The following is a 55,901-nucleotide window of genomic DNA, read 5'->3' as shown; positions in this document are numbered from 1 at the left end:
CGTGTGCCGCCGGACCGGCCGGACCGTCACCGTGCACCACGGGGCCGCGCACGGCGTGTGCCAGTCGGCGCAGAGGCCGCTGGAGTGGCAGGCTGGGCCGGACGAGGCGGGGGACGGCGCGGTGGCCGGGGGCGATCCCGCGGTGCCCCCGGGAAGCCACCCCGCCCCGATCCGCATCACCGGCTTCGACGCCGTCGGAAGCCGCGACGACAACACGCTGCGCTGCCGGTTGTCGTTCTGGTGGTCGCCGTTCGCCGACGTGGAGCGCCCGCAGGCCCGGGGCGGTGAGCTGGGCACCGGCCCGTGGGTCCGGCTGTTCTACCGCGTCGGCTGCCACGCCTGCCGCGACGCCGGCGAGGACCAGTGGTTCAACGGGGAGCAGTCCCTGCAGACCAACGCGGTCTGGCCGGTCGCCAGGCCGTGCCGCAAGTGCGGCACGGACCTCGTCACCATGACCGAGCCACCGGAGATCCGGCTCGTCGGCTAGCCCTCGTGGGCGAGCAGCCAGCGCTTGACGTCGAGGCCCCAGCGGAAGCCGCCCAGGTCGCCGCCGAGCCGGATCACGCGGTGGCACGGGACGAACAGCGCCACCGAGTTGCGCGCGCAGGCCGAGGCCGCCGCCCTGATCGCCGCCGGGCGGCCGGAGAGCTCCGCGTACTCGGTGTAGGTGACCGGTTCGCCGGCGCGGACCGTGCGCAGGACGTCCCACGCGTGCTGCAGGAACGGGCCCGACCTCTGGCGGACCGGGATCGTGTCGATCGCCGTCAGGTCGCCCTCGTGGTAGGCGATCGCGGCCTTGGTGACGTCGCCCAGGTCCGGCCGGGGCGTGATCTCCGACGGCATGAGGGTGGCGTGAATCTGGGGCGTCAGCAGGGCCAGGTCGGCGGTCCAGCCGCTCGCCAGCACCGCCCCGTCCGGCGCGACGACCGACGTGAACGGGCCCGCCGGGGTGTCCACAGTGGACGTGTGCGCGACGCTCATGATGTTGCTGCCTTCCTAGTCAGGTGTGCTCCGGCGTAGGAGCGCCACGGCCGCCACTCGGGGCCGTGGGAAGCCAGGTGTCGTGCGGTCTCGGGGAGTACGAGCACGTCCGGTGCGCCCAGCACCCGCATGGCCACCTCGTCGGCCACTTCCGCGCCCACGAGGTGTGCGAGCTCTTCGGTCAGGTCCTCGATCGAGCGGCCCACGTCGACGACGAGTCTCCCGCTCGCGAGCGCCTCGGTGACAGGGTGGTCCCCGGCCGAGTAGAGGTGGGTCAGCGCACCGTCCGGGACCCGCAGCGGCACGCCCTCGAACGGCGCCACCAGCCGCAGCAGCGTCTCGGCGCCGTCGACGCTGCCCGCCACCCGGACCCCGGGCACCGCGCGGACCAGCGGGCCCATCACCGGGTCGGCGCCGAGGAACGTGTCCACGGCCACCGGGTCGGCGTCGAGGTCCAGCAGCCGTCTCACACGGGACACGGCCGCGCCCAGGTCACGCACGTCGGCGAGGCGCAGCGAGCACAGGACGTGGTCCGCCGGGAACGTCAGGCGGACCGTCGCCTCGCCGTGCGGCAACGACATGGTGCGCGCGTAGGAGTCGTCGGTGACCTCCTCGACGCCGGGCAGCGCGTGCGCCCGGAAGTACGTGAGCAGGCCCTCCGCGTCGAACGGCGCGCGGTACGGCAGGCGCAGGACGATCCGCCCCGGCGTGCCGACCGGTGCCTTGCCGCGGCCGCGCATGTCGGACGGCGTCGAGGCGAACACCATGCGGATCGTGTCGTTGAACTGCCGCACCGACGCGAAGCCCGCGGCGAACGCGATGTCGGCGAACGGCAGTTCGGTCGTCTCGATCAGCAGGCGGGCGGCGTGCGCCCGGTGCGCGCGGGCCAGTGCCAGCGGGCCGGCGCCCAGTTCGGCGGTCAGCACGCGGGTGAGGTGGCGTTCCGAGTAGCCGAGCTTCGACGCGAGACCGCTCACGCCGTCCCGTTCCACGACTCCGTCGCTGATCAGGCGCATCGCCCGGCCCGCCAGGTCCGCGCGGAGGTTCCACTCGGGGGAGCCGGGGGTCGCGTCCGGCAGGCAGCGGCGGCAGGCGCGGAACCCCGCCGACTGGGCCGCCGCGGCCGTCAGGAAGAACCGGCTGTTGCGGCGCTTCGGGGTCACCGCGGGGCACGAGGGCCGGCAGTAGATGCCCGTCGTGCGGACCGCGTGGATGAAGCACCCGTCGAAACGGGCGTCACGTGCGGAGCACACCCGGTACGCGTGTTCTTCGTCGATGACCATGCAGGCGATCCTGCCAGCGGGAACGGTCAATGGCTCGCGGGAATCGGACACGACCGTCGCCTGCCGTAGACTCGCTTCCCGTGAGTTTGACCCTCGGTATCGTCGGCCTGCCCAACGTCGGCAAGTCCACCCTGTTCAATGCGCTGACGCGCAACGACGTGCTCGCCGCGAACTACCCGTTCGCGACCATCGAGCCGAACGTGGGCGTCGTGCCGCTGCCGGACGCGCGCCTCACCAAGCTCGCGGAGATCTTCGGCTCCGAACGCGAGGTGCCCGCCGTCGTGTCGTTCGTCGACATCGCGGGCATCGTCAAGGGCGCGTCGGAGGGCGAGGGCCTCGGCAACAAGTTCCTCGCGAACATCCGCGAGGCGAACGCGATCTGCCAGGTCATCCGCGTCTTCGACGACCCGGACGTCGTGCACGTCGACGGCCGCGTCGACCCGTCGAGCGACATCGAGACGATCAACACCGAGCTGATCCTCGCGGACCTCCAGACCCTCGAGAAGGCCATCCCGCGCATCGAGAAGGAGGCGCGGATGCAGAAGGACCGCCGCGCCGCCCTCGAGAACGCCAAGAAGGCCAAGGACATCCTGGACTCCGGCCGCACCCTGTTCTCGGCGCAGTCCGAAGTGGACGGAGAGCTGCTGCGCGAGCTCTCCCTGCTCACCACCAAGCCGTTCCTCTACGTCTTCAACGCCGACGAGGGCGTCCTGAGCGACGAGGCCCGCGTGAAGGAACTGCGCGAGCTCGTCGCCCCGGCCGACGCCGTCTTCCTCGACGCCAAGGTCGAGTCGGAGCTCCTCGAGCTCGACGAGGCGGAGGCCCTGGAGCTGCTGGAGTCGATCGGCCAGACCGAGCCGGGCCTGCACGCCCTGGCCCGTGCCGGCTTCCACACCCTCGGCCTGCAGACCTACCTCACGGCGGGCCCGAAGGAGGCGCGCGCCTGGACGATCCCGCAGGGCGCCACCGCCCCGCAGGCCGCCGGCGTGATCCACACGGACTTCGAGAAGGGCTTCATCAAGGCCGAGGTCGTGTCGTTCGACGACCTGGTCGCCTCGGGCTCGAAGGCCGACGCGAAGGCGGCGGGCAAGGTCCGCATGGAGGGCAAGGACTACGTGATGGCGGACGGCGACGTGGTGGAGTTCCGCTTCAACGTCTGAGGTGCGCAAGGTGGTGCCGGGTCCGAGGGTGGCCCGGCATCGGCGTGTCCGGGCATCGGACGCGCCTCCCGGCCCGCGCACCTAGACTTCCGGCTCGTGAGAGTCGAGTACCGGGTGCTGGGGCCCCTCGAGGTGCTGCTCGACGGTGAACCGGTGACGGTGCCGACCGGGCGCGGCCGAGTGCTCCTCGCGACACTCCTGTTGCGCGCCAACACGTTCATCTCGGTGGACGAGCTGGTCGACCGCGTGTGGGAGGGCACGCCGCCCGACCTCCACCGCGCGCACAAAACGCTGCAGACGGTCGTCATGCGACTGCGGCAGGCGCTCGGCGAGGCGAACTGCGTGCGGCACGAGCCGGGCGGGTACCTGGCCGAGATCGCACCCGAGCAGCTCGACCTGCTGCGGTTCCGCGCGCTGGTCGCCCGGCAGGAGTTCGGGCAGGCGCTCGCGTTGTGGCGGGGGCCCGTGCTGGGCAACGTCGTGTCGGAGTCACTGCACCGCGACGACGTGCCGCCGCTGGTGGAGGAGCAGCTCGCGGCGCTGGAGATGCGGATCGAGAAGGACCTCGCGGCCGGGCGGTCCGCGGACCTCGTGCCGGAGCTGCAGGACCTGACCCGCAGGCACCCGTTGCGCGACCGGTTCTGGGGCCACCTGATGCTGGCGCTCTACCGGTCCGGGCAACAGGCGGGTGCCCTGGCGGCGTACCGGCAGGTCAGCGAGATGCTCGCGGACGAGCTGGGGATCGACCCGGGGCCCGCGCTGCGCGAGTTGCACGAGCAGATCCTGCGCGGGGAGGTCGCGCCGCCGAAGGAGAAGCGCGTCACGCCGCGGCAGCTGCCGCCGAACCTCACCACGTTCGCCGGGCGCGAGGACGACGTGGCACGGCTCGCGGCCAGTGAGGCCGCGGTGCTGGTCATCTCGGGCACCGGGGGTGTGGGCAAGACCTCGCTCGCCGTGCACTGGGCGCACCGGGTCGCGGACCGGTTCGACGACGGGCAGATCTTCGTGAACCTGCGCGGGCAGGACCAGGTGCGGGCGATGTCACCGCAGGAGGCGCTCACGCTGGTCCTCAAAGGACTGGGCGTGGACGCGGTGCCGGTCGGGATGGACGAACAGGTGGCGCTCTACCGGTCGCTCGCCGCGGACCGGAAGCTGTTGCTGTTGCTGGACAACGCGGCGAACGCCGAGCAGGTGAGGCCGCTGCTGCCGTCGTCCGGCAGGGCGCTCACGCTCGTCACCAGCCGCGGCGACCTGCGTGGACTGACCCTGAACGACGCCGACCTGCTGCGCTTGCCGTCGTTGGGCGACGACGGCGGGCTGCGCCTGCTGGAACGCGTGCTCGGCACCGGCCGCGTGCGCGCGGAGCGGGACGCGGCCGCCGCGCTCGTGCGGTTGTGCGGCGGGCTGCCGCTGGCGCTGCGCATCGCGGCCGCGGACCTGCGCGCGCAGGACGACATGACGATCGCGGACAAGGTCGCCCAGCTGGAGACCGACCGCCTCGGTGAGCTGGCCGTGCCCGGTGACCCGGCGGCCGCGGTCGGCATCGTCTTCGACGAGAGCTACTCCGCGTTGCCCGGGGACTCCCGGCTGGTGCTGCGCCGGCTCGGGGTGCTGCCCGGGGTGGACTTCACCGCCCACGACGCCGCGGTCGTCGCCGGCCTGCCCGACGCCCGCCGCCACCTCGACCAGCTCGTCGCCGTGCACCTGGTGGAGCAGCGCGGCGACCGCTTCGCCCTGCACGACCTCCTGCGCGTGTACGCGCGGGAGAGGTGCACGAACGACGAGGTCGACGAGGCCATCGGGCGGTTGTACGACTTCTACCGCCGGATGACCGACGACGCCGCCGAACTGCTGTTCCCCGACCAGCGGCGGTTCCCGCTCGCCACCACCACGACGCAGCTCCCGGACGTCGTGCTGAAGACGTCGGAAGAGGCGTTCGGCTGGTTGAACGCCGAGTACCAGAACGTGTTCGCGGCGGTCGTCGTCGCGACCGAGCGGCACGAGTACCGGCAGGCCAACGAGATCGCCGCGGTGCTCAGCGCCTACTGCTACGAGATCCGCGACGACACGAGCTGGTCGGAGCTGTGCGACGTCCGCGGCCGGGCGGCCCGCGCGTCCGGCGACGAGGTGCTGGTCGCCGCCTCGGACCTCTCCACGTCGACCTACCGCTTCTGCCAGGGCGACTTCACGAGCGCCGAGCAGCTGGCACGGGAGTCGCTGGAGAGGGGAGTCCGGGCGGACGACCTGCCGACGCAGGCGACCGCGCACAACATCCTCGGCGCGTTGACCCGCCTCCGGGGTGACGTGGCCACCTCCCTGCACCACCAGCGGGAGGCGCTCGCCATCCACGAGCAGACGGGCGCGGTCGAGAACCAGGCGGTCGTGCTGATCAACATCGCCACCGTCTCGTTCCACGAGCCTGACCTCCCCGCCGCGGAGCGGTCCCTGCTCAGAGCGCTGGAGCTCGCCACCTCGCCCGCGGTCCGCGGTCACGCCCACACCGCGCTGAACAGCGTCTACATCGAAATGGGCAGGCTGCCGGACGTCATCCGCCAGCACGAGGCCTACCTCGCGCTGCAGGAGGAGCTCGGCAGCCCGCGGCGGATCACGCTCGGTGCCTGCGCGGCGGTGCGGGCGAAGCTGGCGATCGGGCAGGCCGACGAGGCGTTCGACCTCGCGCTCGACCTGCTCGACGGGCTGCGGCTGAAGGCCGACTTCGAGGCGGAGATCGACACCTGGGCCGCGTTGACCGACCTGTTCCACGACGAAGGCGCGCACGAGGACGCCCTGGCCGCCGGGAAGGTGATGCTCGCACTCGCCGACCAGCAGGCGTCGGTGCACCAGCGGATGGGCGCCCACTGGACGGTCGCGCGGTCGCACCGCGAGCGGGGCGACCTCGACGCGGCCGCCCACCACCTGGCCGAGCTGCGCGCGAGTCTGAGCGGGGACTACCTCCTGATCGCCGGGGACGAACTGAGGGAACGCGCGCTGTTCCACCTCGCGCTGGGCGAACGGGAGGAGGCGTTGCGGCTCGCGGAGGAGGCGGTCGCCACGCACCGCCGCCACCACCAGCGGCACCTGGAGGCCCAGTCGCTCCAGGCACTCGCGACCGTCCGCCGCGCGACGGGTGACGAGGACGGCGCCGCGGCCGCGGAGGCACTGGCCGCCGAGGCCCTGCGGGACTGCGGTGTGCCGGTAGGTTCGGCCGGGTGAGGGTCGAGTACCGCGTCCTGGGGCCGTTGGAGGTGCTCGTCGACGGGGAACCGGTTCCGGTGCCCGCCGGGCGAGGACGAGCGCTGTTGATCCTGGCGCTCGGCGACCACCCGGAAGCTCTGCGGACGGCGGAGGCGGAAGCAGCGGCGGTGGAGGTCTTCCGGGACTGCGGCGTGCCGGTAGGTTCGCCCAGGTGACTGCCGAGTACCGCGTTCTGGGCCCGTTGGAAGTGCTGCTCGACGGCGAGCCCGTCGCGGTACCGGCAGGACGCGGCCGTGTCCTGCTCGCCACCCTGCTGTTGCGCGCCAACGAGATCGTGCCGGTGAACGAGCTGGTCGAACGGGTCTGGGACGGCAGGCCGCCGGCCCCGGACCGCGCGCACAAGACGTTGCAGACGGTCGTGCTGCGCCTGCGGCAGTCGCTGGGAGCTGCCAACTGCGTCCGCACGTCGTCGCGCGGCTACACGGCCGAGGTCGGGCCGGGGCAGCTCGACCTGGCCGAGTTCCGTCGCCTCGCCGCGCTGGGCGAACACCGCACGGCATTGGCGCTCTGGCGCGGTCCGGTGCTCGGCGACGTGGCGTCGGAGTCGTTGCACAGCGAGGACGTGCCGCCGCTGGTCGAGGAGCACCTCATCGCGCTGGAACGCCGGATCGACGAGGACCTCGCCGGCGCCACGGACGTGCTGGTGCCGGAACTGCGGTCGCTCACCGAGCAACACCCACTGCACGAGGCGTTCTGGGCGCAGCTGATGCTCGCGTTGCACCGCACGGGCCAGCAGGCGGAGGCGCTCACGGCGTACCAGGAGGTTCGCCGACGCCTGGCCGACGAGTTGGGGACGACTCCCGGCGAGCGACTGCGTGCGGCGCACGAACAGGTCCTCAGCGGCGAGACGCCAGCCCCGCGCGTCGTGCCCCGGCAGCTTCCCCCGGCGCACCCGCACTTCGTCGGCCGCGAGGCCGAGCTGGCGCGGCTGACCGAGGTTGCCCGGCCGGGCGCGCCCCTGGTGATCTCCGCGATCAACGGCATCGGCGGCGTCGGCAAGACGGCGCTCGCGCTCCAGTGGGCGAACCAGGCGGCGCACCGCTTTCCGGACGGTCAGCTGCACGTGAACCTGCGCGGCTTCGACCTCCGCGCGGAGCCGCTCGACCCGATCGCGGTGGCCCGCGACTTCCTCGTGGCGCTCGGTGTGCCCGCCCAGGAGCTGCCTCCGACCGACGAGGCCGTGATCGGCCAGTACAGGTCGTTGTCTGCGCAGCGTCGGATGCTCGTGGTCCTGGACAACGCCAGGGACGTGACGCAGGTGCGCCCGTTGTTGCCCGGCGGACCGGCCAACCTCGTCCTCGTCACCAGCCGCAACCGGCTCGACGGGCTCACGGGCCGTCCCGTGGCGCTGGACGTCATGGACGAGCGGGCCGCGGTCGAGGTGCTGACCGAGCGGATCGGTGCGGCACGGGTCGCGGCCGAGCCGGACGCCGTCGCGCGGCTCGTCGAGCGGTGTGCGGGACTGCCGCTCGCGCTGGGCATCGTGGCCGCCCGCGCGGCCTACGGCGACCCGCTCACGTCACTCGCGGACGAGCTGGAGCGGGAACGCCTGAAGGCCCTCGACATCGACGACCCCGCCACGGACGTCCGCACCGTCTTCTCCTGGTCGTTGCGGTCCGTCAGCGGGGTCGCGGCGGACGTGTTCGTGGCGCTGGGCCGCCACCCCGGCCCGGAGTTCACCGTCGAGGCCGCCGCGAGCCTCGCCGCCGTGTCGGTCGAGGAGGCACGGCGCGCGCTCAGCGAATTGGTCGCGGGCAGCCTCGTCTCCACGACGAGCACCGGACGGTTCCTGCTGCACGACCTGGTGCGGGACTACGCAGCCGAACGGTTCGGCGAGCTGTCGCAGGACCAGCAGGTCGAAGCGCAGCAGCGGATGTTCGACCACTACGTGCACACCGCGCTGAAGGCGAACAGCCTGACCGAGCCCAGGGCCAGGTGGACGTCGATGGCACCTCCGTCGCCAGGGGCCGTGGTCACGCCGATACCGGACGTGCAGGCCTCGAAACTCTGGATCCAGGTCGAGCAGCCGGTGCTCCTGGGCTTGGTGAGGGAGATGGTGGCGGCAGGTGCGGATGACCTCACCTGGCGGCTGGTCTACACGCTCCACCTCTCCATGCTGCGTCAAGGACTGCTGGCCGAGGTCGAGGAAGTTGAACTGCTCGCGCTGGCCGCGGCACAACGACGGGACGACGTGTTCGGCCGACAGCGCCTTCACCGCGCTCTCGGTGGGATCTACATGGCGAAACGGGCTTTTCTCGAGGCCGAGTTCCACCTGCGCTCGGCACTGCGTTGTGAAGAGGAGATGGACAACGTCGACGGCCAGGCTGACGTCTCGCGCGGGCTGGCTCTCGTGTACGAGGAACTCGGGCAGCACCAACGGTCGCTGGACATCTTGGCCGGTTTGTACCCGAAGCTCTCCGACCTCGGCGAGTACCAGCGAGGCTGCTACCTCGCGGCATACGCGCGGGCTCACCAACAGGTCGGTGACCGCGAACGGGCGATCGAGCTGTGCATGGAGGCGGAGGTGTCGTTCGCCGGGTACACAGGCCCGCTGTCCATGCCCCACGCGAACAACGCCGAGACGCTGGGGGACATCCACGTCGAGCTGGGCAGTTACGCCGAGGCCGTCCACAGCTATCGGCTGTCGGTCGACCGGATGCGGGAGATGCACCACACCTACTACCTCGGAGAGGGCCTCGTACGGCTGGCGAAGGTCCACATCCTGCTGGGGGAGCACGACGCCGCACGAGAACACCTGGCGGAAGCCCTGCCGATCTACGAGATGTTGCGGCACCGCGGCACCGAGGAAGCGCGCAAGCTGCTTATATCACTGACGAATGTATGAAGCGAGGTTTGTACCTACCGCGGTCGGGTACCTCTACATCAGGATTCCCCACCTGGAGGTTGGAATGATCGTCCTCGGTCTGATTCTGCTGGTCGTCGGATGGCTGATGGGTATCAGCATCCTGACGACGCTGGGCGTGGTGCTCCTGGTGATCGGCGCGATCCTCGCCGTCCTCGGCGCGGTCGGCAAGCCGATCGGCGGCCGGGCTCACTACTTCTAAAGACTCATCGCTCACCGTTCCTCCCCTCGGAAACGGTGAAGGGGGAGCCTCCTTTGTGGAGGCTCCCCCTTCTTTTTGTCTCACAACGGTTTCACACGTTGTTCCTCGTGCGTGCGGCAGCGGCGAACACTCCGAACGCGACCCCCAGCATGGCCAGAGCGGCGACAGCGGCAACAACAAGATCAACAGACATGATCAGAAAAACTCCCTCTTGCGATCTCTCCCGTCCTTATGACGCCGGGGTACCCCACAACGTTGCCTCGGGTAACGTTTTCGGGGTGAAACTCCGTGCTGTGGAAGCGCGAGTGCTCTCCGTAGCGCCGTGGCTGTTCGCGTTGTCGGTGCTCGGGCACCTGTTCATGGTCGCGTTCCAGACGAAGATGACCATGATCGACCTGCTGGTGTACCGCAACGGCTCGCCGCACCTGTTCTCCGGCGACCTCTACGAGTGGCGGCTCGACCAGTACGCGGACGTGTTCCCGCTGCCGTTCACCTACCCGCCGTTCGCGGCCGCGATCTTCACGCCGATGAGCTGGGTGCCGTGGGAGGCCTCGCGCTGGATCTGGCAGCTGATCTGCCTGGGCTGCCTCTACTACATCGTGCACGTCACGCTGAAACTGCTGAAGCTGCAGGACCCGCGCCGCGTGATGCTGTGGACCGCGCTGACGCTGTGGATCGAGCCGGTCCGCACCACGCTCAACTACGGCCAGATCAACCTGGTGCTGGTCGCGATCCTCATCGGCACGCTCGCCAGCGCGCGCAACTGGATCGGTGGGGCGGGGGTCGGTTTCGCCGCGGGCATCAAGCTCACGCCCGCGATCTCGGGGCTGTACTTCCTGATCCAGCGGCGGTGGATGGCCGCTGTGTGGTCGTTCGTCGCTTTTGTGGTCGTGTACGGGATCGGCTGGGCGATCTCGCCGTCGCAGTCGGACAAGTTCTGGTTCCAGCTCCTCGGTGACGCGAGTCGCGTCGGGCCGGTCGGCAGCGCCATCAACCAGTCACTGCGCGGTGCGTTGAGCCGCACGGTCGGTTACGACGTGAAGACCGGGCCGATCTACATCGTCGCCGTGCTCGTCGCCGCGGCGTTGACGTGGTTCGCGGTCAGCAGGACGAAGGACGTGCTGGCGTTGATCGTCAGCGTGCAGATGCTCGGCCTGCTCGTCTCGCCGATCTCGTGGAGCCACCACTGGGTGTGGATGGTGCCCGCCCTGCTGTGGCTGGTCTACGAGGGCGGGCACCTGCTCTGCAAGATCACCGCCGGCCTGTGGGTGCTGCTGACCGGCGGTTACCTGATCTCGTTCCTGCTGCTCGCCCAGCCGAACATCTGGGACTTCCCGCGGCCGTGGATCTTCGTCGTGCTCGGCTGGGGTTATCCGGCCGCGGGCGTGCTCACGCTGGTCGCGATCGGGCTAGCAGCCCGGCGTCAGCGGGACGAGCTGCTGTCCGGCGAGCAGGAGGCTGCCGACGGCGAACCCAGCCGAGTCGCCGGCTGACGCGGGCTTGAAGGAGTTGCGGGCCGCGGTCCAGCCGAGCAGTCCGCCGGCGTCGAGCGCGGTCAGCAACGCCTGCCAGCCCTTCTGAGCGTGCGGCAGGTAGGTGGCGCGGTCGAGCACGCCCGCGTTGACACCCGCCGCGATCGCGTAAGTGATCATCGCGGTGGCGGCCGAGTCCTTGCCGGTGGCGCCCCAGAAGCCGTCGTGGCGTTGCAGGAACGTCAACGTCCGCACGCTCTTGGCCAGCGTCCTGGCGTACTCGGCGCGGTACGGGTGGTCGGCGGGGAGCGCGACCACCGCCTTGGCCAGGCCCTGCACAGCCCAGCCGTTCGTCTGCGCGTTCAGGCTCCACAGGCCCGTGAACTCGTTGAACGTGCGCGCCTTGAGGCTCTGGTAGGAGCGGAACGAGTAGTCCAGCATCGCCTGGTCGTGGTCGGCGAGTGCGATCCGCGTGAACGACGGCAGCGCCATGTTCAGCGCGTCCGGCGACCTCCAGTACGTGCCACCATCCCGCACCTGGGCGCGCAGGTTGTCGCGCAACGGCTGCAGCACCTCGGGTTCCGGGTGGAAGTACGCCACGTCGAGGTACGGCTCACCGGTCGCCTGCGCGTCCGGGGCGAAGGGGTGCGCCGGGTCGACCGGCAGCAGGTAGTGGTTCGCCTGCACCCACGGCCACGTCTTGTGGTTGCTGATCCCGGTCGTCCGCACCTGGGCGAGGTTGCCGGTGTGGAAACCCGCGTTGGACCAGGTGTTCGCCGCGAGATCGGTTCCCCTGGTCACCCAGGCCTGGCTGGCCTCGATCATCGTGTCCGTCACGGCACAGGGCACGGCCTGGGCCGCGGCCGGGACGAGGAGGAGACTGCCGGCCAGCGCCACGACGAACAGAGGTGTGCGCATCCGCATGAGGGTGTTCCCTCTCATTTCCGCGGGCGGCGGCAGCGCACATCTTGACCGAATCAGGCCAGGGCGTCCAGGACTCCGTCGATCTCCTCGGCGAGACTCACGTCCAGGGCGGTGATTCCTCCCTTGTAGTGCGTGCTCAGGCGGAATGTCAGCGTCTTGTAGCGGATGTCGATGTCCGGGTGGTGGTTGTCGTTCTCGGCGATCTCCGCGATCCGGTTCACGACCATGATCGCCTTGGAGAAGCTCTCCAGCTCGACGGTCTTCACCAGTGCCGCGTCCTGCGGGCACCAGCCGGGGAGTTTCGGCAGCAGGTCGTCCAACTGATCGTCGCTCAACAGCTCGGCCATGTCCTGATCGTCCCACCACGTCACGTAAGCTGCGCGTTTACCACGGGAGTCCGGTGAAGCGCCGGGCTGAGAGGAGGGCTCGCAAGCCCTCGACCGTCCACCTGATCCGGGTCATACCGGCGTAGGGAGAGGTTGCTGTGAGAAGGATTTGTGCTGTTTTCGCTGCTCTGGCGCTGACGGGCTGCTCGGCCGGCACGTCGACCGCGCCGCAGTCGCGCGAGGTCACGCTGGTGACCCACGACTCGTTCGCGGTGAAGCAGGAGGTGCTGGACGAGTTCCAGAAGTCCTCGGGCATCACCGTGAAGCAGCTCGCGAGCGGGGACGCGGGCGAGCTGACGAACAAGCTGGTGCTGACCAAGTCGAACCCGATCGGCGACGTCGCGTTCGGCGTCGACTCGACGTTCGCGTCGCGTGCCCTCAGCGAGGGCGTGTTCGCCGAGTACGCCTCGCCGGAGGCCTCGAAGGGCGCCCAGCGGTACAAGGCCGACGACTCGAACCGGCTCCAGGCCGTCGACGTCGGTGACGTGTGCCTCAACATCGACCCGGCCAAGCTCACGGCCGGCGAGCCGAAGTCGTACGAGGACCTGGTCGACCCGAAGTTCAAGGACCAGCTGGTCGTCGAGAACCCGGCCACGTCCTCGCCCGGTCTCGCGTTCCTGCTCGGCACGATCGCGAAGTTCGGCGAGGACGGCTGGCAGGAGTACTGGACCAAGCTCAAGGCCAACGGCGTCAAGGTCGTGAGCGGCTGGGAAGAGGCCTACAACCAGGAGTTCTCGGCCACCAAGGGCACCCGGCCGATCGTGGTGTCGTACGCGTCGTCGCCGTCGGCGGAGGGCGGCAGGACCAAGGCCGTGCTCGACACCTGCTACCGCCAGGTCGAGTACGCGGGCGTGCTGTCGGGCGCCAAGAACACCGAGGACGCCAAGAAGGTCCTCGACTTCCTGCTGGGCGAGGAGTTCCAGGCCCAGGTGGCCGAGCAGATGTACGTGTACCCGTCGCGCGAGGGCGTCGCGCTGCCCGAGTCGTGGGCCAAGGACGCGCCGCTTCCCGCCTCGCCGCAGTCGTTGCCCGCGGACGAGGTGAAGGACAACCGCGAGGCGTGGGTCGAGCAGTGGCGCAAGCTGGTGCAGGGCTGAGTTCGCGGACGGGCGGGCCGGTTCGCCGGATCTCCGCTCGTGCCGGGTGGTCGGCGGCAGCGCTGCTGCCGCTGGCCTTCCTCGCGCTCTTCTTCGCCTGGCCGGTCCTCGCGATCGTCGACCTGGGCCTGCGCGAGGGCGGTGTGCTCGCCGCGGTCCTCGAAGCCGACACCTGGGAGCTCGTCGCCTTCACCCTCGGCCAGGCCGCGGCCTCCACGCTCGTGGCGGTCCTCGCCGGCATGCCGCTCGCGTTCGTGCTGGCACGCTGCGAGATCCGCGGCCTCGGACTGGTCCGCGCGGCCGTGATGGTGCCGTTCGTGCTGCCGACCGTCGTGGTGGGCCTGGCTTTCCGGACGTTCTGGCCCGACGGCGGGCTCCTGCCGATCGTGCTGGCCAACGCGTTCTTCAACGTCGCCGTGGTCGCGCGGACCGTCGGCGGGCTGTGGGCGCACACGGATCGGCGCGCCGAGGACGCGGCGCGGGCGTTGGGTGCCTCGCGGCCGCGGGCGTTCGCGTCGGTGGTGCTGCCCGCGCTGGCGCCGGCGATCGGGTCGGCCGCCGCGGTCGTGTTCCTGTTCTGCGCCACGAGTTTCGGCGTCGTGCTGGTGCTCGGCGGGTCGCGGTACCGGACGCTCGAGACCGAGATCTACCTGCGGACGGTCGAGCTGTTCGACCTGTCCGGGGCGGCCGCGTTGTCGTTGCTGCAGTTCGCCGCCGTGCTGGCGGTGCTGGTGCTGGGAGCTCTGGCCCGGCGTCGGCGCGAGACCGCGCTGGCGTTGCGCGGCAGGGAGGAACTCGCCCGGAAGCCGTCCGGTGGTGAGTGGTACGTGGTGACCGCCGCGTTCGCCGTCGTCGTGGCGTTGCTGACGCCCGTGGTCGGGCTCGTGGCGCGCTCACTGTCCACTCGGGACGGCTGGAGCCTCGCCGGGTACGTGGCGCTGAACACCCGGGGCGACCGCGGAACGCTGGCCGTGACGGGGATCGACGCCGCGGTGAACTCGCTGCGGACGGCCTTCGACGCGACCCTCGTGGCGCTGGTGGTCGGGGTGTTCTCGGCCGTGGTGCTGGTCGGGTTGCGCAGGTCGGGGGCCCGGTTCGCCGAGGTGCTCGACACGGCGTTGATGCTGCCGCTCGGGGTGTCCGCGGTGACGGTCGGCTTCGGTTACCTGATCACGATGGACGCGCTGCCCGGCGACTTCCGGACGTCGCCGATGCTGGTGCCGCTGGCCCAAGCTCTCGTGGTGACGCCGTTGATCGTGCGGATGGTGCTGCCGGTGCTGCGGGCCGTCGACGAACGGCTGCGGCAGGCGGCGGCGACCCTGGGCGCCTCGCCGGCGCGGGTCTGGCGTGAGGTGGACCTGCCTCTGGTGGGCCGGTCTCTGGCCGCCGCGGCCGGGTTCGGGTACGTGGTGGCGCTGGGCGAGTTCGGGGCGACTAGTTTCCTGGCGCGGCCGGACGCGCCGACGTTGCCGGTGGTGATCGCGCGGCTGATGTCGCGGCCGGGGGAGTTGAACAGCCAGATGGCCTACGCGGCGTGCGCGCTGCTGATGGTCGTGACGGTCGGGTGCGTGCTGCTGATCGAGCGGCTGCGCGTGCCGGGCAGCGGGGAGTTCTGATGGCACTGCAGCTGGACTCGATCACCGTCCGCTATGGACGGACGGCCGCGGTGTCGGACGTGTCGCTGGAGGTGGCCGACGGCGAGGTCGTGGCGTTGCTCGGGCCCTCGGGGTGCGGGAAGTCGACGTTGCTGCGCACGGTCGCCGGGCTGGAGAAGCCCTCCGCCGGTGCGGTGCGGTGGGACTCCGCCGACCTGGCCGGTGTCCCGGTGCACCGGCGCGAGTTCGGGCTGGTGTTCCAGGACGGCCAGCTGTTCCCGCACCGCACGGTCGCCGGCAACGTGGCGTTCGGCCTGCGGATGAAGAAGACCGAGCGCGAGGCGCGGGACAAGCGCGTGCTGTCGCTGCTGGAACTCGTCGGGCTCGAAGGCTATGCCGACCGCCGGGTCACGCAGCTGTCCGGCGGTGAGCAGCAACGGGTCGCGCTGGCACGTGCTCTGGCGCCCTCGCCCCGGTTGCTGCTGCTGGACGAACCGCTGTCAGCGCTGGACAGGGCGTTGCGCGAACAGCTCGCGGTCGACCTGGCCCGGCTGCTGCGCGAGGCCGCGACGACGGCCCTGGTCGTGACGCACGACCACGACGAGGCGTTCACCCTGGCCGACCGCGTGGCGATCATGTCGCGCGGCCGGATCGTCCAGGTCGGCCCGCCCGCCGAGGTGTGGTCGTCCCCCGTGGACGTGGAGACGGCGAAGTTTTTGGGTTGCAACAAGTTCGTGCCCGGTTCGTTCGTCGGGCTGGACGTCGAACGAGTCGGGTTGCGGGCCACGGCGCTGCGGGTCGACCCCGACGGCCTGCTGGAGGGCACCGTCGTCGAACGGGTCCACCGGCGCGACCACGTGCGGCTGCTCGTGGAGATCGGCGGCGAGGAGTACGAGGCCGTCGGGCCGGTGTCCGTCGGCGACCGCGTGCGGCTCGCAATCGACTTGGACGGCGTCGCGCGCGTCGGGTAGGCATGGAGCCCTATGGGACTTCTCGAGGGACGCGTCGCGCTGGTCACGGGTGTGAGCCGGCGGCAGGGAATCGGCTACGCGATCGCCTCGCGGTTGCGCGGGCTGGGCGCCGAAGTGTTCGTGCAGCACCACGTCGCACACGACGTCTCACAGCCGTGGGGCGCCGACGACGTGGACGAGGTGCTGGCGGACCTCGGCGCTTCAGGGCTGGCCGTCGACCTGGCCCGGCCCGAGGCGCCGGAGGAGTTGCTGGCCGCGGCCGTCGAAGCGTTCGGACGGGTCGACGTGCTGGTGTGCAACCACGCGCGGTCCGGTGGCGACGGCTCGCTGGCCGAGGTGGACGCGGCGATGCTCGACGAGCACTACGCGGTGAACACGCGGTCGTCGATCCTGCTCGCGCAAGCGTTTGCCAAGCGGTGGACCGGGAACGACGGCGGGCGGGTCGTGTTCCTGACGTCGGGGCAGAACCTCGGCCCGATGCCCGGCGAGGTGGCCTACGCGGCCTCGAAGGGGGCGCTGGCGGCGATCGTCGCGACGCTGTCGCACGAGCTCGCGGACCGGGGCGTCACCGTCAACGCCGTGAACCCCGGCCCGACCGACACGGGGTGGGCCGGACCGGAGCTCACGGAACTGGTGAACGAGCGGATGCCGTTGAAGCGCTGGGGCCGGCCGGACGACGCCGCCCGGCTGATCTCCTGGCTGTGCACCGACGACGCTCAGTGGATCACCGGTCAGGTGATCAACAGCGAAGGCGGCTTCCGGCGTTAGTTGTCCTTCGTGATGAGGCGCATCGCGGCCAGGCCCGTGCCGATCAGCAGGTAGCAGCCCGCGAGCAGCGTGCTGTCCCAGATCTGGCCGAGCGGGATCGGGTCGCGCATCACGTCGATCAGGCCGGGGAAGCCGGTCGTGATCAGGAACGGGTGCAGCCAGTCGAGTGACGGGAACTGCGACAGCACCTGGAACACGATGATCGTCGTCATCGTCGCCGCCTGCACCACCAGCGGGTGCTCGGTGGTCGCCGAGACGGCGAGGGCGACCGCGCCGATCGACACCATCTGGAACGTCACCAGGACGATGAACAACGCGATGCGCAGCAGGCCTTCGCCCGTGCCCAGCGTGGTGCCGGACAACGTCATCATGCCGTCGGAGCCGAGGAACGCGGTGCCGGCGATGATGCCGACGACGGCCATCAGCGTGACGGCGAACAACGACATCGCGGTGAGGCCGAAGAGCTTCACGAACAGCAGCCGCACGCGCGACACCGGTGCGACCAGCAGGCCGCGCAACGTGCCGTGCTGCGCCTCGCCCGCCAGGCCGTCCGCCGCCCAGATCGACGCCACCAGCGGCAACAACAGGTTGAGCGACAGGAACAACGTGAAGATCGGCACGACCAGGCCGTTGCCCTGGATGATCGCGGCGAGTCCCGGGCCGCCGCCACCGCCCTCGTCGTCGCCCGCGGTCCAGATGCCGAAGCTGATGATGATCGGCACCAGCACCAGGCCGAACAGGCCGATGATCGTGCGAGGCCTGCGCAGCATCCAGCGCACCTCGGAACCGAACTGACGCGTGATCATCGCCGTCCCCCGTCCAGGGTGTCCACGGCGGACATCCCGCGCTCGGCCTCCTCGGCCTCGGTGAGCCGCGCGAACAGCTCCTCCAGGCCCGTCTTCCAGCGCGTCGCCTCGAAGACGCGGGCGCCTCCCTGCACGAGCGTCTCGATCACCTGCGGCGCGCTCGTCCCCGCGAGCTCGACGCGCAGGCCGTCACCGAGCGGGCGCGCGGAGATCTTGGCCTGCCGCAACGCGCTCAGCGCCTTCTCGACGTCCGGCGTGATCACCTGCAGCGCGGATCCCCCCGCCTGCAGGAGCTCGGTCAGCTCTCCTTGCGCCACCACGGTTCCGCGGTGCAGCACCGCGACGTGCGTGCACGTCGCCTCGACCTCGCTCAGCAGGTGGCTCGACACCAGCACCGTGCTGCCGGCCGCGTGCAGGTCCGCGATGATCTTGCGGATCTCCCGCGTGCCCGCCGGGTCGAGGCCGTTGGTCGGCTCGTCGAGCACGACGAGCTTGCGCGGCACGAGCAACGCCGCGGCCAGGCCGAGGCGTTGCTTCATGCCGAGCGAGTACCCCCGGTACCTGCGGTGGGCCGCCTGGGCGAGCCCGACGCGTTCGATGGCGTCCTCGACCGCCTGCTTGATCTCCTTGCGAGGCAGCAAGGGCTCGAACGCGGCACACCTGACGAGGTTCTCCCGTCCACTGAGGAACGGGTGGAACCCCGGACCCTCGACCAGCGCGCCCACGTGGGGCAGCGCCTGCTCGGCTCCCTCCGGCAGCGGCCGTCCGAGCAGTTCGATCTCCCCCTGCGTGGGGCGGACCAGCCCGAGCAGCATCCGGATCGTGGTCGTCTTGCCGGACCCGTTGGGGCCCAGCATGCCGAGCACGGCTCCTTCCGGCAGCTCGAGGTCGACGCGGTCGACGGCGACCGTGCTCCCGTACTCCTTGCGCAGTCCCTTGGTCCGCGCGGCGACAGCGGTCTTCGAAGGCGCTGTCACCGGCGCGCTGGTCGAGGTGGTCACTTCACCTGTCCGATCGTGTCGAACAGCACCTGCTCCGGAACGGCGCCCGCGACCACGCGGCCGTCGTCGGAGATCAGGATCGTGGCGACCTTGGTGGTGAACAGCTGGCCGCTGCCCCAGGTGCCGCTGACCTTCTTCGTGAACTTGTCGACCAGACCCTGTGCCTCGGCCGGGACCTGCGTCATGGCCTGGGCGGGAATCCTCGCGCCGACGACCGTGTCCCAGCCCGTGCCGAAGATCTGCGGGTCCTCACCCTGCAGGGCCTGCTCGAGACCCAGCTCGGGCGTGCGGTCCGCCCGCTGCTCCTTGGCCTCCGGCGTGGTGACCTTGGCGTTGGCGGGCGGCGTGAACTCGAACAGCTTCGAGTCCTGCGGGCCGACGTTGATCTCGCTGAAGCCGACCGTGCCCGCGGGCTCGCTCGTGCCGTTGGTCAGGACGGCGACGCGCAGCGGCATCTTGAGCTCGGAGTCGACGGCGACCCGCACCTCGCGGATCAGCGTCTTCTCGCTGGCCTTGGGGGTCAGCACGAGCTCGTAGGCGGCACGGTTCGCGACGCGCGCCGTCCCGTCCACGCTGATCTCGCTGAACTCCTTGGTCAGGCCGACGATCTGCTTGGCGGCCTCGGCCGGGTCGACCGACTTGGCCTTCTCGTCGGCGGGCTTCGGCTCGTCCGCCTTGTGCTCGGACTTCGTGACCTCGTTGTCCGCGGAGTTCCACGCCCACGTGGTCGTGCCGTCGTTGACGATGGTCTGCTCGGACTGGCCGTTCGGCAGGGCGGCGCGGAACTTGCCGTTGCCGTCGGTCCAGATGCGGGCGCTGTGCTTGCCGTCGGCGAGCTGCGGGATCTCGGCGATCGACGGGAGGCCGAGCTTGTTGTCGACCTCCACGGTTCCGCCGAACGCGCCGGGCTTGCTCGTCAGGACCTGCTCGACGAGCGCCTCCGGGGAGACGTCCGGAAGGGTGGGCGGCTGGCCCGCACCCGCCGGCATCGCGAGCAGGCTCAGGCCTGCCGCTCCGGTGATCACACCGGCCGCCGCGGCGGCCAGGGTCACCTTTCGCTTGTTCATCAGTGGTTCCCCTCCTCCAAGGGCTTGTACCCATAGCTTGGTGGTGGGTTGCTGAGATGGTGCTGAGACTACTCGGACCTGCGGTTTCCCGCCTGCGCCCTGCTTTTTTCTGAGAGTCGGCTGAGATCTTGCGGGCAGCTGAGAGCCTCGGGCGGCATGCTGTGCGGTGTGAAGCCTCGAGTGCTGGTCGTGGACGACGAAGCCGGCGTGCGCCGGGCGTTGGAGCGTGGCCTGTCGGCCGAGGGCATGGAGGTCGTCACGGCCTCCGACGGGCCCACGGCGTTGCGGGTCGCGCTGACCGGGGCGTTCGACGTGGTGCTGCTCGACATCATGCTGCCCGGCCTGTCCGGGTACCGCGTGCTGCAACGCATGCGGGCCGACGGGGTGCGCACGCCCGTGCTGATGGTGTCGGCCAAGGACGGCGAGGTCGACCAGGCGGACGGGCTCGACCTCGGCGCCGACGGGTACCTCGTCAAGCCGTTCAGCTTCGTGGTGCTGGTCGCGCAGGTCAGGGCGTTGCTGCGGCGCGGGGGAGGGGCCCGTCGCAAGCTGACGCTGGGGCACCTGGTGATCGACCGCGGGCTGCGCGAGGTCAGCTGGGGCGGGCAGGACGTGTCGCTGTCGCCGCGCGAGTACGCGGTGCTCGACGTGCTGGCGTCGCGCGCGGGATCCGTGGTGACGAAGGACGAGCTGCTGCGGACGGTCTGGGGGGACGAGCAGGCGGCCACCCGCAACGCCGTCGAGGTCTACGTCGGGTACCTGCGGCGCAAGCTGGAGGCCGTCGGGGCGGGTGAGGTCGTGCGGACGATCCGCGGCCACGGCTACATCGCGTCCACCCCCGACCTCGACAGCGCGCTCGGCAACAGGTGAACCCTCGCCGCTGGTGGTTGCGGCGGACGCTGCGCTTCCGCATCACCGTGGTCGCCACCGGGGTGGCGTTGCTGTGCCTGCTGGCCTTCACCGGGTTCGCGCCCGCGTTGATCGGGTTGATCCAGATCACCGCGGTGGACCAGGAGCTCGCCAGGTCGGAACCGCGCCTGCTGGACGTGGCGGGGTCCCCTGTGGACGGTGGGCCGCCGCTTCCCCTGACGGCGCAGGACGTCCGGGTGCTGAGGTCCGGGGAACCGGTGCTGCGGCTGGAGGGGGAGTCCGCGCTGCGGTTCCGCGGGCGCGTGGTGTTCGCCGGCGACGGGACGCCCCGGCTGGAGGTCTACGCGAGCACGTTGCTCGGGTACGGCAAGGCCAACACGCTGGGCACGCGCTGGCTGGCCGTCGCGGCGGTGCTCGTGGCCGGGTTCGTGGGGATCGCGACCTGGCTCTCGGTGCGGTCGTCGTTGCGGCCCGTCGAGCGGATGCGCGTCGCCGCGGGCGAGCTGCCGCACGGCGAACGGCTGCCGGTGCCGCTCGCGCGGGACGAGCTGCAGGCGTTGGCCGAGGCGTTGAACGCGCTGCTGGCCAGGCGGGACGAGGCCTCCGACCGGCTGCGGAGGTTCACCGGCGACGCGGCGCACGAGCTCCGCTCGCCGGTCGCGTCGGTGCGGGCGCAGGCCGAGGTCGCGGTGGCGCACCCGGACCCCGACTTCTCCATCGAGGTGCTGGAGTCGGTGGTCGAGGAGTCGATCCGGCTCAGCGCGCTGGTGGAGTCGCTGCTGATCCTGGCGCGCGCCGACACCGGGGCGCCGCCGCGCGCCGAGGCGGTGGACCTGGTGCTGGAGGCGGAGGCGGCGATCTCGCGGCTCGACACGGAGTTGCTGGTGCGGCTCAACGCGCCCCCGTCGGCGTGCCTGGTGTCGGCCACGCGCTCCGAGGTCGAGCTGGTGCTGGACAACCTGCTGCGCAACGCCGCCCGGTACGCGTACTCAACGATCACCCTGACGCTGGTGCCGGTGGGCCGGGACGTGCGGCTGCTCGTGGACGACGACGGGCACGGGATCCCCGCCGAGCACCGCACCAAGGTGTTCGACCGGTTCTACCGGGTGGAGGAGGACCGCGGGCGCCGCTCCGGCGGGTTCGGGCTGGGCCTCGCGCTGGTGGCGCACCTCGTGCAGCGCCGCGGCGGGTCGGTGCGGGCCGCGGAGTCGCCCGCCGGTGGTGCGCGTTTGGAGATCCGCTGGCCGTCCTGGTAGCAAGCTCCGGTGCCAGAGTTGCGAGCGTCGGCGCTGGTCGACGCGCCTGTTTCGGTGGTGGCGGGTGCCCTGGTGGACACGTCGCTGATCACGGGTCTCGGTGTCCGGGCCTCCGGTCCGCTGCTGTGCGTGGGAGATGCCCTGGCCGGGCCGTTCGGGGTCCGGTTGACGGTGACGCGCGCCGATCTGTCCGGTGTGTCGGCCGCGGGTGACTTCCTGGAGCTGCACACGGATCTCGTCGTCACCGGGGCCGGGACGATGGTGATCGACCGGGTCTCGTGGAAGTCCGTGCGCGGCGTCGTCGGGCGGTTCGCCGACGTGACCGTCGCGCGCGGGATCGCGTTGCGGGTGCTGGAGAAGCGTTCGGCGTTGCTGTCCCGCCGGTGCGCGGAACTGGCCGGGGCGCGGGTGGTGGTCGGCGCGGCGGTCGTCCGGGGTGGACGGTTGCTGGCGCAGCAGCGCTCCTTCCCGGAAAGCCACGCGGGGCGGTGGGAACTGCCCGGCGGACGGGTCGAGCCCGGCGAGAAGCCCGAGGACGCGCTGGTGCGCGAGTGCGTGGAGGAGCTGGGCGTCCCGGTCGTCGTCGGCCCGCAGGTCGGCCCCGACGTGCCGTTGAAGCGCGATCTGGTGTTGCGGATCTTCGCCGCGGAGCTCGCCGGCGGTGAGCCGGAAGCGTTGGAGCACAACGCTGTCCGGTGGCTCACCGCCGACGAGCTGCCCTCCCTGGACTGGCTGCCGGCCGACCGGGTGCTGGTCCCGGCCCTTCAGCAGCTGCTCACCTGATGCTCCTCAACTGAGCCCGGACAGGCGCAGGGCCGCGTTCAGCCGGTGCTGGGCGCGCTCCCTGGCCCGGTCGGCCCCGGCCGCGCGGATCCTGTCGAGCTCCGCGGGGTCGGCGAGAAGCTCCAGGGTCCGGTCGCGCACGGGCTTGAGCTCCTCGATCACCGCCTCCGCCACCACGTCCTTGAGCTCGGCGAACCTGCTCGTGTAGTCCTCGGGCTCCTTGCCGGTGCAGGAGGCGAGGATCTCGACGAGGTTCGCGATCCCGTCGGTCGACGACACGGCCCGGCGCACCTTGCGCCGCACGAGGTCCGGCTCGTCCAGCACGAACACGACCCCGGCCGAGTTCTGCGCCGACTTGTCCATCTTGCGCGCCGGGTCCGACAGGTCCTTGATGCGCGCCCCGACCTTGGGCACCACCGCGTTCGGCACGATGAACGCGTCCCCGTACGCGTGGTTGAACCGCCGCGCGAGCGCCCGCGCCAACTCGACGTGCTGCAACTGGTCCTCGCCCACCGGCACCTCCGCGGTGCCCTGCAACAGGATGTCCGCCGCCATCAGCACCGGATAGGTGAGCAGGCTCAGCCGCACCGACTCGCGCCCGAGCGACTTCTCCTTGAACTGGATCATCCGGGCCGCCTCCCCGTACGTGCAGGTGCACTCCAGGACCCAGTTGAGCGCCCCCAGCTCGCGGATGAGGTCGCTCTGCACGCACACGCTGGCCGGGTCGATGCCGGACGCGACGAGCACCGCGAGCTGCTCGCGCGTCATCGATCGCAGCCGTTGCGGGTTGTGCGACGACGTCATCGCGTGCAGGTCGCTGATGAAGTACACGTCCTCGTCGGTGCCCTCCTTCGCCCACGTGCGCAGCGCCCCCAGGTAGTTGCCGAGGTGCACCTGGCCGGACGGCGTGATGGCGGAAAGCCGGATCATGATCGGTCCTCTCGTGGGGGACCGCCCGTCCGGAACGCATCAAAAAAGCCGCCCGTCGGGGCGGCCCGTGGTTCGCGTCAGTGGTGTCTGCGCGCTGCTACTCCGGCCGCCTGAAAGCGGCCTGCCAGAAGGCGTTGAGGATGCGCACGACCACGAGTATAGGTCTACCGTCAACGCATGTTCATCGTGCTGCTGAAGTACGCCGCGCCACTGGAACAGATCGACTACGCCCTCCCCGACCACCGCGAGTGGGTCGAGAAGCAGTACGAGCGGGGCCTGTTCCTCGCTTCGGGGCGTCAGGTGCCGAGGACGGGCGGCGTGATCATCACGCGCCCCATGCCCCGGGGCAGGCTCGAGGCGCTGCTCGCCACCGACCCGTGGGCGGAGCAGAAGCTCGTGAAGTACGAGATCTGCGAGTTCGAGGCGACCCGCACGGCGCCCGAACTCTCCAAGCTGAACGAGGCCGTGCTGCCGGCCTAGGCCGGTTTCCCCGGACGGTCACGCCCGGTCCCGTCCGGCCAGCCACTCGACCGCCGCCGCCAGCGGGTCCCCGGTGACCACGTGCGGGACGATCGGGTCGTTGCCGTACGTCCTGCCGGTCCGGTCGGCGAGCTTCGAGGCCCTCAGCGGCCACTGTCGACCAACAGGACTTGCAGGACAGCGCTTCAGTCGGTTCTCCGCGTCATGCTGGAGAGAATCGGCTCGGCTTCGGTTCGGAGGTGTGGTTCGAGCAGGTCCCAGTCGCTGCCTTCGCCCACGATCCAGAGGTAACGGCAGATCGCGGACAAAAGAGCCAGACGGCCGCTGCGCGTGTGCAGCTCGGGCATGTCGCGGATTCGCCGGGCGGTTACCGGGTCTCGAAGGCTGTTGCAGTAGAGCGTGGCGAGGTCGTACCCGGCGAACATGGGACGCCAGCTCTCCCAGTCGAGGATGCACATCTGTGGCCGGCGCAGATTGGCCCAGTGCAAGTCCGCGTGCGCTGTCGTCCAGCTGACATCGGCGAAGACGTCTTCGGCCAACGTGATGCCGAAGTGGTGTTCGACGCTGCGGATGGTGGAGGCCACCGCACCCAGCTCGTGGTGCCATTCCGTCGGATGTGCCGCCAGCGCTTCCAGTGACCGGCGCAGGTCCTGCCACCAGGTGTCCGGTAGCCGGGGGTCGTCGTGCAGCACGCCGCCGGGAGCGACCGTCGTCCCCAGGGCGAGGGTCATCACCTCGCCCCGAAGACGGCGGCCCCGCAGGTACTCGTCGTCGTGCTGCCAGTCGTGCCACCGGAGAACCGCGGGTTTGGCGACGCCACGGATCGAGTTGGCGGAGACGTTGCCGTCCCACCGGCAGACGGGCTCGTAGTCGGCGTCTTCCACCACGACCCTCAGCCAGACATCGCTGCTCTCGACGCGGGCGACCGCGCCGGCCGAGCGCATGTCGAAGGTGTTCACCGGCTCGCCGACCACACTCACGTCCAGCGCCGTCGCTGCCACGTCGAGCTGCCTGTCGAGCCAGACCCGTCGTCGCTCGACAGCCCTCTCGATCTCCAGGGCGTCCATGTTCACTTCTTCCAGAACTCGCCTTCTTTGCCCCAGCTGCCGCCCTTGCGGCCCCAGTCCACGCCGCTGGTGTTCACGCTCGTCGTGGTGCTCGCGGCCACGAACCGTGCCCACTCAGTGTCGCGGTTCGACACCGCACGCACCATGTGCTCCAAGACCGTCATCCGCTTCCCCTCGCCTGTTCAGTAGTTCGGCAAGCGCCAGAACGGGCGCTTGAACGGAATTTCGACAGTGGTCGGTCTCGGTCGCGGCGAAGGTGCCGTGCTCGAAGAACCGATCACCCGCGTGCGCTCCCTGACAGAAGGAGAAGAACTCGCACGTCTGCTTGCAGGTCTTCAGCGCGGCCGCGAACTCCTGGACGTACAGCAGTTCGTCAGCGCGCAGCAAGATCGTGGGCAGGTCGTTTTCCAGCACGTTGCCCGCGATGAAGTCGTCGTAGGTGATGCTGCGAACGCCGAGCAGCTCCGGCGACAGCAGCACCACGTCCCCGTTCCACGCGATCGTCGGAATGGGGTCGTGCCGGGAGTCCGCGTCGCGCCGGTCTTGCGTCAAGCCGAGGAACCCCCACAGGTTCGAGACCTCCCGCACGGTCACGTCGTTGCTGCGGCGGCACCACTCGAACGTGTCACGCCAGAACCGGCGGGCGTGGTCGATCGAGGGAGTTTGCCCGTCGGAGTTCGCGCCTTCCTTGGCTTCGACGTTGAACCCGACCCACGAGGTGCCCAGGTCTCGCATGAAATCCAGGACCTGCCCGGCCTGCCCCGTGCCGTCCTGGCTGACGACCGCCAGGACGGTGAACGGGATGCCGCGCCGTTTCAGCGTCTCGATACCTGCCATGGTCCGGTCGAACATCGGACGGCCACCGCGGTCGACGCGGTGGCGGTTGAGTTCACGAGGTCCGTCGATGCTCACACCCACGCCGATCTCGTACTGCTCGAACACATCGCACCAGGCGTCGGTGATCGGCCTCCCACCGCCGGTCTGGACTTTGTGCCGCACGCGTCCTGCCCGGCGCAGAGGCTCGAAGGGCTGCAACAACTCCGCGAACCGCTCGAGCCCGACCGCCAATGGTTCGCCGCCGTGCCACACCACCTCGACCGGCTCCCACGACGCGGCGATGCCGTGCGCGATCGCGGAGGCCACCTGAGGCGTCATTTCTTGCTTGAGGTGCCGTTCGAGCAGGTAGCAGTAGGTGCAGTCCATCGGGCACAGCGTTGTCGGCTGGGCGACGATGGTCTTGGGCTGTTCGGCCATCCAAGGGGCCATCGCTCCTCCGGTGCGTTTTCGCGGACATGAGCTTGAACGTCGAAGACCGGGTTCATTCGTGTTGACTCAAATATGGTTCGGACGACGGTCGTGCGGCAGATGACAGGCACGGACACGGAAGGACATCGATCATGTCCAGCGACGCCGCTGCGATCGGTGGGGGGAAGCGTCCGACTCCGAACCTCGTGCTGATCGGCCGACGGCAGGCCAAGGGGTGGGGACGAGACCGGCTCGCCAGGGAGTTCGAGCGGCTCGGTCGCCAACTGGAGCTCACCACGCCTGAGCTGGGGGCCATGGCCAAGGCGATCTACCGGCACGAGACCGGCAGAGCCGCGGTGCGCGATGAGGTCTACATCCGGCTGTACTGCGCCGCGTTCGAAGCCACACCGCATGAGCTGTTCGGCACCCTCAGCACAGGTGCGGAGAACAACCAGTCGTGCGGCCTTACGAGCCACAAGTTCGTGCCGGTGTACCTCGGCCCCGACCTGCTCTCCACGCTCATTCAGCGAGCGAACCTCGTGCGCGGCTCGGTGCAGTGGGCGGACTGCCACGTCGGACAGGTCGACCATCCGGCCGGTCACTGCGAGTTGTACGCGTTCCCGTGGGGTGTCGCGGTCTTCCACCTGGCGGAGGAGCTGAGCGTGCCGAACATCGCCAGCCTGGCGATGTGGCGCCGGCAGACCTATCGGGAGACCAGGCAGTGGGCGACCGAGTGGCTCCGCGCGCTGACCGGCTCGGACAGACCCTTCGCGCATTACGTGCTGTCGGCCTACTGGCTGCACGAGTCACCATGGAGCGGCCCGGACCTCGACACCGCGATGCGGTTGTTGAGCATGCCGCGGGTCCTGCTCGACCGCGGAACGGACGAAACCGGGCCGTCCCTGCACCACGCGGAGTTGGTGGAGCAGACACTGCTGCGCGAAGGATTTCACGACAGCCGCATCGATGAGTTCGGCATCCGCGGCCTGTCCATCGGCTGCGCCAGCTGGGCAGGGCTCAGCTACTACCCGCAGGCGGCGGCACGAGCACTCCAGATGTCCGACCTGATCGAGTGTGAGTTGCTGGTCCAGGCGTTGTGGTGTTACTGCCACCGCGTGCACGAGCAGGTGGAACAAGGATGTGATCCAGTTGTTCCACCTGAGTACGGGTGGCGTTGGATCCGCGCGGTCAGGTCGCGGTTGACCATGGCCAGGCCGCAGGAGACAGCGCAACACGCCGCGATGCGGCGGGCGGTGCTCGAGACCAGCGAGCTGGGCAAGCACCTCACGACCGCGCTGGAGTTGCTGCGAGACGCGAGCGGAGACTGATCAGGTGGACCTTGCCAAGAGCGTGCTGGTCGTCGTCGATGTGCAGAACGGCTTCGTGTCCAGCAAGTCAGCACCCGTCGTTCCGCACGTGGCCGATGTCGTGCGTCGCTGGGAAGAAGCCGGAGGTGCGACCGTGTTCACCCGATTCGTCAACCATCCCGGATCGCCCTACGAGCGGCTGATCAACTGGTCGCGGATGCAGACCTCCCCCGAGACAGACATCGTCGATGACCTGGCCCCGGCGTCGCGGCGTGCGGTCGTGGTGCTGGACAAGCCGATCTATTCGCTGTTCACCGAGGAAGGCGCCGCGACCGTGGCGCACCACGGCTGGACCGACATCGTGATCGTCGGGATCGCGACCGAGTCGTGCGTGCTCAAGACGGCGTGCGACGCGTTCGAGCGCGGCCTGACACCCTGGGTGGTCAAGGACGCGGTCTACAGCCACGCGGGACAGGAAGCGCACGAGGCGGGACTCCTCGTGACCAGCCGGTTCATCGGGCGCCGCCAGCTCATCGACGCCGAGGACCTCTTCTCGGCGAAGCTGGTGGCGACGGCGTGACGCGGCCGGTAGCGGTGATGGACATCGACGGCACCGTGGCCGACGTCCGGCATCGCCTCCACCTCCTCGACTCCGACTCCTCCACCAAGTGGGCGGACTTCTTCGACGCGGCCGGTGACGATCCAGTGCTCCCGGAGGGTGCCGAGTTGGCTCGCAAGCTGGCTGTGGAGCACGACATCGTGTGGCTCACCGGCCGGCCGGTACGACTGGCCGAGCTGACCCGCCGATGGCTCCTCGAACAGGGCCTGCCAACGGGCGAACTGCTGATGCAGCCACACGGCGACAAGAGACCGGCTCGGTTGGTGAAGCTGGAACGCCTGTTGGAGCTTCGACAGCACCGCACGATCGCACTGGTCGTGGACGACGATCCGCGCGTGGTCAGCCAACTGAGAGAGGCCGATCTCCCGGTTCATCACGCCACCTGGTCGCCCTGGGCTCCAGCGCTGGGCAATCAGTAGACCAGGTCGCATCTGCCGAACGCCGGTGGTCCATCCCTCGGAACCGGCGCAGGCAATGTGCAGGTCCTTGCCGGAGCCGATCCTAGGCCTGCGACCCGGCCAGCCACTCGACCGCCGCCGCCAGCGGGTCCTCGGTGACCACGTGCGGGACGATCGGGTCGTTGCCGTACGTCCTGCCGGTCCGGTCGGCCATGACCGCGGTGGTGATGGCGAGCTGCGCGCCATCGGGCAGCGCGAACGTCTGGTTCGCCGTCGCGAACCCCGCCGTGGGTTCGCCGAACGTGCGGACGTCCCCGGCGCCGAGGAACGAGATCAGCACGGCCTCCCCCCGAACTCGCGGTGCGGCGGTCGACGAGCACCGCCACCGGCTCGTGCCGGGCGGCCGGGACCCGGTGCCAGCGGTACGTCCTGGACCGGCCGTGGTGGACGTGGCGGCGCCGGACTCCCCAGGCCGTCTCCCCGTCCGGGCCGACGAACCTGCCCCGCTCGCCCTCGCCCAGCAGCGGGGCGACCACCGTGAGCATCGGGTGCATGGCGCCGCCACCGTTGCCGCGCAGGTCGACCACCCACCCCGCCGGCCGCCGCGCGATCAGGCCGCGCAGGATCTCCAGACCGGCCTTGACGTACGCGTGGCCGTGGCGGGCGTGGACGTGGGGGGAGGACCAGCAGGCCGGTCGTGCCCAGCAGCCGGCCGGTGGGCGGCACGGCGGGCGTGAGCGAGGCCAGCCGCTGGGCGGTGAGCAGGTGGGTGTGGGGGTTGCCGAGCGCGGCGATCACGTGACGGATCGCGTCGTGGGCGTCCTCGAAGACGTGAGCTTCGGCACGCAACGCGGGCCAGTCCGCGCGGGGGCTCTCGATCGAGTGGCGAGCGCGGTCGACGCACGCCCGGACCCCACCGGGTCTCACGCGGCCTTCTTCAGAGCCTTCCTGGCCGCCTTCTCCGCCTTCTTCGCGGCCTTCTTGCGGGCCTTGTCGCGTTCCTTGAGCAGGAACGGAACCGGGCAGCGCTTGCAGCGGGGCGTCGATCGGCAGCACTTCTTCTTGAGCTTCTTACCCACTGGTTGAACTCCACTCCGACACGTATCGCTAGAGTAGGTGAGGCTCACTTCACTGGCACTCTTGTGTGGTAATGGCGACGCAGCCGGTAGTATGAGCAACGGCCCTGCGCATCGAAGTGTCCGGCGCGAGCCCCTCCAACGCCTTCGAAGCTCTAGGAGTTCTGCGTGCCCACGGCCACCGCGTCCGCCCTTCAGACGCGAACTGACCTGCGAAACGTCGCGATCGTCGCGCACGTCGACCACGGCAAGACCACGCTGGTCGACGCCATGTTGCGCCAGTCCGGCGCCTTCTCCGCGCGTGCCGAGCTCGTCGACCGGGTCATGGACTCGGGCGAGCTCGAGCGGGAGAAGGGCATCACGATCCTCGCCAAGAACACGGCTGTGCGCAGGCACACGCCGGATGGTGACGTGATCATCAACGTCGTCGACACCCCCGGCCACGCCGACTTCGGCGGCGAGGTCGAGCGCGCGCTGTCGATGGTCGACGGTGTCGTCCTGCTCGTCGACGCGTCCGAGGGCCCGCTGCCCCAGACGCGCTTCGTGCTCCGCAAGACCCTCGCCGCCGGCCTGCCGGTGATCCTGCTCGTCAACAAGGTCGACCGCCCCGACGCCCGGATCTCCGAGGTCGTCGAGGAAGCCCACGACCTGCTGCTCGACCTCGCGACCGAGGTGGGCGCCGACGAGTCGGTGCTCGACCTGCCGGTCGTCTACGCGTCCGCGCGTGCCGGTCGTGCGTCGCTCACCCAGCCCGAGGACGGCGGCCTGCCGGACGAGGAGAACCTGGACACGCTGTTCCAGGTGCTGCTCGACCACATCCCCGCTCCGCACGTCGACGTCGACGGGCCGCTGCAGGCGCTCGTCACGAACCTCGACGCGTCGACCTTCCTCGGCCGCATCGCGCTGTGCCGCATCCACCGCGGCACGCTGCGCAAGGGCGAGACCGTGGCGTGGTGCCGCGAGGACGGCGAGCCGCAGAAGGTCCGCATCACCGAGCTCCTCATCACCGAGGCGCTCGACCGCATTCCCGCCGAGTTCGCCCGCGCGGGTGACCTGGTCGCCATCGCCGGCATCGCGGACATCACCATCGGTGACACGCTGGCCGACGCCGAGACCCCCGAGGCGCTGCCCCGGATCACGGTCGACCAGCCGGCCATCTCGATGACCGTCGGTGTGAACACCTCGCCGCTGGCCGGCCGCAACGGTGGCACCAAGCTCACCGCCCGCGTCCTCAAGGCGCGTCTCGACGCCGAGCTCGTCGGCAACGTGTCGGTGAAGGTCCTGCCGACCGAGCGCCCGGACACCTGGGAGGTGCAGGGCCGCGGTGAGCTGGCGCTGGCCATCCTGGTGGAACAGATGCGCCGCGAGGGCTTCGAGCTGACCGTGGGCAAGCCCCAGGTGGTCACGCACACGGTCGACGGCAAGATCCACGAGCCGTTCGAGCGCCTGTCCGTCGACTGCCCCGAGGAGCACCTCGGCGCCGTCACGCAGCTGCTGGCCAACCGCAAGGGCCGCATGGAGAACATGTCGGGCCACGGCACGGGCCGCATCAAGCTCGACTACGTGGTCCCGTCGCGCGGCCTCATCGGCTTCCGCACGGAGTTCCTCACCGAGACCCGAGGCACCGGCATCGCGAACGCCGTGTCCGAGGGCTACGGCCCGTGGGCGGGCGAGATCCGCACCCGCCACAACGGCTCCCTGGTCGCCGACCGCACCGGCTCCATCACCGCCTACGCGATGATCCAGCTGGCCGACCGCGGCACGTTCTTCGTCGAGCCGGGTGCCGACGCCTACGAGGGCATGGTCGTGGGCGAGAACCCGCGTGCCGAGGACCTCGACGTCAACATCACGCGCGAGAAGAAGCTCACGAACATGCGCTCCTCCACGGCGGACGTGATGGAGACGCTGGCCCGCCCCCGCAAGCTCTCGCTGGAGGAGGCGCTGGAGTTCTGCGCGTCCGACGAGTGCGTGGAGGTGGCCCCGGAGGTCATCCGCGTCCGCAAGGTCACGCTGGACGCCAACCTGCGCGGCCGCGAGCGCTCGCGTCTCAAGCAGCGCGGCTGAGTCGAACGCCTGACGAGGGCGGCCGGGCCGGTGGCCTGGCCGCCCTTCGTCGTCTCCGGGGTGCACGGGGATCCAGGTACCCGCGGAACGCGTTCCGACCCCCGCGATTCCGCCGACCCCGGTGCCGAACCACTCTTCCAGGTGAGCCGTACTACCCACCGGGCGAGCAACCCCGCGACGGCGCCACACGTCACCCGTAGTGGCGCGGGTGACAAAACCTGGGTTGCTCGAACGCCACCAATACTCTTCTGGCAATGTGAGGACCATGAGGCGACTTGGGGGAGTGCTCGTCGCTGCCGTCCTGTGCGGCAGCGCGGCGGCGTGCACGAACGCGCCTCCTCCGCCCCTGGTGCCCGCGTCCGAGGCGCCCGTCATCACCACCACGGGGCCGAAGGTCACCGAGATCGTGGTCGGCGTGGACGACGTGGCGGGCGGCTACAACCCGCACGCCCTCGCGGCGCAGAGTCCCATCACGACGGCGCTCAGCTCGCTGTTGCTGCCGAGCGTCTTCCGGCCGGGCAACGACGGCGCGCCGCAGCTCGACCGCAACCTCATGGTGAGCGCCAGGGTCACCAAGGCCGAGCCGTTCACCGTCACCTACACGATCCGCAAGGACGCCAGCTGGTCGGACAGCGCTCCCATCGCCGCCGAGGACTTCTACTACCTCTGGCAGCGTATGAGGGCCGAGCCCGGCGTGGTGGATCCGGCGGGTTACAGGCTCGTCAACAACATCAGCGCGCGGGAGGGCGGCAAGGTCGTCGAGGTCGCCTTCGGCAAGCCGTTCCCCGGCTGGCGCTCCCTCTTCGCGAACCTGCTGCCCGCGCACCTGCTCAAGGACGCGCCCGGCACGTGGTCGAACGTGCTCGCCACCGGTTTCCCCGCCACCGCGGGTCCCTTCCAGGTGCGTAGCCTCGACGAGCCGCGCGGTGAGGTCGTGCTGGAGCGCAGCGACCGGTACTGGGAGACGCCGACCACGCTCGACCGGGTCGTCATCCGCAGGGCCACGCACAGCGCGATGGCCGAGTCACTGTCCAAAGGCGACAACCAGGCGGCGTTGCTCAGGGCCGACGCGTCGGACGTGAACCTGCTCGCGGGCATCGAGAAGGTCACCACCAAGCCCGTGCCGCGCAACGAGGTCGTGCAGGTGCTGCTGCGGCCCGCGAGCGAGCGGCTCAAGGACGTCAAGACGCGCAAGGCCGTCGTCGCCGCGCTCGACCGCGAGGCGCTCATCGCGTTCGGGACGCAGAGCGGGCCGAGCACGTCGTTCCGGGCCGACTCGTACGTGGTGCCGCCGAGCCGCGCCGGGTACGCGAAGTCGATCACCGCGAACACCCTGGACGTGGCGGCGAGCGAGCAGCTGCTGACCGAGGCCGGCTACGCGAAGGCCGGCGCGGAGTGGCAGAAGGCCGGCAAGGCGCTCAAGCTGAAGATCGCCGCACCGGAGAAGACCGAGCCCTACGCCGGCATCGCGAACCGGATCAAGGCCCAGCTGGCCGAGCGCGGGATCGACTCCGAGGTCGTCACGCCGAACGCCGAGGAGCTCTTCAGCAAGCAGCTCACGGAGTCCGACGTGGACATCGCCGTCGTCCCGCGGGTCGACGCGGGCGACTCGGCGGCGGCGCTCGCGAGCGAGTTCGGCTGTGCCGGTGACGCCCCGGACGGCGCGACGCCCAGCCCCCAGAACCCGGCGGGCTTCTGCGACCCGGCGATCCAGGCCGACATCGACGCCGCCCTCACCGGCAAGGCGCTGCTGTCGGACGTGCTGGCCCGCGTCGAGCCGTTGATCGCGGCCCAGGCCGTCTCGGTACCGCTGTTCCAGGTCGTCGACCTGCTCGGTGTGCTCCCGACGGTTTCAGGAGTCGACACCGGGGCACCCCTGGCGGGCGTGCTCAGCGGAGCGCCCGAATGGCGACGGCTCGACAAGTAGCCGCCGCCGTAAATCTGTTGCGCGTGCCCTTTTCGCGTTGCTACGTTCGGCCGTTCTCGTTGACAGAATTCCTGTCGCCCGGTCAACGAACGCATTCGCCCGGTAATCGGGCCATTGCGGCCTGCAACAACCTGTTTCCATTGGGTCACGATCGCCCTCTTAGGTAGTGACCGCCACCTCACCGGGTTTCTACCGTGCTGCCCACGATGTGCCGGTTCGGGGCGCGTATGGCACATCTCGGTTATGGGCGTGCAGGCCGACCAGGCAACGGCCGCCCAGTGCTAGGAGGGCACGTGTCGATGAGGAGAACCAAAGCACTTCCGGCGATCGCGCTGGTCGCCAGCGCGTCTCTCGTGCTGGGTGCGTGCGGTGGCGGCGGCGGGAGCAGCGACGCCGACGGTGGCGACGCCACCATCGCGGAGATGGCGACCGCCCGCGGTGAGTCCGCGGACGGCTACACCGCGCCGGATACGAAGCAGAGCGACCAGGTGGTCGTTTCGACCGACAAGCCGTTCACCTCGTACAACAACGCGACGGAGGACGCCAACCAGTCCTACAACACGTTCGCGTTGGTGCTCGTGCAGCCTGGCGCGCACATCACGAACGGCAACAACAAGGTCGTCCTGAACAAGGACACCATGGAGTCGATCGAGGTCACCTCGAAGTCTCCCCAGGTCGTGACCTGGAAGCTCAAGAAGGGCGTCACCTGGTCCGACGGCGAGGCCTGGGACTGCGACGACTTCTACATGGCGTGGTTCACGCAGTCGAACACCGCGAAGAAGGCCGACAACACCAAGCTCTTCAAGCCGGCCGGCACGACGGGCTACGACCTCGCGACCGGTGAGTGCAAGGACGACCAGACGTTCGTCGGCACGTTCTCCTCGCCGTACCCGGACTACGAGGACATGTTCAACGCCGACGTCCTCCCCGCGCACATCCTCGAGAAGAACACGGGCATCGCGGACGTCACCAAGCTGACCAAGGCCAGCGACCCCGCCGAGCTGCAGAAGGCCGCCGACTTCTGGAACGAGAAGTGGAACGGCTTCACCAAGGAGCTCATGCCGGGTGCGGGCCCCTACGTCATGACCGGCTTCGAGCCGAACCAGTCGGTGACGCTGGAGCGCAACGCCAAGTGGGCCGGCAAGCCCGGTGGTCCGGCCAAGATCATCCTGAAGGCGATCCCGGACCCCGTCGCGCAGGCGCAGGCGCTGGAGAACGGTGAGCTCGCCGTCAACTCCTTCGCCCAGCCGGACGCGAACGCGGCCACCAAGCTCAAGAGCCTCAACGCCCAGGGCGTGACGTTCGGCGCGGGTCCCGGCCTGTCGTTCGAGCACCTCGACATCCAGATGAAGCACCCGGTGCTGTCGAAGGAGGAGGTCCGCAAGGCCTTCTTCATGTGCGTCAAGCGCCAGGACATCATCGACAAGCTGATCTCCGAGGTCCAGACCGACGCGAAGCCCATGGGCAGCCTCATGTTCTTCCCGAAGGACGAGGGCTACAAGGACGTCTACGGCGAGAAGGCCAAGGGCGACCCGAACGAGGCCAAGAAGATCCTGACCGACGCGGGCTGGGCCCAGGGTGCCGACGGCGTGTTCGCGAAGGACGGCGTCCGCGCCTCCTTCCGGATCAGCCACACCGACATCCCGCGCCGCAAGCAGACCGTCGAGCTGATCCAGGGCCAGTGCAAGGAAGCCGGCATCGAGGTCAAGGACGACACCGACCCGAACTTCCTCGACGAGCGCGTCTCCGCCGGTGACTACGACGTGGCGCTGTTCGCCTGGTCCAGCTCGCCGTTCAAGAGCGGCAAGAAGTCCATCTACGAGACCGGTGGTGGCCAGAACTGGCAGAACCTGTCCGTGCCGAAGGCCGACGAGGCCCTGAAGCAGGCCGTCTCGCAGACGTCGATCTCGGACTCCCTGAAGTACTTCCAGGAGGCCGACGAGGCGATCGCCGGGGCGTACGCGTCCTTCCCGCTGTTCCAGATGCCGAACATGTGGGCGTTCAAGGGACTCGACCGCGTGTACTTCCAGAGCTACTACGGCGCGCTGTGGAACGCCAACGAGTGGCAGACCAAGTAATCGCCATAGCTGAAGTGCGCAACGCCTGACCGGGCGGGGCCGGACCACGAGTCCGGCCCCGCCCGAGCCGGGTTGCCCCCTAGGAGCCCGCCCGTGATCCGCTACATCATCCGGCGCCTGCTGATCTCGATACCCATCCTGCTGATCGGCAGCTTCGCCTGTTACGTCCTCGTCGCCACCGCCGGAAACCCGTTGGCGGAAATGCGATTCCGACCGGGTGTCACCGAAGCCGACATCAAGGCCGCGGAGATCTCCCTGGGCCTCGACAAGCCCGTCATCATCCGCTACTGGAACTGGCTCACCGACTTCCTGTCCGGTGACTGGGGCCAGAGCATCGCCCTCGGTCAGGCCAAGACCGCCGTCTTCCCGGCCGTCACCGACGCGCTGTGGACCACCGGCCGCCTCGTCATCGGCGCCGAACTCCTCGCTCTGACACTGGGAGTCTCGGTCGGCGTGCTCGCCGCCGTGCGCCAGTACTCGATCTTCGACTACCTCGCCACCAGCACCGCGTTCCTCATGTTCTCGATGCCGATCTTCTGCGTCGCGGTCATCGTGAAGAACTACGGCATCCAGTTCAACAACGTCCTGGAGTCGATGGGGCTGGACCGCTGGCTCACCACCGCGGGGCCGCGGCCGGGAGGCTTCAGCGGCAGCTTCGGCGAGGTCATCTTCAAGTACACCGGCACGTTCCTGCTGCCGACCGTCGCGCTGATGCTGATCAGCTTCGCCGCGTACAGCCGGTTCGAACGCGCCTCGATGCTCGAGATCCTGCACTCCGACTTCGTGCGGACCGCGCGGGCGAAGGGCATCTCCCAGGGCCGCGTGATCTTCAAGCACGCGTTCCGCAACGCGCTCATCCCCGTCGCCACGCTGTTCTCGCTGAACTTCGGTGCCGTGCTCTCCGGCGCGATCATCACCGAGACCGTGTTCGGCTGGGCCGGCATGGGCACGCTGCTGGTGAACTCCGTGCGGCAGTTCGACCCGCCGATGCTGATGGGCTGGCTCGCGGTCACGGCCACCCTGATCGTGCTGTTCAACCTGTTCGCCGACATCGTGTACGGCTTCCTCGACCCTAGGATTCGCCTTGGCTAACATCAACTTGGCGTCCGAGGGCGGCGTGGTGAACAGCGCTCCCCAGTCCGACTCCCACGAGTTCGACGCCTCCCAGACCCGCACGCAGGGCCAGCTCGTCCTGCGGCGCTTCCTGCGCCACCGGCTCGCGATGGTGAGCCTCGGCGTCTTCGTCTTCCTCGTCCTGTTCGCGTTCGTCGGCCCGTTCATCTGGACCTTCGACTTCGAGGACGTGAGCAGCAAGTCCTACCAGCCGATGAGCGGCACCCACCCGCTCGGCACCACCCAGGTCGGCAAGGACATGCTCGCGCTGCTCATGCGCGGCACCGGGTACTCGCTGCAGATCGCGCTGATCGTGGCCGCGCTGGCCACGGCCATCGGCGTGACCTTCGGCGCTCTCGCCGGATATCTGCGCGGTTTCGTCGACACGACGCTGATGCGCCTGGTCGACCTGCTGCTGATCATCCCGCAGATCGCGGTCGCCGCGATCGTCGTCAAGGGCTTCTCCGGCAGCTGGTACGTCGTCGCGCTGGTGCTCGCCGCGTTCGCCTGGATGCAGATCGCCCGCATCACCCGCGGTGAGACGCTCTCCCTGGCGCAGCGCGAGTTCATCGAGGCCGCGCGGGCGTGCGGCGCCTCGACCTCGCGCATCATCTTCAAGCACCTCGTGCCGAACATGATCGGCAGCATCACGGTCAACGCCACGCTGGCGATCGCGAGCGCGGTGCTGACCGAGGCGGCGCTGTCGTTCCTGGGACTGGGCGTCCAGCCCCCGGACACCTCGCTCGGCGTGATCGTGCTGGAGAACTACGGGCAGTTCCTGAACCGGCCGTGGCTGTTCTGGGGTCCGTTCATCGTGCTCGTGTCGCTCTCCCTGGCCGTCAACTTCATCGGTGACGGTCTGCGCGACGCGTTCGACCCGAGGCAGACGAAGGTGCGTGCCTGATGTCCACTGTTTCCGAACTGTCGGAGGACTTCCTGCCCTCCGGTTCCACCGCACCGCTGCTCTCGGTCAAGGACCTGTCGGTCACCTTCCCGACCGACGACGGCGACGTCCGCGCCGTGCGCAACGTCTCGTTCGACCTCAACCCCGGCGACGTGCTGGGCATCGTCGGCGAGTCGGGTTCCGGCAAGTCCGTGTCGTCCATGGCGATCATGGGCCTGCTGCCCAAGAACGCCGTCATCGAGGGCTCGATCCGCTACCGCGGCGAGGAGCTGAACGGCCGCACCTACAAGCAGATGCAGCCGTTCCGCAGCAAGCACATCTCGATGATCTTCCAGGACCCGATGACGTCGCTGAACCCCGTCTACACCGTGGGGTGGCAGCTCGCCGAGACCTACCGCGCGCACCACGACGTCTCGAAGAAGGCGGCGTGGGCCAAGGCGGTCGAGGCGCTCGAACTGGTCGGCATCCCGCAACCGGACAAGCGCGCGGCCCAGTACCCGCACGAGTTCTCCGGCGGCATGCGGCAGCGCGTGGTGATCGCGATGGCGATCATCAACGACCCCAGCGTGATCATCGCCGACGAGCCGACCACCGCGCTCGACGTGACGGTGCAGGCGCAGATCCTCGACACCATGCTGCGCCTGCAGTCCGAGACCGACGCGGCGATCATCATGATCACGCACGACCTCGGCGTGGTCGCGGGCATGGTCAACCGGGTGCAGGTGATGTACGGCGGCACCGTGGTCGAGTCCGGCCCGGTCGACGACGTCTTCGAACGGCCGCGGATGCCCTACACGGTCGGGCTCCTCGGTTCGGTGCCGAACCCGTCCACGCTGGGCAAGCGGCTCACCCCGATCAAGGGCGCGCCGCCCTCGCTGGTGAACCTGCCGACCGGCTGCTCGTTCTCGCCGCGCTGCCCGCTCGTCGCCGACGTGTGCCACGAGTACGAGCCGCTGCTGGAGGAGGCCGGCGCCGCGAACCACCGGACGCGCTGCCACCGCTGGGAGCACCTGGCGACGATCGAGACACCGCAGAAGTTGTTCCTGCACGACGAGATCGGCACCGTCGAGAACCCGGCCGCGTTCGCCGCGGCCAACCCCGACGAGTCGCTCGAGGTGACCGCCGTGCACGGGTCGTTGCTCACGGATGAGGAGGCGAAGTGACCGCGCCACTGCTGGAGGTCACCGACCTCGTCAAGGAGTTCCCCGTGCGCGGCAAGGGGATCATCCCGCGCAACATCGGCACGGTGCAGGCCGTGTCCGGCGTGTCGTTCACGCTGCACCCCGGTGAGACGCTCGGCCTCGTCGGCGAGTCCGGCTGCGGCAAGTCCACGACCGGCCGCGCGATCCTGCAGCTGCACAAGCCGACCTCGGGCTCGGTGAAGTTCGAGGGCCGCGAGCTCACGTCCATGAGCACCAAGCAGCTGCGGCCGCTGCGCAAGGACATCCAGATCGTCTTCCAGGACCCGTACGCGTCGCTGAACCCCAAGTGGCAGGTCAACGACATCATCGCGGAACCCCTGGTGATCCACGGTGTCGAGGGCGGCGTGCAGCGGCGGGTCAACGAGCTGATGGAGCTCGTCGGCCTGAACCCCGAGCACCGCAACAGGTACGCGCACGAGTTCTCCGGCGGCCAGCGCCAGCGCATCGGCATCGCCCGCGCCCTGGCGCTGAACCCGCGGTTCCTGGTGCTCGACGAGCCGGTGTCCGCTTTGGACGTCTCGGTGCAGGCCGGTGTCGTGAACCTGCTGGAGGAGCTGCAGGAACGGCTCGGGCTCGCGTACCTGTTCGTCGCGCACGACCTCTCTGTGGTGCGGCACATCTCGGACCGGGTCGCGGTCATGTACCTCGGCAAGATCATCGAGATGGGCGAGCGCGAGGCCATCTACGCCAAGCCGATGCACCCGTACACGCAGGCGTTGCTGTCCGCGGTGCCGATGCCGGACCCGAAGGCGGAGCGCAAGCGCCAGCGGATCGTGCTGACGGGCGACGTGCCGTCGCCGGTCAACCCCCCGTCGGGGTGCCGGTTCCGCACGCGGTGCTGGAAGGCGCAGGACATCTGCGCCACCGAGGAGCCCAAGCTGGAGAGGCGGGGTGGGCCGGAGGGAACGTTGTCCGCGTGCCACTTCGCGGAGGAACGTTCGGTGGTCTGAGGCCACGCAGGCCACGCGGGACATCGGCCAGGGGACGCGCCGCCGGCGCGCCCCCTGGCCGTTCGCCGTGTCGGGGAGTGGTTTGCGGGGGCCGCTGCCGTGCTGCATGAGCCGTTGGCGGCGGGGCGTGGTGCTGCCGCGCCACGAGATCGCGCCGTCTGGCAAGGCCTACTGCCGCCACACCAAGGGACCGCGAGATCGCGCCGGACGACCGACTTCCCGGCGATCTCGCCGCCCCTGCGGAGCAGGGGCCATAAACACAGCTTTACTCTTTTACGGTGACCCTGACTGCCCCACCACGGTTGCTCTTCGTGCACGCCCACCCCGACGACGAAAGTCTGTGGACCGGCGGCACCATCGCGCGCTACGCCGCCGCGGGCGCGCACGTCACCGTGGTCACCTGCACGCTGGGCGAAGAGGGCGAGATCATCCCGCCCGCCCTGGCGAACCTCGCCGCCGGTGCCGCCGATCAGCTCGGCGGATACCGGGTGGGTGAGCTGAGATCCGCCTGCGCCGCACTCGGTGTGACCGACCACCGCTTCCTCGGCGGCATCGGCCGCTGGCGCGACTCCGGCATGGTCGACGTGCCGTCCAACGCCCACCCGCGCGCGTTCATCCAGGGACCGCTCGACGAGCAGACCGCCCAACTGGTCGAGATCCTGCGCGAGGTGAAGCCTCAGGTCGTGGTGAGCTACGACGCGTTCGGCGGCTACGGCCACCCGGACCACATCCGCGCGCACGAGATCACGGTGGCCGCGTGCGCCCAGGTCTCGGACGTCGAGCGGGTCTTCTACGCGGTGACGTCCCGCGACGCCACGAACGCCGGTGTGGCGGCCCTGCAGGACGTTCCCGAGGCGTTCCGGCTGCCCGAGCCCGGCGAGCTGCCGGTGACGCCGGATGAAGAGATCACAACGGTTGTCGACATCTCCGAGCACCTGACGGCCAAGCGGCGGGCGTTGAGGGCACACTCGACGCAGGTCAGTGTGTGGGACGGCGGGTACGCGTTGTCGAACGACATCGCGCAGCCGCTGGTCGGGGGCGAGTACTACGTGCTCGCGAAGGGCTCACCGGAAGGTGCGGCCACAGACTTGTTCGGAGGACTTGGGTGAGCGCAAGCGCTGTGACCGCAATCGCCACCGGGTTGTCGTGGCGCTCAGTGGGGCACCTCGCGGCCCCACCCCCGCGCCCCCATGTGCCCGACATGAGGGCGCGGGGGTGGAACCACGATGCACCCGCCTGAGCACCACGACAACGCGGCGACGGTTGGCGGTCACAGCGCTGGCACGCGTGGGTTCCTGTTGCTGCTTCTGTGCGTGGAGGCAGCGGCGCTCGCCGTGCTCGAAACGTTCTTCCTGCCGCTCAGACTCGACGGCGTGATCCTGCCGAGGCTGGGCGACGTCCCGTTCCCGGTCACGATCGTCGTGGCCGTCGTCACCACGCCGCTGCTCGTGCAGTGGGCGGCCGGCCTGTCCGGCCGGGTGTCGGCCGCCGCGGCGCCGTTGGTCGTGTGGTTCTTCACGATCTTCACGCTCGGGTTCCTCGAGCCGGGCGGCCAGGGCCAGTTCCTGCTCGGGGACTGGCGCACGCTGCTGCTGATCGCGGGCGGCGCGATGCCTGGCGCGGTCGCCGTGGGCGCCGTGATGGCGCGCAACGCGGCGAACCGGCCCGGCCTCTACGAGACCGCCGGGATCCAGTAGCGGTAGCGGTGGTGCTCGGTGCAGCCGAGCTCCTCGTACAGCCTGATCGCCGGGTGGTTGTGCTCGGCGACCTGCAGCGCGCACGTCGTGGCGCCCTGCTGCAGGCCCCAGCCCGCGAGTTCGCCCATGAGCTTCCTGGCCAGGCCCTGACGGCGGTGGGACGGCCGCACGGCGAGGCGGGCCACGTGCAGCACGTCCTCCACGACGGCGCCACGGACGGCCGCGACCACCTCACCGTCGTCGGTGAGGCTCGCGAAGCAGACGGTGCCGCCGCTGCCGAGCACGTGCCGCTGGGCGGCGGAGACCTCTGATCCCGCCGTCAGTTCCCACCATCCGGGAAGATCGAGATTCTCGGCTACGCCCTCGGCGAACTTCTCCAGCGGACCGGTCATGACCAGCGACTCGGCGCCGCCGGGGTGGTCGAGGTCGACGTGCCAGCCCGCGGCGGCGATCGCGGACTCCTGTGCCGAGCCCCTGACCACGTGCGCTGTGGGTTTGATGCCGTGCCCGGCGGCGAACCCCTGGACGACCCTCAAGGCGTCGGGTATGGGAATGCCGGGATCACCGCAGGTCAGCGTGCTGTTGGCGCGGCCGGTGAAGCCCGCGGCAGCGCGCATCGACCAGTCTCCTAGCGGAACTTCTGCCAGGGCGGGCCATGCTCGCGCGCAGAGTGACTCCAGATGATCGACGGTGTGCACGCGTTCATCCTGTCCCACCAGGTGTTGTGACGTGGAACACCGCTTAGATAAGGCAAGCCTGACCGGGTGATACTCGAACGTGCCGCGTACTCTCCGGCTTGCGCGGTGTGACCGATGAAGTTGGAGAGCGCAGTGACTTATGTGATCGCCCAGCCGTGCGTGGATCTGCTCGACAAGGCGTGCATCGAAGAGTGCCCCGTCGACTGCATCTACGAAGGCGACCGGATGCTCTACATCCACCCGGACGAGTGCGTGGACTGTGGTGCGTGCGAGCCGGTGTGCCCGGTGGAAGCCATCTACTACGAGGACGACGTCCCCGACGAGTGGAAGGACTACACCAAGGCGAACGTCGACTTCTTCGACGAGCTCGGTTCGCCGGGTGGCGCGTCGAAGGTCGGCAAGGTCAGCAACGACCCGCCGTTCGTCAAGGCGCTCGAGCCGCAGCAGGCCGAAGGGCATTGATCATCGCAGGCAGGGGCCCGGCGCTGCCGGACTTCCCGTGGGACCAGCTGGCCGACCACGCCGCCAAGGCGCGCACGCACCCCGGTGGCGTGGTCGACCTGTCCGTCGGCACGCCCGTCGACCCGGTCCCGGCGGTGATCAGGTCCGCGCTGGCGTCGGTCTCCGACGTCCCCGGCTACCCGACCACCCACGGCACCCCTGAGCTGCGCGCGGCCTTCGTCGCCGCCGTGGAGCGGCGGTACGGGGTCGTCGGACTCAGCGAGGCGGCGGTGCTGCCCACGATCGGCTCCAAGGAGCTCGTGGCGTGGCTGCCCACCCTGCTCGGCATCGGGCCGGGTGACGTCGTCGCCGTGCCCGCCGTCGCGTACCCCACCTACGAGGTGGGCGCGCTGATGGCGGGGGCGCGGGTCGTCCGCCTGGCCGACGGGGAGGCCCCGCCCGCCGGCACCCGGCTGGTGTGGCTCAACTCGCCGTCCAACCCGACGGGGCGCGTGCTGTCGGCCGCGCAGTTGCGCGACGCCGTGGCCGCCGCCCGCGCGGTGGGTGCCGTCGTGGCTTCGGACGAGTGCTACCTGGCGCTGCCGTGGGACTCGTCCCCGGTGTCGGTGCTGCACCCGTCCGTCGTGGACTCCTTCGACGGCGTGCTGGCCGTGCACTCGCTGTCGAAGTCGTCGTCGCTCGCGGGGTACCGGGCCGGGTTCGTCACCGGTGATCCGGAACTGGTCGCGGGCCTGCTGGAGCTGCGCAAGCACGCGGGCATGATCGTGCCCCGGCCGGTGCAGGAGGCCATGCGCGCCGCCCTGGAGGACGACGCGCACGTGGCCGAGCAGCGGTCGAGGTACCTGGCCCGGCGCGAGGTGCTCAAGCCCGCGCTGGAGGCGGCCGGGTTCACCGTGTCGCACTCCGAGGCGGGGCTCTACCTGTGGTCGACGCGCGGTGAGGCCGCCTGGGAGACGATCTCCTGGCTGGCCGACCGCGGCATCCTCGCGGCTCCGGGCACGTTCTACGGGCCGGAGGGCGCGCAGCACGTCCGGGTCGCGCTGACGGCCACCGACGAACGGGTCGCCGCGGCCGCGGAACGCCTCAGGGCTTGAGGGCCGACCAGACCCGTCGCGTGAACTGGTTCGGAGGGACGGCGTCCGTCGTCAGGCGGACGCTCGTGCTGATCTCCTCGCCGCTCAGGCCGAGGCCCAGCACCAGGTGCCAGTGCAGGTCCCACAGGTCCGCGAACGCGTCCAGTTCCACGTCGGCGTCCGCGCTCACGTGGAGCACGGCCGGTTCCGCGACGCGCACGACCCGTTCCACCGCCCGCACGTCCCGCGTGTTCGTGCGGAAGCTGAACTGCAGGTCCACCGTCGCGAGGTCGAGACCGTACGTCGCGTACGAGTGACATCGGTGGTGCGGCAACGACAACGGCTGGTTCGTCTCCAGGTAGAGGTCGCCCTCGAACCGCAGCGTCGGCGAGTGCTGGCTCAGGGTCGCTCTCGCGCTGACGAACTCCCAGCCCGGCATGTCGAGCTTGGGCACCAGCAGTTCCAGCACCTCACCGCGGCGCGCCGAGCGGGTGCGTTCGCCCGAGCGCCACGGGATCTCCCTGCTGTACGGCTCTTTCTTGGTGACGAACACGTACGGCGCGTTGTCGGTCTGCAGCGAGAGGACGACGACGGTGCGGCCGCGCGCCCAGTCGAACGCGACCGTGGTGAGACCCGGTGCGACGCCGTCGAAGTGGCTCTCGACCCGAGGCCACCACGACGACAGCTCCTCGGCCGGCGCGCCCTTGACGTAGCGGCCCTTCTCGTCGACGCCGACGATCCACATCGCCTCGGAGCCGCGCGCGGCGTTGCACAGCGCGGCGATCTGGCGGGCCGCCTTGCCGTGGTCGACCGGCCACTGCGTCTTGAACTCCACGAAGGAGTCCTCCGACTGCGCCCCCTGGAGGGCACGCTCGATCGCGGCGCGAGCGTTCAACTCGAGTCGCTGTTTCAGCACGTGCACCTCCCCGGGGACAGCAGGGACCGGGCCCTGCTCAGTCGTTCGCGTGCAGCGCCGCGTTCAGCTCGACGCCGGTGCCCTTGCGGGGCTTGACCAGGACCGTGCCGGTGACGGAGTCCCGGATGAAGAGCAGGTTCGACCGTCCGCTCAGGGACAGCGCCTTGACGACCTCGCCGTCCGGGAGCGTGACCTTCGTGCCCGCGGTGATGTAGAGACCGGCCTCGACCACGCAGTCGTCGCCGAGGGAGATGCCGAGGCCCGCGTTCGCGCCGAGCAGGTTGCGCTCGCCGATGCTGATGACCTGCTTGCCGCCGCCGGACAGGGTGCCCATGATCGACGCGCCGCCGCCGACGTCCGAGCCGTCGCCGACCACGACACCGCCGGAGATGCGGCCCTCGACCATCGAGCCGCCGAGCGTGCCGGCGTTGAAGTTCACGAAGCCCTCGTGCATGACCGTGGTGCCGGACGCGAGGTGCGCGCCCAGGCGGACGCGGTCCGCGTCGCCGATGCGGACACCGGACGGGACGACGTAGTCGACCATGCGCGGGAACTTGTCGACGCTGTAGACCGTGACCGGGCCGCGCACGCGCAGGCGGGTGCGGGTCTGCTCGAAGCCGTCGACCGCGCACGGGCCGTGGTTCGTCCACACGACGTTCGTCAGCAGGCCGAAGATGCCGTCGAGGTTCGCACCGTGCGGCTGCACCAGGCGGTGGCTGAGCAGGTGCAGGCGCAGCCAGACGTCGTAGGTGTCGGCCGGGGCCGCGTCCAGGTCGACCGCGACCCGGACGCCGACGACCTCGACGCCGCGCTCCAGGTCCTCGCCGAGCAGCTTCGCGGCGGACTCGCCGAGCGCCTCCGCGATCTCCGCGGACGACACGCGGACCGTGCCGAGCTCTCCCGCCTCACCGAGGGCGGGGGACGGGTACCAGGTGTCGAGGACGGTGCCGTCCGGGGTCACAGTGGCCAGGCCGATGCCGTATGCGGTGCTCACGGGTACCGAGCTTAGTCCGCCGAACAGCACCGCCACCGTCCGGCGGAGGGAGTGGAGCGCGCAGTGTCCGAAGTGGACGTCCGTGACGTCGTGACCGGAACCCCTATCCGCACGCTCGCGCAGCTGCGCGAGCTGATCCCGGAACCGTTGCCCTACCTGCGGGACAAGGCCGTCACCGTCGTGGACGAGGGCTCACGCGGGTTCCTCGAGGCCTCGACGTTCTTCCTGCGCGGCGACCCGGCGGGCAGGAAGAAGGTCCTCGGCGAACGCACCGCCGCGTTCGCCGACCGGCCGGCGGCCGGCGCGCGGACAGCTGCCGCACCCTGCCCGAACACCCGCGCGCGGGCATGTTGTTCCTGGTCGCCGGACGCGCGGAGGTCGTGCGCGATGCGCCGTTCCTGCGTGAGTGGCCGGCGCCCGCTCCGTTGCCCGGTCGTCGCTGTGGAACCCGGAGGACTGGCCCGCCGACGAGTCGGTGCCGTCGTTCGCCGGCATCGCGGAGAGCCGGAATCGCCAGTGGAAGGTCAGTCCGGAACCTCGGCGCTGAAGTACAGCGAGCCCAGGTCGCCCCGCGTGGCGATCAGGGCCTCGTTGCACTTGGCCTGCAACGAGTCGGTGCTCGACAGGTTGTCGACGTCGATGGCGCCGCACCGGAGGTTCTCGAAGTCGCCGACGGCCGTCATCAGGCGGGGCAGGACCTCGCTCACGTCGTCCTGGACGGGCTTGCCCTGCAACGACTCGTCGAGCAGCCGGGTCATCGTGCCGACCTCGGCGACCCACCGCGCGCACTCGGCGGGGGTACCGCTGTGCTGCGAGCCGCACGGCGCGGTGAACAACGCCCGGATCTCGCCGCACTGCCGGTCGCAGGCGGCGGGGACCTCACCGCAGCCGGTGGGCAGGAGCAGCAGGGAGATGACCAGGAGTGTGCGCTTGATCACGCAGCGCACGGTATCGGCTGAACGGCGTAGCGCCCAAGCGGCCTGAGTAGGGTGAACGCGTGTCCGACACCCTTGACCTCCTCGCCGACCCGATCGACCTGACGACCGCGCTCGTGGATGTGCGCAGCGTGTCCGGGGAGGAGGGGGAGATCGCGGACCTCGTGGAGCGGTCACTGGCCCTGCACGCGCCCCACCTGGAGATCACCCGATCGGGGAACGCGGTGCTGGCCCGCACGCACCTCGGCCGCGACCGCCGCGTCGTGCTCGCCGGGCACCTGGACACCGTGCCGATCAACGAGAACTTCCCGAGCCGGCGCGAGGGCGACGTCCTGCACGGCTGCGGCACCGTCGACATGAAGGGCGGCGACGCGGTCATGCTCGCGATCGCGGCCCTGAGCACCGACGCGCGCCACGACCTCACGTTCGTCTTCTACGACTGCGAGGAGATCGAGGCCGAGCGCAACGGGCTCACGCGCATCCAGCGCGACCTGGGCGAGTGGCTGCTGGGCGACCTCGCGATCGTCTGCGAGCCGTCGAACGGCACGGTCGAGGCCGGCTGCCAGGGCACGATGCGCATCGAGATCCGCACGTCGGGCGAGCGCGCCCACACGGCCCGCGCGTGGATGGGCGAGAACGCCATCCACTCGCTCGGCGAGGCGCTGCGGCGGCTGGAGTCGTACGTGCCGCGGCAGCCCGAGATCGACGGCTGCCACTACCACGAGGGCCTGCAGGCGGTGAAGATCTCCGGCGGCGTCGCGGGCAACGTGGTGCCGGACTCCGCCGTGCTCACCGTGAACCACCGCTTCGCCCCCGACCGTTCCGCGGAGCAGGCCGAACAGCACCTCCGCGAGGTCTTCGAGGGCTTCGACGTCACCGTCACGGACGTCGCCGCGGGCGCGCTGCCCGGTCTGGGCGCTCCGGCGGCGCAGGAGTTGGTCACGGCGGCCGGCGGCACCCCGGTGGCCAAGCTGGGCTGGACGGACGTGGCGCGGTTCGCCGCGCTGGGCATGCCCGCGGTCAACTTCGGCCCCGGCGACCCGACCCTGGCGCACACCCGCGAGGAGCACGTGGAGGTCCGACAGATCACCGGGTGTTTCGACGTGCTTAAGCGATTTCTGTTGAGCTGATCACTAGCATCTCAGTGATGACGGAAGAGAAGAACGGCGTCGTGGACGAGCGCCCCACCGAGAAACAACGCGGCCCCGTCGTGGAGCGGCGTCATCGCAAGGACGACCGCACCACCACCACGGACCAGCGGCTGCTCGACTCCCGCGGCCCGTCGGACTGGGTGCACACCGACCCGTGGCGGGTGCTGCGGATCCAGGCCGAGTTCGTCGAGGGCTTCGGCGCGCTGGCCGAGGTGCCGAGTGCGGTGACCGTGTTCGGCTCGGCGCGCACCGGACGGGACCACCCGGAGTACCAGCTCGGCCGCGACCTGGGCGCGGCGCTGGCCGAGGCCGGGTTCGCCGCGATCACCGGTGGTGGTCCCGGCGCGATGGAGGCCGTCAACCGCGGCTGTTCGGAGGCCGGTGGCTTCTCGATCGGCCTGGGCATCGAGCTGCCGTTCGAGCAGGGCCTGAACCCGTGGGTCGACCTCGGGGTGAACTTCCGGTACTTCTTCGTGCGCAAGACGATGTTCATCAAGTACTCGCAGGCGTTCATCTGCCTGCCCGGCGGGTTCGGCACGCTCGACGAGCTGTTCGAGGCGTTGACGCTGGTGCAGACGAAGAAGGTCACCAAGTTCCCGGTGGTCCTGTTCGGCACCTCGTACTGGCAGGGGCTGTACGACTGGATCCAGAACTCCGTGCTGGAGGGCGGCAAGGTCGGGGAGAAGGACCTCGCCCTGCTGCACCTGACCGACGACATCGACGACGCGGTCCGGGTCGTGAAGGACGCGCACAAGGCCTGGGCGGACGCACACTGATGTACGTAGCTGTTTACTGCGGAAGCCTCGCCACCGTCCCCCAGAGCTACGTCGACCTGGCCGCCGAGGTCGGCCGGCAGATCGCCGAACGCGGGTGGCACCTCGTGTGGGGCGGCGGGCAGACGTCGATGATGGGCGCGGTGGCCCGTGCGGTCCGGGCCGGTGGCGCGCACACCTACGGCGTCATCCCGAAGGGGCTCGCCACCAGGGAGATCGCGGACCGCGAGTCGACCGAGCTGCACGTGGTCGACACCATGCGCGAGCGCAAGAAGATGATGGACGACAAGGCCGACGCGTTCCTGACGCTGCCCGGTGGCATCGGGACCGCGGAGGAGTTCTTCGAGGTCTGGACCGCCGGTGTGCTCGGCATGCACGGCAAGCCCGTGGTGCTCCTGGACGTCGACAACCACTACAAGGGCCTCGTCGAGTGGCTGGGTGAGTTGCGGGACAAGGGGTTCGTGTCGCACGCGGCGTTGAAGTCGCTGGTCGTCACGGACGACGTGTCAGTCGCTCTTGACGCTTGCGTCGTCTAGTCCCTTGGCCTTGGCCAGGAGCTGGGTCTCCGGCAGGAGGTCCGGGAGCGGGCGGTACGGGGTCGCGGTGACCTCGAAGCGCTTGCCGGAGACCACCCTGCCCTGCCAGGAGCCCGCGATCTCGCCGTCGACCAGGATCGCGCCGCGGCGGCCGAGGATGCGGAAGATGTCCTTCTGCGCGGCCTTGTCCGGCAGGAGCAGGTCGCGGTCCCGTGCCTGGAGGTACGGGTCGGTGGGCGGCAGCAGGCGGACGTCCGGGGGTTCGGCGTCGGCGATTTCGACGTCCTCGGGCAGCCACGCCGGTGCGCCGTCGACGGTCACCTCGACGAGGCCCTCCTTGGGCCAGCGCTTCTTCACCTCACGCGTCGACGTGCCGAAGTAACCGGCCACTTCGGACGGTCCGGCAGGGCCGTGCAGGGTCAGGTAGCGGTGGACGAGCTCGTCGAAGCCCGCGGTCCTGCGGGGGACACCCGGCCAGCCGTGGATGCGTTCGAACGTCACGGTCTTCTCCTCCGGGATGATCCGGAGGCCCGCCGGGAGCGCGCCGAGGCGGAAGATCGGGTCGCTGACGTGCTCGGTCCGGCAGCCCCGGCACGGTTCGATCGTCTGCTTGGGCGCCAGCGGGGTCAGGGCCTTGCTCACCTCGCCCTTGGTCATGGGCTTGGTGACGATCGACCTCATCGCGGTGGCGATGTGCCGCAACGCGTCCAGCAGGTCGTCGACCTTCGGGCGGGCCGCACGGGCTCGCGCGTCGGCGTCGCTCCACGGCCACAGCGCGCGGGAGAACGCCTTCAGCTCGCCCGCCCGGTGCAGGTGCGGGGCACCGCGCACCGACCAGGTCACGGTGAAGTCTTCTGTCGACGGTGCGTCCAGCCTCGCGGCGAGACTCAGCAGGGCCGAGCCGGAGGTGTTGTCCTGGACGCCCAGGGAGAACACCGCCAGCTCGGCCGCGTCGCCGGTCCGCCGGTCCAGCTCGTGCTGGTGGATCCGGTGGAGGAGCACCTGTCGCCGGGTGAGGTCCACCCGGACATTCTTACGCCTTCGGAACCGTGAGGCTCGACGGTCCGAAGGTGACGGTTGAGCCACGCGTCGATTCCGACAGGTAACGCGGGTCCACCGTGTCGATCACCAGTGCGATCCGGTTGCCCGCGCCGACGGTCCACACGGTCGGCTCGAGGTCCACGTCGAGCGTCTGCGTGCGGCCCGCGCCGGTCACCTTCACCGGCTTGTGCGTGATCAGCGCGCCCAGGCCGAGCGGGCCGACCTCGTACAGGTACGCGAACAACGTCGTCGTCTCCGCGCTCGGGGTCACCTGGAGCCGGAGCTTCGGCGTGCCGGCGAGCGTCGCGCCGTTCGGGTACTGCGGCCCGCTCCACACCCCGGCGACGCCCCGGTCGACGAACGGCAGCGAGACGCCGGTCGGGATGTTGAGGAACCCTTGCAGCGCACCGGAGAGCAGGATCGTGCCGCTGTCCGCGACCGTGTTCCAGCCCGCGGTGATCCGCCTGCCGTCGAGCGCGACCGTGTCGGCGTTGCCGTTCGGCCAGGCGCCGAACTTCCTCCACGTGCCGCCGTTGTTGGGCTTGAGCTGCACCGGCTGCTCGGCGTCGATGCCGTTGGCCGTGCCCTTGACGTAGCGGTCGAACCAGCGGCCGACCGACTCCCAGATCTCGTTGGGCAGGCCCGCCGCGCCGAACAGTTCGGCGGTGGCGTGGTCACCCGGCGAGAGCATGAGCCGCTTCGGGCCGGTGAGCTCGCCGTAGAAGTCCGCGATCTGACCCGGCGCGAAGATGCCGTCGTTCCAGGCGTTGCCGAGCAGGACCGCGGTGCCGTTGGAGTTGATCTGCGCGATCTTCGCGGCGGTGGCGGCCGAGCGGTCCGCCGAGATCGGCACGACCTCCCAGAACCTGCCGTCGCGGTAGGCGTCCTCGGCCTCGACGAGCACGGGGCCGGGACGTCCGGTGGCCTTGCCCGCGGCCAGCAGGACCTCGACGGCCTGCTTGTTCACGGTGCTGTTCGGGTAGAGCGAGCGGGCCAGGTCGGTCCACGTGCTGAGCGCCGCCGCGGCCTTGATGCGCCTGTCCGACGCCGCGGCGAGCAGGGACTGCCCGGCGCCGTAGGAGATCCCGGCCGCGCCGACCTTGGTGCCGTCGGCGTTCGCGTTGGCGACGGCCCAGTCGATGACCTTGCTGACGTCACCGACGGTGTCAGGGCCGGCGACGTCGATCTGGCCGCCGGAGTCCCAGAAGCCGCGGCTGGTGTAGCTCACGACGACGTAGCCGGACTCCTTGGCGAGCTTCGCGGCGGCGCCGACGTACTCGATGTTGGGAACCGCCCAGCTGGACGGCATGACGAGCAGCGGGAACGGGCCGCCGCCCCGGCCGGTGGGCTCGACGACGAGGGCCTTCAGAGCGGTGCCGCCGACGCCGGGGATCGATCGGTAGGTGATCTGGTGTCCTGGAGCCGCCGTGGCGGCGACCGGAGCACCGAGCAGGGTTGTGAGGAGTACGAGGGCTAGAACAAGTGATCGTCGCACGCTGGTCCTCCTTGACCATGACGTAGATCACACAGGGTGTTACCGGCGAGTAAACCAGGTTGCTACTCGTGGGTAGCAAGAAGCTGTGAGTCAGGTCACTGTCTACGCTGGGTGGCGTGAACCGATTCCGCGTCACTGACCTGCCGGAAGACCGCGTACTGGTCGTCGCGCATCTGACCAGCGCGGACGAGCTGAGACGGGCCGTGGAGGCGGGTGCGGACGTCGTCGAGTTCGACGGCGAGCTGGAATTGCCGTCACTCACCGGGACGTTGGACGTGGTGACGATCCCACCAGGGGACGAGGACGAGACGCTCGCGGCCGCCACGGTGGCCGCGCTGTCCGGAGCACGCGCCGTTCGTGCGTCTGACGTGCGGCAGGCGAGGAAGGTCGTGGAGATGGTGGCGAGCGTGACGGGGACCCGTCCGCCGGCGCGGGCGATGCGGGCGCTGGCCTGATGCTGCCCGCCACCGAGGCCTGGTTCGCCTCGCACACCTGGCAGCAGCCGTCCTGGACGGTCGACGAACTGGTCGCGCTGAAGCGCGGCCGGACCGTGTCCGTGGTGCTGCCCGCGCTGAACGAGGAGGAGACCGTCGGCGACGTCGTCTCCGCGGTCCGGCCGTTGGTCGGCACGCTCGTGGACGAGCTGGTCGTGATGGACTCCGGGTCCACCGACCGCACCGTCGAGGCCGCCTCGGCCGCCGGCGCGCGGGTCGTGCTGCGCGAGGACGTCGTGCCGTGGCTTCCACCGTTGCCCGGCAAGGGCGAGGTGCTGTGGCGGTCGCTGGCCGCGACCACCGGTGACCTGATCGTCTTCCTCGACTCCGACCTCGTGGACCCGGAGACCGCGTTCGTCACGGCGCTCCTCGGGCCGTTGCTGCTGGACTCCGGCGTGCACCTGGTGAAGGGGTTCTACCGCCGGCCGTTGCGGCTGGAGAGCACCGGTGGCGGGCGGGTGACGGAGCTCGTGGCGCGGCCGTTGCTGAACACGTTGCGGCCCGAGCTCTCCGGTGTGGTGCAACCGCTCGGCGGGGAGTACGCGGCCACGCGGTCCTTTTTGGAGTCCGTTCCCTTCGCGGCCGGGTACGGCGTGGAGATCGGGCTGTTGCTGGACGTGCACCGGGTGCACGGCCTGTCCGCCCTGGCGCAGGTGAACCTCGGGGTGCGCAAGCACCGGAACCGGTCGTTGCTGCAGCTCGGCGCGATGTCGTCGCAGATCATGGGCACGGCGCTGGCCCGGTGCGGGGTGTCCGCGGACTCCGGGCCGTTGACGCAGTTCGTGCAGGTCGGCGGGGAGTGGCTACCCGACTCGACCGACGTGCTCGTCGCCGATCGGCCGCCGATGGTGCACGTGGTCGAAGAGGGCTAGCTGTTCGGTCCGGTGCGTGACGACCAGGGCGGTGCCCCTGCTGTCGTCCAGGACCTGGGCGAGCACCCGGTCGGCCTGGTCGGGGTCGAGGCCCTCGGTGGGCTCGTCCAGCAGCAGGACCTCGGGGTGCGCGAGCACCGATCTGGTGAGGACGAGCCGCTGGCGCTGGCCGCCGGAGATCTCCTCGCCGCGTTCGCCGACGACCCGGTCCCAGTCGAGGTCGAGTTCGGTGATCCCGGCCGCTCGGTCGAGTTCCTCCTGCGTGGCATCGGGTTTCGCCAGCAGGACGTTCGTGCGGACCGTGGTGTGGAAGACGTGCGCGTCGGCCAGCGCGCCCTTGCTGGGTTCCAGGCGGTGTGCGAGAGCGTTGAGCAGCGTGGTCTTGCCCGCTCCGCTCGGCCCGACGATCGCCGTTCGGCCGTGCAGTTCCGGGACGTCCGGGGTGTGCGCCGGTTCGGGCTCGTCCGCAGGCTCGTGCGCGGGCCTGGACAGCGCGGCGAGCGGGACGGTGATCTCGAACGCGGCGACGGCGGCCATGACCAGCCACGCCGGTTCGTGCTGGGCCAGCATCAGCAGGGCCGCGCCGAACTGGACGGCGATCGCCAACGGAGTCAGGTCGCGCGTGCGTTCCTTTCGGGACAGTTCTTTCGCGGTTTTCTTGGCGATGCGAAGCTTCTCGTCGAACAGGCCGTAGGCGATCAGTTCTTCTTTGCCGTGGACCAGTTCCGTGGTTTGTTCGGTCAGCCTGGCGCGCAGCGGCGTGAGGTCCCGCGGCTTGCGGATCGCCAGCCAGGGGAGCAGGGCGAGGTTGACCAGCAGTCCGATGATCAGCGGCAGCGAGAAGCCCGACGCCGCCGCGACGACGGCGCCGGCCAGGGCGGCGGTGATCCACGGCAGGGTGGTGCGGAGCCGGGCGTCGAGGTGCTGGTCGACGTTGCTGACGATGCGGGTCAGTGCCGTGCCGGACGGGACGCGCTTGCGGTGCACGAGGTCGTCGTAGACCTGGCCGCGCAGCTCCACGGCCTCGCTGAGCACGGCCTGGTGGCTGCTCAGGCGTTCCAGGTAGCGCAGGGCGCCCTTGGCTAGCGCCAGGGTGCGGACGGCGACGATCGCGACGGTGAGCGCCTGCACCGGTGGGTGCTCGGCGGCGCGCAGGACCAGCCAGGTCGCGGTGGCGGTGAGGCCGACTCCCGCCAGTTCGGCGAGCGTTCCCATGAGGATCGCGAACTTCATATCCGCACCACCCTGTCGACCTCGGTGAGCAGCGCCGGTCGGTGCGCGACGATCACGGCGGTCCGGCCCCGGATGAAGTCGCGTGTCGCTTCGAGCACCAGTGCCTCCGTCTCCGCGTCGAGGTGGGCGGTCGGTTCGTCGAGCAGGAAGAGTCCGGCCCGGCGCCGGTCGAGCGCGTTCGCCACCGCGACCCGTTGCTGCTCGCCCGAGGAGAGGTTCGCCGGGACGAGCACCGGGCGTTGGGGCACCCAGGCCAGAGCTTCCAGCCACTTCCGCTGGTCGATCTCCCGCAGGTCGACGCCACCGACCAGCACCCGGCCGCGGTCGGGGCGCACGAAACCCAGCAGCAGCCCGAGAACCGTGCTCTTGCCGGCGCCGCTCGGGCCGACGAGGGCGATCCGTTCACCGGGGCGGATGTGCAGGGTGAGGTTCTTCAGGCTGCGGACGCTCACGTTGTCGAACACGATCTCGGCTTGCGTGAGATCAGGTGGCGTCCGGCCTGTGATCTCCTGGGGTGCCGGCACTTTGGCGAGCACCTCCCGTCCCTGTGCGCTGGCGTGGTACTGCGCTCCGGCGGCTCGCAGCGGCAGAAACGCTTCTGGAGCAAGGAAGAGCACGAGCAGTGCGGTGTGGAGCGGCACGCCGCCGTCGAGCAGCCTGAGTCCGACCGGCACGGCGACGAGCGCGACCGACATCGTGGCCACGAGTTCGAGCACGAACGCCGACAGGAACGCGACGCGCAACGCCGACATCGTCTCGGCCCTGTGCTGCGCGGCCAGCCTGCGGACCGTGGCGGACTGCGCTTCGGCCCGTCCGAACGCCCGCAGCGTGCCGATTCCCCTGACCACGTCGAGGAAGTGCCCGCCGAGAGCGGCCAGCGCGTCCCACTGCCGCGCAGTGCGCTCACGGGTGTGCGCGCCGACCAGCGCCCCGAAGATCGGGATCAACGGCAGCGTCACCAGGATCGTCAGGGCCGCGGTGAGGTCGGCGAACGCCAGCCTGACCACCACCGCGAGCGGCACCACGACGGCCAGGACCCGCATGGGCAGGTACCCGACGACGTACGGGGTCACGTCGTGCACGCCCCGGGTGACCAGCGTGGCGACCTCGCCGGCCTTGGTGCCGGGGGAGCGCAGGAACGCCTCCCGCAGGCGGACGCGGGTGCGTTCGGCGGCCCGGTGGGCCCACTCGCGGTGCGCCCACCACACCAGCACCCGCGCGCCGATCACCAGGCACAGCAGGAAAAAGCCGGTGCCACCGCTGAGCACCGACGCCAGCAGTTCGGCCTGGGCCAGCACCAGGAAAGGAACCGGGATCAGCGCGAGGAGAGGACGACGATCGACCACTGCAACACCACCACCAGCGGGATGACCGGGATCGCGACCCACGCGAGCAGGCCGAGGGTGTCGGGGTGCGCCATGAGGCCGGTGA

Annotated in this window: 56 protein-coding genes, 1 pseudogene and 1 riboswitch (2 of these 58 only partly in view); of the genes and pseudogenes, 34 read left to right on the top strand and 23 right to left on the bottom strand. The window is 70.1% G+C overall.

Features of this window, described 5'->3' with window-relative positions:
* Window positions 1-487: the 3' portion of a hypothetical protein gene (locus ND450_RS27895; protein ID WP_253321532.1), read on the top strand. 95 nt of this gene lie to the left of the window's left edge; the window shows 487 of its 582 coding nt (coding positions 96-582); the start codon falls outside the window, past its left edge; it ends in the stop codon at window positions 485-487.
* On the opposite strand, the gene ND450_RS27890 is transcribed toward ND450_RS27895, so the two are convergent.
* Window positions 484-981, bottom strand: a complete 498-nt coding sequence (locus tag ND450_RS27890; RefSeq protein WP_253321531.1) for a methylated-DNA--[protein]-cysteine S-methyltransferase — start codon at window positions 979-981, stop codon at window positions 484-486. The genes ND450_RS27895 and ND450_RS27890 overlap by 4 nt on opposite strands.
* Window positions 978-2,264, bottom strand: coding sequence for a bifunctional transcriptional activator/DNA repair enzyme AdaA (locus tag ND450_RS27885; protein ID WP_253321530.1), 1,287 nt, complete (start codon window positions 2,262-2,264; stop codon window positions 978-980). The genes ND450_RS27890 and ND450_RS27885 overlap by 4 nt, the downstream gene beginning before the upstream one ends.
* An 80-nt stretch (window positions 2,265-2,344) precedes the next feature.
* On the opposite strand from ND450_RS27885, the gene ychF reads away from it, so the two are divergent.
* The 6 genes from ychF (at window position 2,345) to ND450_RS27855 (ending at window position 11,237) form a co-directional block, all read left to right on the top strand.
* Complete coding sequence (gene ychF / locus ND450_RS27880; RefSeq protein ID WP_253321529.1) at window positions 2,345-3,424, top strand: redox-regulated ATPase YchF; 1,080 nt, start codon at window positions 2,345-2,347, stop codon at window positions 3,422-3,424.
* Window positions 3,425-3,520: 96 nt separating this feature from the next.
* Window positions 3,521-6,637: a BTAD domain-containing putative transcriptional regulator gene (locus ND450_RS27875; RefSeq protein WP_253321528.1), complete on the top strand. Its 3,117-nt coding sequence runs from the start codon at window positions 3,521-3,523 to the stop codon at window positions 6,635-6,637.
* Window positions 6,634-6,834, top strand: a complete 201-nt coding sequence (locus ND450_RS27870) for a hypothetical protein (RefSeq protein ID WP_253321527.1) — start codon at window positions 6,634-6,636, stop codon at window positions 6,832-6,834. Before ND450_RS27875 ends, ND450_RS27870 begins: the two co-directional genes overlap by 4 nt.
* The gene (locus ND450_RS27865) at window positions 6,831-9,524 is read left to right on the top strand and encodes a BTAD domain-containing putative transcriptional regulator (RefSeq protein ID WP_253321526.1); all 2,694 of its coding nucleotides are present in this window, start codon (window positions 6,831-6,833) and stop codon (window positions 9,522-9,524) included. The genes ND450_RS27870 and ND450_RS27865 overlap by 4 nt, the downstream gene beginning before the upstream one ends.
* A gap of 64 nt (window positions 9,525-9,588) precedes the next feature.
* Entirely contained in the window at window positions 9,589-9,744 is a 156-nt protein-coding gene (locus ND450_RS27860; RefSeq protein WP_089909616.1) for a DUF6131 family protein, read from the top strand.
* 278 nt (window positions 9,745-10,022) lie between these two features.
* Window positions 10,023-11,237, top strand: a complete 1,215-nt coding sequence (locus tag ND450_RS27855) for a mannosyltransferase (protein WP_253321525.1) — start codon at window positions 10,023-10,025, stop codon at window positions 11,235-11,237.
* On the opposite strand, the gene ND450_RS27850 is transcribed toward ND450_RS27855, so the two are convergent.
* Window positions 11,154-12,134: a glycoside hydrolase family 88 protein gene (locus tag ND450_RS27850; RefSeq protein ID WP_253321524.1), complete on the bottom strand. Its 981-nt coding sequence runs from the start codon at window positions 12,132-12,134 to the stop codon at window positions 11,154-11,156. The genes ND450_RS27855 and ND450_RS27850 overlap by 84 nt on opposite strands.
* Window positions 12,135-12,193: 59 nt before the next feature.
* Window positions 12,194-12,487: a 4a-hydroxytetrahydrobiopterin dehydratase gene (locus ND450_RS27845; RefSeq protein WP_253321523.1), complete on the bottom strand. Its 294-nt coding sequence runs from the start codon at window positions 12,485-12,487 to the stop codon at window positions 12,194-12,196.
* A gap of 34 nt (window positions 12,488-12,521) precedes the next feature.
* Window positions 12,522-12,632: riboswitch (TPP riboswitch) on the top strand.
* Here ND450_RS27845 and ND450_RS27840 point away from each other — a divergent pair.
* From ND450_RS27840 to ND450_RS27825, 4 genes are all read left to right on the top strand, one after another.
* A complete protein-coding gene (locus ND450_RS27840; RefSeq protein WP_371927424.1) occupies window positions 12,625-13,623 on the top strand; it encodes a thiamine ABC transporter substrate binding subunit in 999 nt (332 codons plus the stop codon). Its footprint overlaps the riboswitch before it by 8 nt.
* A complete protein-coding gene (locus tag ND450_RS27835; RefSeq protein ID WP_253321522.1) occupies window positions 13,599-15,239 on the top strand; it encodes an iron ABC transporter permease in 1,641 nt (546 codons plus the stop codon). The genes ND450_RS27840 and ND450_RS27835 overlap by 25 nt, the downstream gene beginning before the upstream one ends.
* Complete coding sequence (locus ND450_RS27830) at window positions 15,239-16,189, top strand: ABC transporter ATP-binding protein (RefSeq protein ID WP_253321521.1); 951 nt, start codon at window positions 15,239-15,241, stop codon at window positions 16,187-16,189. Before ND450_RS27835 ends, ND450_RS27830 begins: the two co-directional genes overlap by 1 nt.
* A gap of 12 nt (window positions 16,190-16,201) precedes the next feature.
* Entirely contained in the window at window positions 16,202-16,957 is a 756-nt protein-coding gene (locus tag ND450_RS27825; protein WP_253321520.1) for an SDR family oxidoreductase, read from the top strand.
* Here ND450_RS27825 and ND450_RS27820 read toward each other — a convergent pair.
* From ND450_RS27820 to ND450_RS27810, 3 genes are read right to left on the bottom strand one after another with little or no spacing between them, the layout of a single operon-like run.
* Complete coding sequence (locus ND450_RS27820; protein ID WP_253321519.1) at window positions 16,954-17,763, bottom strand: ABC transporter permease; 810 nt, start codon at window positions 17,761-17,763, stop codon at window positions 16,954-16,956. The two genes, ND450_RS27825 and ND450_RS27820, sit on opposite strands and share 4 nt — an antisense overlap.
* A complete protein-coding gene (locus ND450_RS27815; RefSeq protein WP_089909638.1) occupies window positions 17,760-18,764 on the bottom strand; it encodes an ABC transporter ATP-binding protein in 1,005 nt (334 codons plus the stop codon). Before ND450_RS27815 ends, ND450_RS27820 begins: the two co-directional genes overlap by 4 nt.
* Entirely contained in the window at window positions 18,761-19,831 is a 1,071-nt protein-coding gene (locus ND450_RS27810; RefSeq protein ID WP_253321518.1) for a hypothetical protein, read from the bottom strand. Before ND450_RS27810 ends, ND450_RS27815 begins: the two co-directional genes overlap by 4 nt.
* 156 nt (window positions 19,832-19,987) lie before the next feature.
* Between ND450_RS27810 and ND450_RS27805 the strand changes: the two genes are divergently transcribed.
* Genes ND450_RS27805 through ND450_RS27795 form a run of 3 tightly spaced genes read left to right on the top strand, consistent with a single transcriptional unit; the run spans window position 19,988 to window position 22,740 of the window.
* Window positions 19,988-20,701: a response regulator transcription factor gene (locus tag ND450_RS27805; protein WP_177229558.1), complete on the top strand. Its 714-nt coding sequence runs from the start codon at window positions 19,988-19,990 to the stop codon at window positions 20,699-20,701.
* Window positions 20,698-21,957, top strand: a complete 1,260-nt coding sequence (locus ND450_RS27800) for a cell wall metabolism sensor histidine kinase WalK (RefSeq protein WP_253321517.1) — start codon at window positions 20,698-20,700, stop codon at window positions 21,955-21,957. The genes ND450_RS27805 and ND450_RS27800 overlap by 4 nt, the downstream gene beginning before the upstream one ends.
* A 9-nt stretch (window positions 21,958-21,966) precedes the next feature.
* Window positions 21,967-22,740: a (deoxy)nucleoside triphosphate pyrophosphohydrolase gene (locus ND450_RS27795; RefSeq protein ID WP_253321516.1), complete on the top strand. Its 774-nt coding sequence runs from the start codon at window positions 21,967-21,969 to the stop codon at window positions 22,738-22,740.
* Window positions 22,741-22,746: 6 nt separating this feature from the next.
* On the opposite strand, the gene trpS is transcribed toward ND450_RS27795, so the two are convergent.
* On the bottom strand, window positions 22,747-23,670 hold the full coding sequence (gene trpS, locus ND450_RS27790) for a tryptophan--tRNA ligase (protein ID WP_253321515.1): 924 nt from the start codon (window positions 23,668-23,670) through the stop codon (window positions 22,747-22,749).
* Window positions 23,671-23,847: 177 nt separating this feature from the next.
* Here trpS and ND450_RS27785 point away from each other — a divergent pair, with 177 nt between their 5' ends.
* Window positions 23,848-24,150, top strand: coding sequence for a YciI family protein (locus ND450_RS27785; protein WP_089909653.1), 303 nt, complete (start codon window positions 23,848-23,850; stop codon window positions 24,148-24,150).
* A gap of 185 nt (window positions 24,151-24,335) precedes the next feature.
* On the opposite strand, the gene ND450_RS27780 is transcribed toward ND450_RS27785, so the two are convergent.
* The 3 genes from ND450_RS27780 to amcB are packed head-to-tail and all read right to left on the bottom strand — an operon-like array spanning window position 24,336 to window position 26,483.
* Window positions 24,336-25,217: a hypothetical protein gene (locus tag ND450_RS27780; RefSeq protein ID WP_253321514.1), complete on the bottom strand. Its 882-nt coding sequence runs from the start codon at window positions 25,215-25,217 to the stop codon at window positions 24,336-24,338.
* A 2-nt stretch (window positions 25,218-25,219) separates the two neighbouring features.
* Complete coding sequence (gene amcA / locus ND450_RS45760) at window positions 25,220-25,351, bottom strand: multiple cyclophane-containing RiPP AmcA (RefSeq protein WP_256557316.1); 132 nt, start codon at window positions 25,349-25,351, stop codon at window positions 25,220-25,222.
* The gene (gene amcB, locus ND450_RS27775; protein WP_253321513.1) at window positions 25,332-26,483 is read right to left on the bottom strand and encodes a cyclophane-forming radical SAM peptide maturase AmcB; all 1,152 of its coding nucleotides are present in this window, start codon (window positions 26,481-26,483) and stop codon (window positions 25,332-25,334) included. The genes amcA and amcB overlap by 20 nt, the downstream gene beginning before the upstream one ends.
* 131 nt (window positions 26,484-26,614) lie before the next feature.
* On the opposite strand from amcB, the gene ND450_RS27770 reads away from it, so the two are divergent.
* Genes ND450_RS27770 through ND450_RS27760 form a run of 3 tightly spaced genes read left to right on the top strand, consistent with a single transcriptional unit; the run spans window position 26,615 to window position 28,807 of the window.
* Window positions 26,615-27,790, top strand: a complete 1,176-nt coding sequence (locus ND450_RS27770) for a hypothetical protein (protein WP_253321512.1) — start codon at window positions 26,615-26,617, stop codon at window positions 27,788-27,790.
* Between the two features lie 4 nt (window positions 27,791-27,794).
* Entirely contained in the window at window positions 27,795-28,349 is a 555-nt protein-coding gene (locus ND450_RS27765; protein WP_253321511.1) for an isochorismatase family cysteine hydrolase, read from the top strand.
* 17 nt (window positions 28,350-28,366) lie between these two features.
* Complete coding sequence (locus tag ND450_RS27760; RefSeq protein ID WP_253321510.1) at window positions 28,367-28,807, top strand: hypothetical protein; 441 nt, start codon at window positions 28,367-28,369, stop codon at window positions 28,805-28,807.
* Window positions 28,808-28,889: 82 nt separating this feature from the next.
* Here the strand turns inward: ND450_RS27760 and ND450_RS27755 are convergent, their stop codons facing one another.
* From ND450_RS27755 to ND450_RS27750, 3 genes and pseudogenes are all read right to left on the bottom strand, one after another.
* Entirely contained in the window at window positions 28,890-29,126 is a 237-nt protein-coding gene (locus tag ND450_RS27755; RefSeq protein ID WP_253321509.1) for a hypothetical protein, read from the bottom strand.
* 19 nt (window positions 29,127-29,145) lie between these two features.
* Window positions 29,146-29,400 (bottom strand): annotated as a pseudogene (locus tag ND450_RS46095) (S41 family peptidase); the annotation flags it as partial.
* A 309-nt stretch (window positions 29,401-29,709) separates the two neighbouring features.
* A complete protein-coding gene (locus ND450_RS27750) occupies window positions 29,710-29,865 on the bottom strand; it encodes a hypothetical protein (RefSeq protein ID WP_253321508.1) in 156 nt (51 codons plus the stop codon).
* Between the two features lie 165 nt (window positions 29,866-30,030).
* Between ND450_RS27750 and typA the strand changes: the two genes are divergently transcribed.
* The 9 genes from typA to ND450_RS27705 all read left to right on the top strand — a co-directional run bounded on the left by typA (window position 30,031) and on the right by ND450_RS27705 (window position 41,797).
* Window positions 30,031-31,926: a translational GTPase TypA gene (gene typA, locus ND450_RS27745; RefSeq protein WP_089909659.1), complete on the top strand. Its 1,896-nt coding sequence runs from the start codon at window positions 30,031-30,033 to the stop codon at window positions 31,924-31,926.
* A 265-nt stretch (window positions 31,927-32,191) separates the two neighbouring features.
* Window positions 32,192-33,853 carry an ABC transporter family substrate-binding protein gene (locus tag ND450_RS27740; protein WP_253321507.1) on the top strand — a complete coding sequence of 554 codons (1,662 nt, stop codon included), beginning with the start codon at window positions 32,192-32,194 and terminating at the stop codon, window positions 33,851-33,853.
* Window positions 33,854-34,152: 299 nt separating this feature from the next.
* Window positions 34,153-35,931, top strand: a complete 1,779-nt coding sequence (locus tag ND450_RS27735; RefSeq protein WP_253321506.1) for an ABC transporter family substrate-binding protein — start codon at window positions 34,153-34,155, stop codon at window positions 35,929-35,931.
* A 93-nt stretch (window positions 35,932-36,024) separates the two neighbouring features.
* On the top strand, window positions 36,025-37,023 hold the full coding sequence (locus ND450_RS27730) for an ABC transporter permease (protein WP_253321505.1): 999 nt from the start codon (window positions 36,025-36,027) through the stop codon (window positions 37,021-37,023).
* Window positions 37,016-37,948 carry an ABC transporter permease gene (locus tag ND450_RS27725; protein WP_371927423.1) on the top strand — a complete coding sequence of 311 codons (933 nt, stop codon included), beginning with the start codon at window positions 37,016-37,018 and terminating at the stop codon, window positions 37,946-37,948. The genes ND450_RS27730 and ND450_RS27725 overlap by 8 nt, the downstream gene beginning before the upstream one ends.
* The gene (locus ND450_RS27720) at window positions 37,948-39,111 is read left to right on the top strand and encodes an ABC transporter ATP-binding protein (protein WP_089909671.1); all 1,164 of its coding nucleotides are present in this window, start codon (window positions 37,948-37,950) and stop codon (window positions 39,109-39,111) included. The genes ND450_RS27725 and ND450_RS27720 overlap by 1 nt, the downstream gene beginning before the upstream one ends.
* Window positions 39,108-40,100, top strand: coding sequence for an ABC transporter ATP-binding protein (locus ND450_RS27715; RefSeq protein WP_253321504.1), 993 nt, complete (start codon window positions 39,108-39,110; stop codon window positions 40,098-40,100). Before ND450_RS27720 ends, ND450_RS27715 begins: the two co-directional genes overlap by 4 nt.
* Before the next feature lie 278 nt (window positions 40,101-40,378).
* Window positions 40,379-41,209, top strand: a complete 831-nt coding sequence (gene mshB, locus ND450_RS27710) for an N-acetyl-1-D-myo-inositol-2-amino-2-deoxy-alpha-D-glucopyranoside deacetylase (RefSeq protein ID WP_253321503.1) — start codon at window positions 40,379-40,381, stop codon at window positions 41,207-41,209.
* A 117-nt stretch (window positions 41,210-41,326) separates the two neighbouring features.
* Complete coding sequence (locus ND450_RS27705) at window positions 41,327-41,797, top strand: hypothetical protein (protein WP_253321502.1); 471 nt, start codon at window positions 41,327-41,329, stop codon at window positions 41,795-41,797.
* Here the strand turns inward: ND450_RS27705 and ND450_RS27700 are convergent.
* A complete protein-coding gene (locus ND450_RS27700) occupies window positions 41,773-42,414 on the bottom strand; it encodes a GNAT family N-acetyltransferase (RefSeq protein ID WP_371927422.1) in 642 nt (213 codons plus the stop codon). The genes ND450_RS27705 and ND450_RS27700 overlap by 25 nt on opposite strands.
* A 213-nt stretch (window positions 42,415-42,627) precedes the next feature.
* On the opposite strand from ND450_RS27700, the gene fdxA reads away from it, so the two are divergent.
* Together fdxA and dapC are read left to right on the top strand one after the other, a co-directional pair.
* Window positions 42,628-42,957, top strand: a complete 330-nt coding sequence (fdxA, locus tag ND450_RS27695; RefSeq protein ID WP_218159521.1) for a ferredoxin — start codon at window positions 42,628-42,630, stop codon at window positions 42,955-42,957.
* Entirely contained in the window at window positions 42,954-44,051 is a 1,098-nt protein-coding gene (gene dapC, locus ND450_RS27690) for a succinyldiaminopimelate transaminase (RefSeq protein WP_305885179.1), read from the top strand. Before fdxA ends, dapC begins: the two co-directional genes overlap by 4 nt.
* Here the strand turns inward: dapC and ND450_RS27685 are convergent.
* The 3 genes from ND450_RS27685 to ND450_RS27675 all read right to left on the bottom strand — a co-directional run bounded on the left by ND450_RS27685 (window position 44,041) and on the right by ND450_RS27675 (window position 46,878).
* Entirely contained in the window at window positions 44,041-44,946 is a 906-nt protein-coding gene (locus tag ND450_RS27685) for a hypothetical protein (RefSeq protein WP_143091441.1), read from the bottom strand. The genes dapC and ND450_RS27685 overlap by 11 nt on opposite strands.
* Before the next feature lie 37 nt (window positions 44,947-44,983).
* Complete coding sequence (gene dapD / locus ND450_RS27680) at window positions 44,984-45,940, bottom strand: 2,3,4,5-tetrahydropyridine-2,6-dicarboxylate N-succinyltransferase (protein ID WP_245785881.1); 957 nt, start codon at window positions 45,938-45,940, stop codon at window positions 44,984-44,986.
* Window positions 45,941-46,464: 524 nt separating this feature from the next.
* Window positions 46,465-46,878: a hypothetical protein gene (locus ND450_RS27675; RefSeq protein ID WP_253321500.1), complete on the bottom strand. Its 414-nt coding sequence runs from the start codon at window positions 46,876-46,878 to the stop codon at window positions 46,465-46,467.
* Between the two features lie 59 nt (window positions 46,879-46,937).
* Between ND450_RS27675 and dapE the strand changes: the two genes are divergently transcribed.
* Genes dapE through ND450_RS27660 form a run of 3 tightly spaced genes read left to right on the top strand, consistent with a single transcriptional unit; the run spans window position 46,938 to window position 49,335 of the window.
* Window positions 46,938-48,005, top strand: a complete 1,068-nt coding sequence (gene dapE, locus ND450_RS27670; RefSeq protein WP_253321499.1) for a succinyl-diaminopimelate desuccinylase — start codon at window positions 46,938-46,940, stop codon at window positions 48,003-48,005.
* A gap of 17 nt (window positions 48,006-48,022) precedes the next feature.
* Window positions 48,023-48,802 carry a TIGR00730 family Rossman fold protein gene (locus tag ND450_RS27665; protein WP_253321498.1) on the top strand — a complete coding sequence of 260 codons (780 nt, stop codon included), beginning with the start codon at window positions 48,023-48,025 and terminating at the stop codon, window positions 48,800-48,802.
* Complete coding sequence (locus ND450_RS27660; RefSeq protein ID WP_253321497.1) at window positions 48,802-49,335, top strand: TIGR00730 family Rossman fold protein; 534 nt, start codon at window positions 48,802-48,804, stop codon at window positions 49,333-49,335. The genes ND450_RS27665 and ND450_RS27660 overlap by 1 nt, the downstream gene beginning before the upstream one ends.
* On the opposite strand, the gene ND450_RS27655 is transcribed toward ND450_RS27660, so the two are convergent.
* Window positions 49,306-50,358 carry a winged helix DNA-binding domain-containing protein gene (locus ND450_RS27655; protein ID WP_253321496.1) on the bottom strand — a complete coding sequence of 351 codons (1,053 nt, stop codon included), beginning with the start codon at window positions 50,356-50,358 and terminating at the stop codon, window positions 49,306-49,308. The genes ND450_RS27660 and ND450_RS27655 overlap by 30 nt on opposite strands.
* Before the next feature lie 10 nt (window positions 50,359-50,368).
* On the bottom strand, window positions 50,369-51,871 hold the full coding sequence (locus tag ND450_RS27650) for a CocE/NonD family hydrolase (protein ID WP_253321495.1): 1,503 nt from the start codon (window positions 51,869-51,871) through the stop codon (window positions 50,369-50,371).
* 116 nt (window positions 51,872-51,987) lie between these two features.
* Between ND450_RS27650 and ND450_RS27645 the strand changes: the two genes are divergently transcribed.
* Together ND450_RS27645 and ND450_RS27640 are read left to right on the top strand one after the other, a co-directional pair.
* Window positions 51,988-52,326, top strand: a complete 339-nt coding sequence (locus ND450_RS27645; RefSeq protein WP_089909706.1) for a hypothetical protein — start codon at window positions 51,988-51,990, stop codon at window positions 52,324-52,326.
* Window positions 52,326-53,237: a glucosyl-3-phosphoglycerate synthase gene (locus ND450_RS27640; protein ID WP_253321494.1), complete on the top strand. Its 912-nt coding sequence runs from the start codon at window positions 52,326-52,328 to the stop codon at window positions 53,235-53,237. The genes ND450_RS27645 and ND450_RS27640 overlap by 1 nt, the downstream gene beginning before the upstream one ends.
* Here the strand turns inward: ND450_RS27640 and ND450_RS27635 are convergent.
* The 3 genes in view from ND450_RS27635 to ND450_RS27625 are tightly spaced (each overlapping or abutting the next) and all read right to left on the bottom strand, a layout consistent with a single transcriptional unit that may run on beyond the window.
* On the bottom strand, window positions 53,169-54,470 hold the full coding sequence (locus tag ND450_RS27635) for an ATP-binding cassette domain-containing protein (protein WP_253321493.1): 1,302 nt from the start codon (window positions 54,468-54,470) through the stop codon (window positions 53,169-53,171). The genes ND450_RS27640 and ND450_RS27635 overlap by 69 nt on opposite strands.
* Complete coding sequence (locus ND450_RS27630) at window positions 54,467-55,816, bottom strand: ABC transporter ATP-binding protein/permease (RefSeq protein WP_253321492.1); 1,350 nt, start codon at window positions 55,814-55,816, stop codon at window positions 54,467-54,469. Before ND450_RS27630 ends, ND450_RS27635 begins: the two co-directional genes overlap by 4 nt.
* A protein-coding gene (locus ND450_RS27625) for a cytochrome d ubiquinol oxidase subunit II (RefSeq protein WP_253321491.1) crosses the window boundary here: on the bottom strand, window positions 55,786-55,901 show its end. It continues 505 nt past the right edge of the window; 116 of the gene's 621 nt are visible here — the last part of the coding sequence; the start codon falls outside the window, past its right edge; it ends in the stop codon at window positions 55,786-55,788. The genes ND450_RS27630 and ND450_RS27625 overlap by 31 nt, the downstream gene beginning before the upstream one ends.

This window comes from Lentzea sp. HUAS12 (genome assembly GCF_024125735.1).
Lineage (GTDB): Bacteria > Actinomycetota > Actinomycetes > Mycobacteriales > Pseudonocardiaceae > Lentzea > Lentzea albida.
Note: the sequence above shows the minus strand (reverse complement) of the source record. Positions and strands in the feature narration are given on the sequence as shown.

What these genes read in the sequence shown, in the direction of transcription:
- ND450_RS27890 (WP_253321531.1), bottom strand. Translation starts at nt 981, where the DNA reads ATGAGCGTCGCGCACACGTCCACTGTGGACACCCCGGCGGGCCCGTTC.
- ND450_RS27885 (WP_253321530.1), bottom strand. Translation starts at nt 2,264, where the DNA reads ATGGTCATCGACGAAGAACACGCGTACCGGGTGTGCTCCGCACGTGAC.
- ND450_RS27860 (WP_089909616.1), top strand. Translation starts at nt 9,589, where the DNA reads ATGATCGTCCTCGGTCTGATTCTGCTGGTCGTCGGATGGCTGATGGGT.
- ND450_RS27850 (WP_253321524.1), bottom strand. Translation starts at nt 12,134, where the DNA reads ATGCGCACACCTCTGTTCGTCGTGGCGCTGGCCGGCAGTCTCCTCCTC.
- ND450_RS27845 (WP_253321523.1), bottom strand. Translation starts at nt 12,487, where the DNA reads ATGGCCGAGCTGTTGAGCGACGATCAGTTGGACGACCTGCTGCCGAAA.
- ND450_RS27830 (WP_253321521.1), top strand. Translation starts at nt 15,239, where the DNA reads ATGGCACTGCAGCTGGACTCGATCACCGTCCGCTATGGACGGACGGCC.
- ND450_RS27825 (WP_253321520.1), top strand. Translation starts at nt 16,202, where the DNA reads ATGGGACTTCTCGAGGGACGCGTCGCGCTGGTCACGGGTGTGAGCCGG.
- ND450_RS27820 (WP_253321519.1), bottom strand. Translation starts at nt 17,763, where the DNA reads ATGATCACGCGTCAGTTCGGTTCCGAGGTGCGCTGGATGCTGCGCAGG.
- ND450_RS27810 (WP_253321518.1), bottom strand. Translation starts at nt 19,831, where the DNA reads ATGAACAAGCGAAAGGTGACCCTGGCCGCCGCGGCGGCCGGTGTGATC.
- ND450_RS27805 (WP_177229558.1), top strand. Translation starts at nt 19,988, where the DNA reads ATGCTGTGCGGTGTGAAGCCTCGAGTGCTGGTCGTGGACGACGAAGCC.
- trpS (WP_253321515.1), bottom strand. Translation starts at nt 23,670, where the DNA reads ATGATCCGGCTTTCCGCCATCACGCCGTCCGGCCAGGTGCACCTCGGC.
- ND450_RS27785 (WP_089909653.1), top strand. Translation starts at nt 23,848, where the DNA reads ATGTTCATCGTGCTGCTGAAGTACGCCGCGCCACTGGAACAGATCGAC.
- ND450_RS27780 (WP_253321514.1), bottom strand. Translation starts at nt 25,217, where the DNA reads ATGGACGCCCTGGAGATCGAGAGGGCTGTCGAGCGACGACGGGTCTGG.
- amcB (WP_253321513.1), bottom strand. Translation starts at nt 26,483, where the DNA reads ATGGCCCCTTGGATGGCCGAACAGCCCAAGACCATCGTCGCCCAGCCG.
- ND450_RS27770 (WP_253321512.1), top strand. Translation starts at nt 26,615, where the DNA reads ATGTCCAGCGACGCCGCTGCGATCGGTGGGGGGAAGCGTCCGACTCCG.
- ND450_RS27760 (WP_253321510.1), top strand. Translation starts at nt 28,367, where the DNA reads ATGGACATCGACGGCACCGTGGCCGACGTCCGGCATCGCCTCCACCTC.
- ND450_RS27740 (WP_253321507.1), top strand. Translation starts at nt 32,192, where the DNA reads ATGAGGCGACTTGGGGGAGTGCTCGTCGCTGCCGTCCTGTGCGGCAGC.
- ND450_RS27735 (WP_253321506.1), top strand. Translation starts at nt 34,153, where the DNA reads ATGAGGAGAACCAAAGCACTTCCGGCGATCGCGCTGGTCGCCAGCGCG.
- ND450_RS27720 (WP_089909671.1), top strand. Translation starts at nt 37,948, where the DNA reads ATGTCCACTGTTTCCGAACTGTCGGAGGACTTCCTGCCCTCCGGTTCC.
- ND450_RS27705 (WP_253321502.1), top strand. Translation starts at nt 41,327, where the DNA reads ATGCACCCGCCTGAGCACCACGACAACGCGGCGACGGTTGGCGGTCAC.
- ND450_RS27700 (WP_371927422.1), bottom strand. Translation starts at nt 42,414, where the DNA reads ATGCGCGCTGCCGCGGGCTTCACCGGCCGCGCCAACAGCACGCTGACC.
- ND450_RS27665 (WP_253321498.1), top strand. Translation starts at nt 48,023, where the DNA reads ATGACGGAAGAGAAGAACGGCGTCGTGGACGAGCGCCCCACCGAGAAA.
- ND450_RS27660 (WP_253321497.1), top strand. Translation starts at nt 48,802, where the DNA reads ATGTACGTAGCTGTTTACTGCGGAAGCCTCGCCACCGTCCCCCAGAGC.
- ND450_RS27640 (WP_253321494.1), top strand. Translation starts at nt 52,326, where the DNA reads ATGCTGCCCGCCACCGAGGCCTGGTTCGCCTCGCACACCTGGCAGCAG.
- ND450_RS27635 (WP_253321493.1), bottom strand. Translation starts at nt 54,470, where the DNA reads ATGAAGTTCGCGATCCTCATGGGAACGCTCGCCGAACTGGCGGGAGTC.